This window comes from Ornithinibacillus salinisoli, from assembly GCF_042684965.1.
Taxonomy (GTDB): domain Bacteria; phylum Bacillota; class Bacilli; order Bacillales; family Amphibacillaceae; genus Ornithinibacillus; species Ornithinibacillus salinisoli.
On the sequence record NZ_JBHUMI010000017.1, the window covers coordinates 230686 to 288356 of the forward strand.

Below are 57671 nucleotides of genomic sequence, written 5' to 3' on the forward strand. Positions count from 1 at the left end.
ACTACTTTGTAAACCGTGTTTGGGGGATTGAAGCGATTGACTATCATTTCGTTCCTTCGATCGATGTGAAAAATTTCTTATTAAACTTAGGTGTACATGAGAAAAAAATTTTTGTAACTGGAATCCCGGTCCATCCTGTTTTCCATAATACTTCCCCTCCAAAAAGTAGAACGAAATCTAGAAAGTTACATGTATTAGTAACAGGTGGTAGTTTAGGGGTAGGGAGCATGGAGAAATTACTTCAAAACAGCTCCCCTCATATACATTACTATGTTTTATGTGGGAAAAATGATCTCCTTTATAAGCAGCTGCAATCACAGCAAAGAGAAGATATAACAGCAATTTCTTATGTAACGAATAAAGAGGAGATCAATCATTATTATGACCAGGTTGATGCAGTGCTGACTAAACCTGGAGGAGTAACTGTTAGTGAATGCCTCATGAAAAGGAAGCCGATTTTTATTTGCAATGCTTTGCCTGGACAAGAAAAAATTAATACGCTTCAGCTTGAACATTTAGGTGTCGTTATACCGATACAAAATGAACCAGTCGACAAGCAAATTGAAGATTTCTTTTCCGATGAAAGCAAAAAAGAGGAGTATAACAAAAACATCGAATTATATCATCGTAATTTGGAGAAAAAATCTATGGAAGAGATATTAGACGAGATATGTAACTTTATGTAAAACAACTATACAAAAGGTGTAGTTGTTTTTTTAAGGATTACAAAAACTTGTTGATTTTCTATCTTCTTCTAAGGGTAGAATGGGTAATATTAATGTACCAGAACAAAATAATCGAATATTCGTTCGCATATATGTTAAAATGTTTTTAGTTATATGATAAACTAGTTGGTAGATATAGGAACGGAGGAAGTCATGTGGAAAATAAGTTTGAACTAGTGGCAAATTATGAGCCGCGTGGAGATCAACCGAAAGCGATTAAAGAGCTTGTTGAAAAAGTATTAGCAGGTCAACGACATCAGACATTGTTGGGAGCAACAGGAACAGGGAAGACGTTTACCGTATCAAATGTAGTAAAAGAAATTAATCGACCGACATTAGTGATTGCCCATAACAAAACGTTGGCCGGGCAATTATACAGTGAATTTAAGGAGTTCTTTCCGAATAACGCCGTTGAATACTTCGTAAGCTACTATGATTATTACCAACCAGAAGCATATGTTCCTTCTACAGATACGTTTATTGAGAAGGATGCTAGTATTAACGATGAAATTGATAAATTACGACACTCGGCTACTTCCGCACTTTTTGAACGGAATGATGTGTTAATAGTAGCAAGTGTTTCGTGTATATATGGATTGGGTTCACCAGAAGAATATCGAAGTCAGGTTCTTTCCCTTCGGATGGGAATGGAAAAAGATCGGGACCAGTTATTAAGGGAGCTTGTAGATATTCAATATGCTCGCAACGATATAAATTTCCAACGTGGAACGTTTCGTGTGCGTGGAGATTCGGTAGAAATTATACCTGCATCACGGGAAGAACATTGTATTAGGGTTGAGTTTTTTGGTGATGAAATTGATCGTATTCGCGAAGTTGATGCCTTAACAGGTGAAATTGTTGGTGACCGTGAACATATTGCCATATTTCCTGCATCCCACTTCGTTACGCGTGAGGAAAAACTGAAGCTTGCTATTGGGAATATCGAAAAGGAATTGGAAGAACGCTTAAAGGAACTTCGTGATGATAATAAATTATTGGAAGCGCAGCGGTTAGAGCAACGTACGAATTATGATATCGAGATGATGAATGAAATGGGATTCTGTTCCGGAATTGAGAATTACTCTCGGCATTTAACCTTACGTGAACAAGGAGCAACCCCTTATACACTTTTAGACTTCTTTCCAGATGATTACTTAGTTGTGGTCGACGAATCACATGTAACATTACCACAGGTAAGAGGAATGTATAATGGGGACCAAGCTCGAAAACAAGTTTTAGTTGATCATGGGTTTCGCTTACCGTCAGCACTTGATAACAGACCACTAAAATTTGGTGAATTTGAACAGAAAGCAAAGCAATTAATATATGTATCTGCGACCCCTGGTCCATATGAAATAGAACACTCTCCGGAGATGACTGAGCAAATTATTCGACCGACTGGATTACTTGATCCTGTTGTTGATGTACGTCCAATTGAAGGACAAATTGATGACTTGATCGGAGAAATCAATAAACGAACGGATCGCAATGAACGTGTACTTGTTACAACATTAACTAAAAAGATGTCAGAGGATTTGACTGACTATCTCAAAGAGCTAGGTATTAAAGTTGCTTATTTACACTCAGAAATAAAGACATTAGAACGTATTGAAGTCATACGTGACTTGCGAGTCGGTAAATACGATGTACTTATAGGAATTAACCTATTACGTGAAGGTCTAGACATTCCTGAAGTTTCTTTAGTTACTATCCTTGATGCAGATAAAGAAGGATTCTTACGTTCAGAACGTTCGCTTATCCAGACGATGGGACGGGCAGCACGTAATGAGAATGGGGAAGTAATTATGTATGCAGATAAAATTACCCGTTCCATGGAAGTGGCAATTGATGAAACGAACAGACGTCGTGAAAAACAGATGGCTTATAATAAAGAGCATAATATTACACCGAAAACGATTAAAAAAGATGTTCGTGATGTCATTCGTGCCACTGTTGCAGCAGAGGATCCAGAAGAATATGATTCAAAGACAAAGAGTCTAGCAAAATTAACCAAAGCAGAAAAAGAAAAAGTCATCGAAGATATGGAAAAAGAAATGCGGGAAGCTGCCAAGGCGCTTGATTTTGAAAAAGCAGCTGAGCTCCGTGATATTATACTTGAATTAAAAGTGGAAGGATGACCTATTCATGCCTAGTAAATCTATTACAATCCAAGGTGCTAGAGCACATAACTTAAAAAATATTGATGTGAAAATTCCTAAAAACAAATTAGTAGTATTAACTGGCTTATCTGGATCAGGGAAATCTTCCCTAGCCTTTGATACCGTATATGCGGAAGGACAACGTAGATATGTTGAATCTCTTTCAGCATACGCTCGACAATTTTTAGGACAAATGGATAAGCCAGATGTAGATACAATAGAAGGATTATCTCCAGCAATTTCTATTGACCAAAAAACAACGAGTAAAAATCCGCGGTCAACAGTGGGTACTGTAACTGAAATTTATGATTACTTGCGTTTATTGTACGCACGGATTGGAAGACCAACTTGTCCGAAGCACGGCACGGAAATTAGTTCACAAACCGTACAGCAAATGGTCGATCGTATTTTAGAGTATCCAGAACGAACTAAGTTGCAAATTCTTGCTCCTGTAGTTTCAGGACGAAAGGGAGAGCATGTTAAAGTATTTGAAAAGCTAAAGCAAGAGGGCTATGTGAGAATTCGCGTAGATAAAGAAATGCGAGAAGTAACCGAGGAAATTAAACTCGAGAAAAATAAAAAGCATTCCATTGAAGTAGTTGTTGATCGAATCGTGGTTAAGGATGGTGTTGCTGGCCGACTAAGTGACTCTATGGAAACAGCACTTAAGCTTGGAGAAGGTAATATCATAGTAGATATCATCGGTGAAGAAGAGTTAATGTTTAGTGAAAATCATGCTTGTCCAATTTGTGGTTTTTCGATCAGCGAATTAGAGCCTAGATTGTTTTCATTTAACAGTCCTTATGGGGCTTGTTCAACTTGTGATGGTTTAGGCACAAATCTAGAAGTAGATTTGGACCTAGTCATACCTGACTGGAATAAATCACTAAATGAGCATGCTATTGTGGCGTGGGAACCAATAAGTTCGCAATACTACCCACAACTATTAAAAAGTGTATGTGATCATTACGATATTGATATGGATGTGCCAGTAAAAGATATTCCAAAGCATTTCATGGAGAAAATACTATTTGGTAGTGGTGACGATAAGATTCATTTTCACTATGTTAATGACTTTGGTAATGTACGAGACAATATGATCCATTTTGAAGGAGTTAGTAACAATATAGCTCGCCGTTATAAAGAAACTTCTTCTGATTTTATTCGTGAAACTTTAGAGAAGTTTATGGCACAAAAGCATTGTCCTACGTGCAAGGGTTACCGTTTAAAAGAAGAAGCATTGGCAGTTCGAATTGATGGGAAACATATTAGTATGATTACAGATTACTCGATTACAGAAGCCAAAGCATTTTTCCATGGACTAGATTTAACGGAAAAGGAAGAACAAATTGCTCGACTTATATTAAAGGAAATTAATAATAGACTGGAGTTTCTTCATAATGTTGGCCTGGATTACCTAACCATGTCACGTGCGGCAGGAACACTTTCTGGTGGTGAAGCACAACGAATTCGCTTAGCAACGCAAATTGGGTCTGCCTTAACTGGTGTTCTCTATGTACTTGATGAACCATCGATCGGACTACATCAACGAGATAATGATCGTTTAATAGAAACCTTGAAAAACATGCGTGATTTGGATAATACATTACTTGTAGTGGAACATGATGAAGACACGATGCTAGCTGCTGACTGGCTAATTGATATTGGACCAGGAGCTGGGGAGCATGGGGGAGAAATAGTCGCAAGTGGAACACCTAATAACGTGATGAAAAACAAAAAATCATTAACTGGACAGTATTTATCAGGAAAAAAATATATTTCCTTACCTACAAAACGTCGAGAAGCGGATGATCGCTATATCGAAGTTGTTGGTGCAACAGAGAATAATTTAAAAGATGTGTCAGTTAAGTTCCCTATAGGGCTAATGACAGTTGTGACTGGAGTATCAGGCTCCGGAAAAAGTACACTTGTAAATGAAATATTATATAAGTCTTTAGCTAAGCACCTGTATCGTGGTAAACATAAGCCTGGAAAACATAAAACGATCCATGGAATGGAACATATTGAAAAAGTCATAGATATTGACCAATCACCAATCGGTCGGACACCTCGATCCAACCCTGCTACCTATACCGGTGTCTTTGACGATGTTCGTGATGTTTTTGCCCAGACAAACGAAGCAAAGATACGTGGGTATAAAAAAGGTAGGTTCAGTTTTAATGTAAAAGGTGGAAGATGTGAAGCTTGTCGTGGTGACGGTATAATTAAAATTGAAATGCACTTCCTACCTGATGTTTATGTTCCATGTGAGGTATGTCATGGTAAACGATATAATCGGGAAACATTAGAAGTGAAATATAAAGGGAAAAATATTGCTGATGTATTAGCCATGAGGATTGAAGAGGCGTTAGACTTTTTTGCTAATATCCCGAAAGTAAAAAGGAAGCTACAAACAATTTATGATGTAGGATTAGGGTATATTAAGCTTGGCCAACCGGCAACAACTTTATCCGGTGGAGAAGCACAGCGTGTTAAATTAGCAAGTGAATTACATCGACGTTCAACCGGTAAATCATTTTATATTCTTGATGAACCGACAACTGGGTTACATGTTGATGATATAAAACGATTATTATCAGTATTGCAACGATTGGTTGATAATGGAGATTCGGTATTAATAATTGAACATAATTTAGATGTAATTAAGACTGCTGACCATATCATTGATTTAGGCCCTGAGGGTGGTTTCAGAGGGGGACAAATTATTGCCACTGGTACACCAGAACGAATTGCAGAAGAAGAGATTTCTTATACAGGTCGTTATTTGAAACCAATTCTTGAACGTGATCGTAAGCGATTAGCAGAAACAGTTCAAGAAAAAGAAAAAGTAAGTTCGAAGTAGTGATGGAAGGACAGTATGTTTTAGTGAACCTACTGTCCTTTTGTCTACCATAATCTCATCTGTAAGAGGTTCAAACCTTTGACGCGCCACCAGTATTTAGGTAAGGTAAAATGGAGAAATAGATTGGAGGAACTCGGGATGAAATCGATTGAAAAAGAAAAAGTTCAAGAGATGCTGGAAAGTTTCATCGATAAAGATGTATATGTCCATTTAGAAACAACAAATGGTGCATATGCAAGTCATTTTAATGATAAAGCATATAATGTAGGAGTTTACATACGAAATACACGGGTCAAATTTTCACAGGCAAAAATTGTAGGAGACGGTAACTCATATCGCGCTGGACTGAAGATGGATATTGGTTGGATATATGCTGAAGGCTTAACCGATTGGGAGATCTATGAAGATGCAAAACTATTACTTGCTGGTCATGACAGAGAAGGACGATTAATGGTTGCACTACAACTTAGTGAAACCCCATTTGATTACTAAAGGGAATGAAAGGGTGAATTATTATGGAAAAACATGTCGTAGTCATATACCCCCATCCAGATGATGAATCATTTGGTGCAGCAGGAACGATTTCGCAATTTCGTGAACAAGGTGTACCTGTAACTTATTTATGCGGGACACTAGGTGAAATGGGGAGGAATATGGGTTCTCCTACTTTTGCTAATCGAGAATCATTACCAAAAATTCGTAAAGAAGAATTGATTCAAGCGTGCAAGGTTCTAGACATGGAAGTGCAGATGTTGGGATATCGGGATAAAACACTTGAGTATGAAGATAGAAAAGAAGTTGCGATCCATTTAAAAGGAATATTAGAAGAATTAAAACCGAGTTTAGTTATTACGCATTACCCAGATCATGCCATACATCCAGACCATAATGCTTTAGGTGCTGCTGCAATTGAAGCAGTTCGTATGATGGATTCCGAGGAGAGCCCAACCGTTTGGGCACAAGCGATTACCAATACACAAGATGAAGATCTTGGAAAGCCGGATATTATTAACGATGTTACAGGTGATTTTGAAAAGAAATTGGAAGCGATACTTGCTCATAAATCACAAGCGAGTGGTATGCTAAAAACATTTAACCAAGGTGAAGATATTTCAGATGATCATAAAGAATTGGCAAAGAAACGACTGGGCAAAGAACGTTTTTATATTTGGAAATATTAATTTGGTTAGCGTATTCCAAAATGAGGTGAGCATATGAAGAAATTATATAGATCTGAAAAAGACCGTATGGTTGCTGGTGTATTAGCTGGTATAGGTGAGTATTTCAAAATTGACCCAACTATTATCAGGCTACTATTTATCGTATTATTTTTTGTAACAAATTTATTTTTATTAGTTGCCTATATTATTGCTATCTTCATTATTCCTAATGAAAGTAGGTTACACTAATGCTCAAGAGAGCTTTGATTTCGGTATTTTTAAATGCAGTCGCATTGATTGCTGTCGCGCAACTTTTCGAATCATTCCAACTAGAAGGTTTCGGATCCGCCATATTAGCAAGTCTTATTCTCGCAATATTGAATGTCATGATAAAACCAATTTTAATACTATTAACCTTACCAATAACGGTGATTTCTCTAGGGCTGTTTCTATTTATTATCAATGCATTCACATTAATGATTGCTCAGGCGATTATGGGATCATCCTTTGAGATCGAAGGTTTTGGAACAGCAATCTTAGCTGCTGTAATCATATCCATTCTTAACCTGCTCTTGAATCGATTGGTCAAAGATACATTGAAATCGTAGACAAATTGTCTGCGGTTTTTCTATTCAGTAATTAGAAAGTTGCCAATCGTTCCTTCCTTCTATTAAAATATGCTACAATGTTAAACAGTTAGGCACTATTTATGGAGGATAAAAAATGAAAACAATCGTAAGAACGAATGACTTACTTGAAAATTTCAATTTAACGCTAGTTGCAGGGGAAGACGGTATACATAGAGAAATTGTAACAAGTGATATTTCTCGACCTGGGATTGAAATGACAGGGTATTTTAAATATTATCCGAAAGAACGATTACAGCTCATTGGAAAAACAGAGATGACGTATTTTCTAGACCTTAGTGATGCAGAGAAAAGAGATCGGGCAGAATGTTTATGTACTGATATTACACCAGGTATTGTCGTATCAAGAGGCATGGAGGTTCCTGAAATCCTAAAGGAAGCGGCCAATAAATCAGGCGTGCCGATCCTTCACTCACCTCGTAAAACAACACGCGTAATAAGTAGGTTGACTAACTACTTAGAAGCAAAGTTTGCTCCCTTTACAGCAATTCATGGGGTGCTTGTTGATATTTATGGTGTAGGTGTATTAATCACAGGGCAAAGTGGTGTCGGTAAAAGTGAAACTGCGTTAGAGTTAGTTAAACGAGGGCATCGACTAGTTGCAGACGACAGTGTAGAAATTCGTCAAGAGGATTACGATACATTAATTGGTAACTCACCACCACTTATTGAACATTTATTAGAAATACGAGGATTAGGGATTATTAATGTCATGACCCTTTTCGGTGCTGGATCGGTTCGTAGTTATAAAAAAATATCGATGATCATTAATCTGGAGTTATGGGATCAGAAGAAGCAATATGATCGGTTAGGATTAGATGAAGATACGATGAAAATTATGGATGTAAAACTTCCAAAAGCAACAATCCCCGTTCGTCCAGGAAGAAACCTTGCTGTTATTATTGAAGTAGCAGCGATGAACTTTCGACTGAAACGAATGGGTGTCAATGCAGCAGAAGAATTTTCAGAGCGATTAACCACCATGATGGATCAAGAAAAAGATGAACTAGAATAGGAGGGGTTGTTTGTGAGTTGTGATGCACCAGCACTCGATCGAGTATTTTTACAAATTGGTACATTACCAATATATTGGTATGGCGTAATTATTGCTACAGGTGCCTTTTTAGGATTGTGGCTAGTTACCAAAGAAGCGAATCGTTTAGGTTTGAAAAAAGATGTAATGGTAGATTTAGTGGTTTACGCGATTCCAATTTCCATTATCTGTGCACGTATCTATTATGTAACCTTTGAATGGGAGCGCTATGCAGATGGTCCATTTTGGAGAGTATTTGCCATATGGGAAGGCGGAATTGCGATTCATGGAGCCTTAATAGGGGCAGTTATTACAACTGTTGTTTTTGCAAGAGTAAAAAAAATATCTTTCTGGCAACTAGTAGATATTGCAGCACCAGGTTTGATTTTAGGGCAGGCAATTGGTCGCTGGGGAAACTTTATGAATCAAGAAGCACATGGTGGACCAATTTCCGAGTCTACGTATAATAGCTTCCCTCAATATTTACCTGATTTTATCATGAATCAAATGTGTATTGATGGTGTGATGTACCATCCTACATTTTTATATGAATCAGTTTGGAATATTTTGGTTCTCATATTATTGTTAGTACTTCGTAGAAAAAATCTTATACGTGGGGAAGTATTCTTAGCATACTTAATGTCGTATTCTGTTGGTCGTTTCTTTATTGAAGGCATGCGTACAGATAGTCTTTATGGAGGAGGACTTCGTGCAGCACAAGTAATTTCGGTATTAATTATTGTTGGTGCAATACTTATAATTATTTATCGTCGAAAAACGATTTCCGAACGATATAATGATCCTCAGCCAAACAATGGGAAAAAGAAAGGAAAGAAAAACACTAAAAAGAAAAAATAACAACATTTAAGATGACAAAAGGTGGGATGGAGAATGTCCGGGATTTTGATCCGTGGATTACAGGAGGGGCTTAAAACAACATGGACGTTAGGGAAAGTTATTTTCCCTATTACGTTAATTGTCACGATTTTACAACATACACCGGTATTACCGTGGATTATTGAAAAGATCAGTCCAATTATGGGGTTGCTCGGACTATCCGGGGAGGCAGCTGTTCCATTAGTACTTGGAAATACGTTGAACTTATACGCTGGAATCGCTGCTATTGTGTCATTTGATTTTACAGTTAAAGAAGTTTTCATTTTAGCTATCATGCTATCCTTCTCCCATAACTTATTTATTGAATCAGCAGTAGCTTCAAGGGTAGGAGTAAGTTGGTGGTTGATTTCAGGTATTCGTATTGGTCTGGCGTTAATTGCTGCTATTGTAATTAACCTGGTATGGAATGGTGGATCAGAGTTTGCAAAATATGGGCTGATTTCGTCAAAAGAAGTTGTATTAAATGGATGGGGTGAAATTACGCTCCAAGGTATTCAAACTGCAGCCATAGCTGTTCTACAATTAGCGCTAATTGTAATTCCATTAATGATTGTTATGCAGTATTTACGTGAGAAAGGCTGGTTAAACAAATTATCCAATGGAATTGCTCCATTTACGAAGGTTTTAGGAATGGAAAAAAATACGTCCATGACGCTAGTGGCCGGTTTAACGATTGGGTTAGCATATGGTGCTGGATTGATGATTCAAGCAGTTAAGGAAGACGGTGTCTCTAGGCGGGATATGACGTTAGCATTGATATTCTTAGTATCATGCCATGCCGTTGTGGAGGATACATTAGTCTTCATTCCGCTTGGTATACCGGTATGGCCATTACTCATCATTCGACTTATTACGGCAATTATATTAACCATGGCAATTGCGTTTGTATGGAAACGTGCTGATCAACAAAAAGGGAAGGAAGTCACCAGTGAGCATTCGTACAATACTCTTTGATTTAGATGGAACATTAATTGACACAAACGAACTGATTATGGAATCCTTTAATCATACGTTTAAACAATATGGAAAAGAATTCACGAAACAAGAATTATTGGCTTTTAATGGACCACCACTTCGTGAAACGTTTGAAAAAATTGATAAAGACCAGGCCGACGCGATGGTTAACACGTATCGGGAACATAATCTATTTCATCACGATCGCTATGTAAAAGCTTTTCCACATGTAGTGGAAACGATAAAGAAGTTAAAGAGCCAAGGAATTAGACTTGCTATTGTAACAACAAAGATGGATAAGAGCGTTCAGATGGGATTAAAAATTAATGGATTAGATGATTTGTTTGAATCGATTATTACTTTAGATGATGTGACACATGCGAAGCCCCATCCTGAACCCGTGTTAATGGCAATGGAAAAATTACAAGCGGATCGAGATTCAACGCTAATGGTAGGGGATAATTCGCACGATATCGAATCTGGTCATCATGCAGGTGTACGTACCGCAGGAGTGGCGTGGTCTCATAAAGGGAAAGGATTTCTCGAAAAGTATAACCCAACATACATGTTAGAGGATATACGAGACTTACTGCAATTAATACCTACAACGAGAAATTGATTGGTTTGTGGTGAAGGCCGTCTTATGAAAGTTTGATGCATTTTCCTAGTATTGAATATTGATGAGCAGTTGATAAAAAATCCATAGTCAGTCGCTTTCAACGGGGAACGCGAAGAAGCAAAGAGGATAAATGGATAGGAGAAGTATGGAAATGGACAATGCTTCCCTTATTTGTGACAAAATTGGGTAATAAAGAAGTTATAAGGACATCAGTTCCGTTATTAACCAAAATGGTAGGTATTCTGGTACGAAATAGAGCAAATAACGTACTTGATGTCCGATAAAATTTTCAAATGAAATTATTTTATGAAATAACGTACGCCATGTCCGCTCCGTTTAAACCCTATTTCAAGCGAAGGCGATAAGACCCCACAGGAGCGGTGTTGGGAGTACTATAATTCGTAAAAAAAGCAACAATGAGCTTTTGTGAAAACTTGTAGGAGTGTAGTCTATGCGGAAAACGAAACGATTTCAAGTTAAAAATGCTAATTCGTTATGGCATATCTATAAAACCGTTTCATTTTGGAAGGTCGTCAAAAACTTTATAGTCATTCAAATTGCGAGATACACTCCGTTTCTACGAGTGAAAAATTGGTTATACCGCGTGTTTTTGCGAATGAAAATTGGAGAAGAATCTTCATTCGCCTTAATGGTAATGCCGGATATAATGTTTCCAGAAAAGATTACGGTTGGGAAAAATAGCGTGATTGGATATAACACGACAATATTAGCTCATGAGTATTTGATTAAAGAATATCGCATTGGCGATGTTGTTATCGGGAACAACGTGTTAATTGGAGCGAACACGACCATTTTACCTGGTGTGACAATCGGTGATGGCGCTGTTGTCTCAGCAGCAACCCTAGTACATAAAGATGTTTCAGCAGGGTCCTTTGTCGGTGGGAATCCAATGAAGGTTATTTACACGAAAGAAGAAATGGAACAACGGTCTAGTAGAGATATGAAAGATTAGGGTAGGTGTGTTAGATGATTCCATCAGGTGTATTACCGGCGATTCGTAATATGAAAGACTTCGATCAAGTACTGAAATCGAAGCATGAGGCAATTGTTTTGTTAGAAACACGTCTTTCACAATTGAATAGCATTGTAACCTATGCAAAGAAAAATCATAAGAAGGTATATCTTCATTTTGATCTCATTCAAGGATTAAAAGCAGATGAATATGGGATGGAGTTTCTAGTACGAGAAATTAAGCCTGATGGAATTATATCTACAAGAGGGAATGTGATAGGGTTAGCTAAAAAGCATAAATTATTAGCCATTCAACGTATGTTTTTATTAGATAGTATAGCCCTAGAAAACAACCTAAGATTAATTGAAAAATCACGACCTGATTGTATTGAAGTTTTACCAGGGTTAATCCCAAGTGTGATTGATCAAGTACATACTGAATCCGGGTTGCCAATTGTAGCCGGTGGATTAATAAAAACCGAAGCTGATGTAATTGCAGCACTAGATGCTGGAGCAGTTGCAGTAACCTCTTCGAATTCGGATCTTTGGGAGTATTAAATGAATTACCTCATCTTGTTTAAAACAAGATGAGGTTTTTTGATAAAATTCCTTGAAAAGCAGGGAATAAACTGAAAGATAAAGAATATATATTGTAATTCATGTGTAATGGGGAGGTATTATGGTATGGAAAAATACATATTAGCGATCGATCAAGGAACAACAAGTTCTCGAGCGATTATATTTAATCATAATGGAGAAATAGTGGACACTTCGCAACAGGAGTTTGAACAGCATTTTCCTAAACCAGGCTGGGTGGAGCATGATGCAAGTGAGATATGGACTTCGGTATTAGCGTGCATTGCAGATGTGCTTCGTAAATGTGATGTGAATCCAGAACAAATTGCTGGGATCGGAATAACGAATCAACGGGAAACAACTGTTGTTTGGGACCGTAAAACCGGAAAGCCGATTTACCGTGCAATTGTTTGGCAATCCAGACAATCTGCTACGATTTGTGATGAATTGAAAATCAAAGGATATGAAGATTTATTTAGAGAAAAAACAGGGTTATTAGTAGATCCTTACTTTTCAGGGACGAAAGTAAAATGGATTCTGGACCATGTAGAAGGTGCTAGGGAAAGAGCGAATAATGGGGATTTATTATTCGGCACAATAGATACATGGCTTGTGTACAAACTAACAGGTGGGAAAAATCATGTTACAGACTATTCCAATGCTTCTCGCACATTAATGTATAACATCTTTGACCTAGAGTGGGACCAGGAGTTATTAGATCTGTTAACTGTTCCATCATCTATGTTACCGGACGTGAAGCAATCATCAGAAATATATGGACATACCGTTGATTACCATTTCTTTGGCCATGAAATTCCAATTGCAGGTATTGCAGGTGACCAACAAGCCGCATTGTTTGGTCAAGCCTGCTATGAAGAAGGGATGGCAAAAAATACGTATGGAACAGGATGCTTCTTATTAATGAATACCGGAGAAAAAGCTGTAAAATCAGAACATGGCTTATTAACAACGCTAGCATGGGGTGTTAATGGAAAAGTTGAATATGCGTTAGAGGGAAGTATTTTTGTAGCGGGATCTGCCGTGCAGTGGCTACGAGATGGGTTACAAATTATTGAAAGTTCCCCTGAAACTGAAGCATTGGCACAAGCAGTTGATTCAACCGACGGTGTGTATGTTGTTCCTGCATTTGTTGGATTAGGTACACCATATTGGGATAGTGATGTACGTGGTGCTGTTTTTGGGTTGACCCGAGGAACATCGAAGGAGCATTTTGTACGCGCTACATTAGAATCATTAGCTTATCAAACACGAGATGTGGTTGAAGCAATGGTTTCAGATTCAGATATTGATTTAAAAAAGCTCCGTGTAGATGGTGGTGTAGTTAAAAATAATTTCTTAATGCAATTTCAAAGTGATGTATTAGGAGCGGTAGTAGAGCGTCCAATTGTTAATGAAACGACAGCACTTGGTGCAGCTTACTTGGCAGGTTTGGCTGTTGGTTTTTGGGATAGTAAGGAAGAAATTGCGAAACAATGGAACATTGATTATACATTTACAGGAAAAATGAACGATCAAGAAAAAGAAAACTTATATTCTGGCTGGAAGAAAGCGGTACATGCAGCACAAGCCTTTAAATAAAGTATGAAATTTGTATATCGAAATTACATGTGATAAACTTAAACATAAGTTAATATATTTTGGACGGAGAATTGGAGAACCGCAAACAACTAATGTAGAAATACATTAGTTTGTTTTGCGGATTTTTTATTTTCTGGATTTATGGTCATGATAAAGATAAGAAACTAGGGGGAGTGTGTAGAATGAAAAAATTTTCTAGTTATAAACGAAAGGAAAGCATTGCACAAATAAAGGGTGAAGAGCTTGATTTATTAGTAATTGGCGGAGGTATTACCGGGGCAGGGATTTCTTTGGACGCTGTAACAAGAGGATTAAAAACTGCTGTTGTGGAAATGCAGGATTTTGCAGCGGGTACATCTAGCCGATCAACAAAGCTGGTTCATGGAGGTTTGCGATATTTAAAGCAGTTTGATGTTAAAGTGGTAGCTGAAGTAGGGAAAGAGCGGGCGATTGTGTATGAAAATGGTCCCCATGTGACAACACCCGAATGGATGATGCTGCCGTTTCATACAGGTGGTACATTTGGTCCGTTTACTACTAACATTGGATTACGAGTCTATGATTTTCTCGCCGGAGTAAAAAAAGAGGAACGTCGTAAAATGTTTCGTCCGGAAGAAGCTCTTACAAAAGAGCCACTCATTAAGCGTGATGGTTTAAAAGGAGCTGGTTATTATGTTGAATATAAAACAGATGATGCTCGGCTAACAATTGAAGTACTGAAAAAAGCTGTCGAAAAAGGTGCACATGCAATTAATTATATGAAGGTTATTGATTTTATTTATGATGATACCGGAAAATTAATTGGAGCGACTATGGAGGATCAAATTACAAAAGAAGTACATGAAATATTTGCTAAAAAAATTATCAATGCAGGTGGACCATGGGTAGATGGGGTACGCGAATTGGATGGTTCCAAGCATGGCAAACATTTGTATTTGACAAAAGGTGTGCACTTAGTATTTCCTAATAAACTATTCCCATTACAGCAGGCTATCTATTTTGATACACCTGATGGACGGATGGTCTTTGCGATTCCACGTGATCAAAAAACATATGTAGGTACAACCGATACTACATATGAAGGAGATATAGCACATCCTACTATGACTACGAAAGATAGGGACTACATCATCGACGCTATTCGTTATATGTTCCCATCGTTAAATATTTCTGCAGACGATGTTGAATCTAGTTGGGCTGGGTTGCGCCCATTAATAGCTGAAGATGGTAAAGGGCCTAGTGAAATATCACGGAAAGATGAAATGTTTGTATCGGAATCAGGACTAATTTCCATGGCTGGCGGAAAGTTAACTGGATATCGTAAAATGGCAGAACAAGCTGTTAATACAGTAGTCAAGCAATTAAAAGAGGAGAATGGTATTCTTTATTCTACATCAGATACGGAAAAATTACCTATATCTGGTGGAGAAGTTGGAGGCTCAAGTGGATTTGAAACATTTAAAAAAGCGAAAGTGAAAGAAGCTATTTCATTAGGGTTATCGGAAGAAAGAGGACTTTCCTTAGTGTCAAGGTATGGATCTAATGTAGAAAAAGTGTTTGAAATTTTTGTTGAAAGACGAATGGAAGCAGAGAGTGAAAAACTGGATCCTGTTATCTTTGCAGAGCTTTGCTATGGATTAGAGTATGAGCTAGTGTATAAACCAGTAGACTTTTTCGTTCGTCGAACTGGTGCATTATTCTTTGCTATTGATTGGGTGCATGAATACAAATCGCCAGTGATTGATTATATGGCTAAATCACTAGGTTGGACTGATGAACAAAAAACAAATTATACAGTTGAATTAGACCAATTGTTAAAAGAAGCGGTAACACCGGTCGAATGATGAGAGGGAACTTCCATCCTGATAATAGGGTGGAAGTTTTTATGTTGTGCGATTGAGAAATCATCGGATGCAAGTGAGGAAACATCTGATACAAGTTGGATATCTTCGCCCAACTAGGACAAAACTTTTACCACGAATGACCGTATTCCAACTAACCAAATATCACTATATAATTCTATATTTAATTATGGTATACTTTTTTCGATATGTTAAAAAATAGGGGGATATGTATGCAAAACGTGAAAAATAGAGAAAAAGATCGAAAATCAAACAATCTTATCCCTTTTATTCCCGAAGGTGACTTTTATTTCACAAAAGGTGTGGAAGCTTTTCGAAAGAGAAAGTTTGAGGTTGCGTTAAAATGGATGAATAAGGCAGTTGAGGCTGTACCAAAGGATCCTTTGTATCAGTGTCAAATGTCTATTATATATACGGAAATAGGTTCTTATCATAAAGCGAACCAAGTTTTAACTAATGTGTTACAGTCAACCGGTGATAAATACGCGGATTGCTATTATTTATTAGCAAACAATTACGCTCACTTGGGTCTCTTAAATGATGCTAGAAAATATGCAAAATCATATCTAGATCTGGAACCAGAAGGTGACTTTAGTGAAGAAGCAAAAGGATTACTTCAGTTAATCGAATTTGATGATGAAGAAGATGATGAAAATGATTGGGGACCACCAATCGATGATGAAGATGAACTGTTAATTTATCAAGAGACTGCATTTTACCATCTCGAACATCAGGAATGGGAAAAAGCGATATTGATATTAGAGGAAATGCTGACGTTATTTCCCGAACATAAAACGGCGAATCATGAGTACGCACATGCTTTATTTTTTAATAACGAACGGAAAAAAGCAATACAAATGGAATTGGAATTGCTGCAAGAAGAGCCGAATAACCTTTTTAGTCATACAAACTTAGCTTTATTTTATTATGAAGCAAATGATGAAGAGTACAAACGGCATATACGTGCATTATTAAATGTATATCCAATACACGAACAGCAAAAATTAAGGATAGCAGTAACCTTGGCTAGGACAGGCTATTATGAAGAGTCCTATGCACGATTTCGAATGCTATCTAAGGGTATAGTGAAGAGTCATGTTTCCTATTATCGCTGGTATAGTTTAACTGCATATCGGATTGAAGAGGTAGAAAAGGCGAACGCCTTATGGCAAGAAGGGCGTAGAAAACATAATGTGTTAGTACAAGAAAAAGAGCCTTGGAATACGTGAGCAAAACGCTAGACTAAGCAGTACTAATCGAATACGCTATTAGTGATGACAGATATAAAAAAAGAGGTGTAAATCATGTCCGATCCAAAAATGTATGATGTTATTATTGCGGGAGCGGGACCAGCTGGGATGACTGCAGCTGTATATACATCACGGGCAAATTTAGAAACGTTGATGATCGAAAGAGGTATTCCAGGTGGACAAATGGCAAACACGGAAGATGTTGAAAACTATCCTGGATTTGATCATATATTAGGCCCAGATCTTTCCAATAAAATGTTTGATCATGCGAAGAAATTTGGCGCTGAATATGCTTATGGTGATATTAAAGAAGTTATTGATCATGGTGATTATAAAACCGTTGTAGCAGGTAACAAAGAATATAATACGAGAGCATTAATTATTGCAACTGGTGCGCAATATAAAAAGCTAGGTATACCTGGTGAAGAAGAACTAGGTGGTCGAGGCGTATCATATTGTGCAGTGTGTGATGGTGCTTTCTTTAAAGAGAAAGAGTTGGTAGTTATTGGTGGAGGAGACTCTGCAGTTGAAGAGGGTGTATACTTGACTCGCTTTGCGAATAAAGTAACGATTGTTCACCGTCGTGACGAATTACGTGCTCAAAAAATTCTTCAACAACGAGCATTTGATAATGACAAAATTGACTTTATCTGGGATACGGTTGTGGAGACAATAAATGGACCAGACGGAAAAGTTAGCAGTGTAACACTTAAGAATGTTGAAACAGGAGAACAACAAGAGTTCTCTGCTGAAGGTGTATTTGTTTACATCGGAATGGTGCCACTTAGCAAACCGTTCCAATCATTAGGAATTACCAATGATGAAGGATATATTGTAACAAATGAGCATATGGAGACAAATGTTCCTGGAATATATGCTGCAGGAGATATTCGTGAAAAGACACTTCGACAAATTGTAACAGCTACAGGTGATGGTAGTATTGCAGCAGAAGCAGCACAAAAATATTTAGAAGAACTTACCGAAAAATTAGGTGCTGCAAAATCATAAATAATTTTTTTAAAACGTAAAGGCTTTTTAACGTCACTGTAACACGCACGAAATATTATTAGGTTACAATAAGAATAACTAATTGACCCCCTTTTTAATAAATAGATTAGCTTTTGCACAGATGAATCGCATCTGTGCCCTTTTTTTGCCTTAATCAGCAAAAATTGTCCAATCTCGTTGGGGAATAATATTGTAAAAACAGGAAAATAATCTCTTTTCTTTGTAATAAGCATCCAAACCGAAAATAACTAACCAGCCCGAAAATGAGTGCAGAAAACTGGAAACGAAATTATTCATTGGAATCAAGAAAAGCTTAAAGCTTATCCTGCATAAATGCGACGAAGGTTTACACCATAAATCTTGGCGAAAAATCAAGTTTTCTAATATAATGGAAGTAGTGTTTAATTATATATCGCTAACGAACTTGAAAGAAGTGTTTTTAATGCAACGAATTACGAACTGCATCGTTATAAAAGATGATCATATATTGTTATTACAAAAACCAAGTCGCGGTTGGTATGCAATTCCTGGTGGTAAGATGGAGCAAGGCGAAACGATCCAGGAGTCCGTTGTACGTGAATATTGGGAAGAGACAGCGTTAACACTTGCGAATCCTAGATTAGCTGGAGTATTTACGTTTTCTATTTTCCAACATGATGAATTAGAGAATGAATGGATGATGTTTACATTCATTAGTGATACCTATCATGGCCAATTAACAGAACACTGCGATGAGGGAGAGTTGGAATGGGTCCCAATTTCTCGTATTCATTCACTTCCAATGGCGGAAGGGGATCATAAAATATTTGAGCATATTTTACATTCTGAGTCGACCGTTTTTGGTACTTTTTCATATACAAATGAAATGGAATTAATTGAATATCGAATGAACTAAACATGTAGAATAAAATGGAAGGGGAGAGATCGACATGGCAGAGAAAGAACAAGAAACGAAGTTAGTCATTATTACAGGTATGTCGGGCGCAGGGAAAACGGTGGCGATTCAGAGCTTTGAAGACCTTGGTTATTACTGTGTAGATAATTTACCCCCAACGTTATTACCTAAGTTTTTAGAACTTATGCGTGACTCTACAAATAATATTCATAAAGTAGCATTAGTTATGGATTTACGTGGACGTGAGTTTTTTGATTCACTATTTGAAGCTTTAGATATTTTAGGTGATGAAGATTGGTTAGAAGAGCATATATTATTCCTAGATGCAAAGGATGAACAGCTTGTCAGTCGTTATAAAGAAACAAGACGTTCACATCCATTAGCTGTAGACGATTTACCTTTAAACGGTATTAAGCAGGAACGAAAAATTTTAGATGATTTAAGAGGTAGAGCGCAACGCATTATTGATACAACAAATTTAAAACCGAAAGAGTTAAGAGACAAAATAATAAATGCCTATACGGATGAAGAAAAAGAAGAAATTTTTTCTGTGCATTTTGTTTCCTTCGGATTTAAATATGGACTCCCTATAGATGCGGATTTAGTGTTTGATGTTCGATTTTTACCAAACCCTCATTATGTAGCAAATCTGCAACCTTTAACTGGCTTGAATCCAGACGTATCCTCCTATGTTTTTAAATGGTCGGATACTCAAAAGTTCCAAGAAAAGGTACTAGATTTAATGCAATTCATGCTTCCTCAATACAAAAAAGAAGGAAAATCACAGCTAGTAGTAGCTATTGGATGTACTGGGGGACAGCATCGTTCGGTTGCATTGGCAGAGTATTTTTCTAAGCAATTAGCTAGTAATTATATTGCACACGTAAGTCATCGTGATATCGAGAAAAGAAAGGGCCATTAACATGACGAATAAGAGAGAGCCGCGTATTGTTGTTATCGGTGGGGGGACTGGTATGCCAGTTTTGCTACGCGGCTTAAAAAGTTTACCTATTCAGCTCACTGCCCTTGTAACTGTTGCTGATGATGGTGGAAGTACCGGAAGAATTCGTAATGAAATGGCAATGCCTGCTCCGGGTGATATTCGAAATGTAATTGCCGCGCTTTCCGAAGTGGAACCAATGATTATCCAATTATTCCAACATCGCTTTTCAATTGGGAACGGACTCTCAGGACATTCCATGGGAAATCTATTATTGGCAGCAATGACCTCTATTACAGGTGATTTCTATACAGGGATAAAGGAAATTTCTCGCGTTTTAAATGTTAAAGGAGAAATAATTCCTATTTCTAATGAAAATATGACACTGCATGCGGAAATGCATGATGGTTCCATAGTGGCAGGGGAGTCGAATATTCCACTTGCCAGAAAAAGTATCAAGCGTGTTTTTATTAACCCAGAGGATGTTCAACCTTTACCAAATGCCATTGAAGCAATTGAACATGCTGATCTGGTTGTCATTTCTCCTGGAAGCTTATTTACTAGCATCATGCCAAATCTAATTATTCCACAGATTGATGACGCTATACGAAGAGCAAGATCGAAAGTGGTTTATGTATGTAATGTCATGACTCAGGCAGGAGAGACAACAGGATTCACTGCCGCAGATCATGTACAAGCAATTTTTAATCATATTGGGGATGATAGCATTGGTTCCATTGTTGTTCACAATGAGCCAATTGACCGTTCCATCCGTGACTTATATGCAGAAGAAAATGCTGAACCTGTCGAATATGATACAGAAAGACTATTAAACATGGGATTGAAAATTATTGAAGGAGACATTATTGACCATAGGAAAGCAATGCTACGTCATGACACACGAAAAATTGCTAAACTATTGTACTCCCTTATTCAGTAAATTAATTTGGTAAAGGAGAGGAGCTTATGTCCTTTGCTTCAGAAATAAAGAAGGAATTAACTGGGATTGAAGTGGAGAAATGCTGTTCACTTTCTGAACTTGCGGCTCTCATTCGGATGAATGGAACTATTTCGTTAGGATCTCAGCAAAAGTACATTCTGGATGTACAAACGGAAAACGCAGCGATTGCCCGTAGGATATATATTTTAGTTAAAGAAAACTATCCATATCCAGTTGAACTCCTCGTCCGAAAGAAGATGAAACTAAAGAAAAATAATGTCTACATTGTTCGGTTGAAAAATAGTGTAGATAAAATCTTATCTGATTTGGATATACTACAGGGAGCCTTTTCTTTTGTTCGTACAATTTCGCCTAAGTATTTGGAAAAAGATTGCTGTAAACGAGCTTATTTACGTGGAGCTTTCTTAGCAGGAGGTTCTATTAACAATCCAGAAACCTCTTCCTATCATCTGGAAATATTTAATTTTCATGAAGAACATAATGATGCTTTATGTGAACTATTAAATATGTTTATTCTACATGCTCGAAATTTGGAGCGGAAAAATGGATATATTGTTTATATGAAAGAAGCAGAGAAAATCACAGAGTTTTTAAGCATTATTGGTGCACATAACGCGCTGTTCAAATTTGAGGATGTACGTATCGTTCGAGATATGCGGAATTCAGTAAACAGACTCGTGAATTGTGAAACAGCAAATTTAAATAAAACAATTGGTGCTGCATTTCGACAAATTGAAAATATCCAATTTATTGATAGAACGGTTGGTTTAGATGCTTTGCCCGAAAAACTTCAGGAAATTGCTTTATTACGAGTGCAACATGAGGATGTTTCCTTGAAGGAATTAGGTGAACTTGTTTCTAGTGGGAAAATTTCAAAGTCGGGTGTAAATCATCGATTGAAGAAGATTGACGAATTCGCTGAAAAGATAAAAAAAGGGGAAGTTAATCTTTGGTAAAATATGTTCCATTGCAACATGATTCATGGTATAATATCGTTAATTTAAAATGCGATACTATTTAGAATATATGGCTAATTATGATAGTGACAATTAGCCAATCTTTTTTACATCTTATGTTAACGCTTACTATTAAAAGGGGATGAGTAATTTGGTTGAGAGGACTGTAAAAGTTGAGCTAAAGACAGGATTACAGGCGAGACCAGCTGCACAATTTGTTCAAGAGGCAAACCGTTATGCAGCAAATTTATTTTTGGAAAAGGAAGATCGAAAAGTAAATGCCAAAAGTATCATGGGTTTAATGAGCCTAGCAATAACATCTGGAGAAACAATTAAGTTGATTGCAGATGGTTCCGATGAAGATGAAGCAATCCATCACTTAGTGTCCTTTGTGGAGGGGAATTAACGCATACATTTGTTTGTGAATTAAATAACATAAGGATAATAAAAATGGGTGTCTCACTTTAGAGATCACCCATTTTTTGTATTATTTATCTTCTTTACGAGTAAGAATTCGGTCAATTAAACCATAATCCACAGCTTTATCCGCTGTCATGAAATTATCTCGTTCTGTATCAGCCTCGATTACTTCGATTGGTTGACCAGTACGTTCAGATAGTATTTCATTCATCTTCCTCTTCATTTCAATAATACGTTTTGCATGAATTTCAATATCTGTTGCTTGACCTTGTGTACCACCTAATGGTTGGTGAATCATTACTTCACTATTTGGCAGTGCAAAACGCTTACCTTTTTCACCAGCTGCTAATAGGAATGCACCCATTGATGCTGCCATTCCAGTACAAATTGTTGATACATCTGCTTTGATAAATTGCATGGTATCGTAAATAGCCATACCAGCTGTGATAGATCCACCTGGTGAATTAATGTATAAAGAAATATCCTTATCAGGATCCTCTGCTTCTAGGAATAGTAGTTGCGCAACAATTGAGTTAGCAACATTATCATCAATAGCACTACCTAGCATAATAATTCGGTCTTTTAATAGTCGTGAGTAGATATCATATGCGCGCTCTCCACGGTTTGTTTGTTCAATGACTGTTGGTATTAAATTCATTGTAAAATCCTCCTTATTCTATACGTTCATCCATTAAGATTGGATCTATTTTTATCATAACTAAAAGGTCAATGAAGGTCAAACAAAAACGTTTGACAAATTTCTTATGTACGGATTAGTTTCATTCAAATATACTTCCCATCATACCCTTAACATGTGAAAAATAAACGTGGGGAATAAGAAAATACTTGTTTATACATGTGGAAAACGTTATAATAGCGTATGTGTCCTTTTTCAAATATGCGCCCATAGCTCAGCTGGATAGAGCACTGGTTTCCGGTACCAGGTTAGCCGGGGGTTCGAATCCCTCTGGGCGCGTTTTATAAAATTGATTAAAGCAAGGGGAGAGATTTTTTCTTCCCTTGCTTTTTTTTATTTTGAACAATAGAAATGACATTCTCAGGTTCACTTTCTTTTTTCTGATACAGTGATTTTTGGATGCTTGTTGCAGCGACTTCTTGAATTGTAGGATGATATGTGAGTACGTATAAGTAGTTTGTATGGATATGGATCGCGATGCCCTAATGTTTCTTAAAAAGAGGGAGATGCCACCTCTATTTATATTTATTTGTGTTTTTATTCTTTTTTAATTTCTTGCAAGGTTATTGTGAACTTATCTTCAAATGTCTTTTGAGTGAATGAACCTTCAATCCCTTCAATGTTCACTTGATATTTACCGTTTATTTCTTTGATTTTGGAATGTCCATCTACTTCATAATAATAGTCCACTTTTTTTTCAAGGAACAATAAATAAGATTCTCCAACATTTACATATTCAAAAGCCTGATCTAATAGTATAGTATCTGAAATATCTATGGAGTTTCGGTTATCATATAAAAGTTTAGTTATTTTTAAAGTTGCTAATTTGGCATTTAGTTTTTCTTCACTTACTTTTTTATCTTCAACTGATTCGACAGTGATAAAGGCAACCAAGTCTGTTTTTTCGTTCATTAGTGTATTAAAATCATAAATTGGCCAATCAGCAGAAGCTTCTGGACTATATTGAGGTGTGTTAGGTGCACTTTCCTCTATGTTATCAATACTCAAAATTGCTAATAGTGTACCTACAGTAAAAAAAGCTATTAAGATCACAGAAATAATTGTTTTTTTCATTTTTATCCCTCCCCTTTTAGCTCATATTCTGAATGTCATTAATATCATGTAATTGTGGTTTGTATCTCGGCCATAACTCATAATTGACTGATCTCGCCAATTATTTTCGAGTCTTTTAAAAGTGTAAGATACTAGATGAACAGAATTACCACTTTAATAATTCATAGAAATAGACGTGCATACTGTATCGGTCCAATCGTTATCTACTTGACAACAGATGGCTATCGTCCTATACCCTTATGATATAATAGGTTGACGAAGGAGTTAAACATTATGAGTAAAAAAACATCAATTGAAATATATTTAAATTTTAGAAAACACGAACCTAATTGGGACTTTTCCTTGTTTGCTATATCGGAAAAATTAGGAATCACACCGACGGATACCAAAAAAGTTGGGGAGTGGAATACACCTAAAAGACGATCTACTTTTACAGAATGGATATATAGTACAGGGGCTATTGAAACAATTGATTTTGAAATGGGTTTAGAAAAAATCGTTGATACTTTCAAAGATAAAGTTGACACCATCAATGAAATAAAAAAGGAATTAGGAGTTGAGACCTCAATTTGTGCCGTTACTCATGTGATTGATGGTAACTCTCCTGGATATTCCTTTCCAGTTGAGGTAATGAAATTCGCAGTTAGTATAGACACATTCATCGAAATCGATGAATATGTTTATGGTTTTGTTGAAAATGATTTAGATGAATATTAAAAGTATCCGCCTAAAGATTACTTTGGTGGTTACCCCAAAGGTTAGAGTTTTATAATGCAATGCAGTTGATTGGCTGATTGAGTTCGGTATTCGACTGGACTCAATCCGGCCAGTTTTACTTTTGATCGTTCATTGTTATACCAGCAGATATATTCTTCTAATTGTCTTATTAATTCTTCATAACTTAATAGTTTTTCCCCATAAAACATTTATGCTATAAAATATCAAAGAAATTCTCTATCGAAGCGTTGTCTACACAAGGTTGCTTTAAAATTAAATTAACACCTATTTCACAAAAAAAGTTATTCCATAATTCGATGCTCTCCCAATAAATTTAAAACTTTCCTTTACAATCCCAAACACACTTCACTATTTTTTGGGAAATTTTGTGGTATAACCCAATACGGCAAATAGAATGGCAACAACCAACAAAATATAGTTGAGATATTCAGGTAATTGGAAGAATTGAAGGATTCCAATTATAACTAATGTAATTAACATAATTCTAAAATAAAACTTATAACTTAATTTCAAAGCATCAACCCACCTCTATTTAAAATATTCACTTCCCACTACTCCTTTCTAAATATACGTTCTGTAGCTTAGTAAGTTTCACTTCGTGCTGTATTAAAAGAAGTCGTTAGTAAATATCTTGTGTTTTTGTTTATTTTAGTTTAAAATCAATTACAGACATTAAAGGTCTTTAATATATCTGTGAGGAGAACTGTAATGAAGTATTCTAAAGCCACAAATTATGCGTTACACACAATGGTATATTTAACTTTAACACCAAAGGGCAAGTCTGTTGGAGTCGAACAATTAGCTAAAATCCAAGATTTATCACCAACATACCTGTCAAAGATTTTAACAAAACTAGTAAAAGCAGGACTTATTGAATCAACTCCTGGTGTTAATGGAGGATATAGTATTGTAAAACGTTCTCGTGAAATTTCATTTTTAGATGTCATACATGCTATTGAAGGGAAGACAACTTTATTTAGCTGTTCACTAGAGCATGATGATTTTAAGAATGGCGAATGTTTAATTGAAAATGTGATGATGGAAGCAGAAAGAAAGATGGCAGAAGAATTAGACCAAAAATACGTTATTGATATTGCCAGACAAATTGAGTCGACAAAGAATCATGAAATAAACTGTGAGCAGTCACATTAATTTTTTTATCTCAATTATAGATATTAAGAGTCTTTAATATATTTAATTTAAGGAGGCAGCTAAAATGTTGTTAGATTGTGTAATTATTGGAGGAGGTCCATCAGGACTTAATGCTGCACTTGTGCTTGGGAGAGCAAAAAAGAATATCATGCTGTTTGATGAAGATAAACCTAGAAATGCTGTTACTCATGAATCTCACGGTTTTATTACAAGAGACGGTATTAAACCTGCAGAGTTTAAACGTATTGCTAAGGAAGAGTTAATGAATTATCCAAATCTATCGGTTGAAAATCAACGAGTGACGGATATAAAAAAAGAAAATGGAACCTTTATCATTCAAACAGTCAACGGGGATTATTACCGTACTAGAAAGATTATTTTAGCTACAGGTCTTAAAGATGTATTGCCACGTATTGAAGGAATTCATGATTTTTATGGTTCGAGCCTATTCGTTTGTCCATTTTGTGATGGATGGGAATTAAAAGATCTCCGATTAGTTGTTATTTCAGAAGATGAGCGTGCGATGCATAGGGTGAAAATGATTTCTAATTGGAGTAAAGACCTTGTTGTTTGTACAAATGGGAAAAATATTTTCTCTAAGGAGCAGAAGGAATTATTAACCAAGAAAAATATCAAAGTCATGGAAGAGGAAATAGAAAGTTTACAAGGTGACAATGGCCACTTGGAAAAGGTTAAGTTTAAGAATGGGAAAGAAATCGAAAGAGAAGGAGGTTTTATCGCAGGTGAACTAAAGCAAGCATCATCGTTGGCTCAAACATTAGGATGTGCCATGAATGAGATGGGAGGAATTGAAACAGATGATTTTGGGCGTACGAATATGGAAGGAATCTATGCTAGTGGAGATAATACCTTCTCACCAGCTCAATTAATTATTGCTGCAAGTGAGGGTAGTAGAGCAGCTATAGGAGTTGTAAGTGATCTAATAAATGAGGACTTTTGAAGTAATTCACTACACTTAAATTAAAAGGAGAATGATTCATATGGGAAAAAGAAAGTACAATACTAAAGAAATGGAACATTTTATAAAAAAAGTTGAATTCCTCGATAATCCTGAAAGAAGAGGAGGTTTACCGCCAGAACAGCTGCTACGTATGCTCCCTATTAATAAAAATGATAACATCTTAGATTTAGGTGCAGGAACAGGTTATATTACGATTCCGGCTGCTAAAATAGTGGATGGGTTAGTATATGCATTAGATATTGATTCTAAAATGTTAGACATTGTAATTTCCAAGGCAAAAAAAGAAGATATAACAAATGTCAAAACGTTGAAAGGTAGTATTGATGATATTCCTTTGAATGATAATTCAATTGACCTTGTGTTAGCTTCCTTAGTTTTACATGAGGTCAAGGATTTAACTACTTCACTAAAGCAAATTATAAAAGTACTAAAAACCGATGGATATTTCGTATGCATTGAATTGGAAAAGAAAGATAACCATACTGAAAAACATCCTAGAGTTACTTCATCACTTATGGAACAAGAAATGAAGCATGCGGGGCTTCGTGTAACACAGAAACTGCATCCGGCTGATGGGATATACATGATCATTGCAAAGAAATAATAAACGATTATTGTGGTATAGTTGATAGGAGACTCTATTAGAGTTTCCTTTATTATATTGCCTTTAAGAAAACAGGGAATTTCGAGAAGAAGTATCCCAATAAGGATTGGGCAGTGGGTGACTTCTGTGGTGGAAAATGACATTTTCAAGAATTATTGTATTACTATTTTGAAAGGAAGGGATTTAATGAGTTACACAAACACTTTTATTACAACCTCAGAAGATTCACCGGTAACTTCAGCTTCTGTACCTCTCCCAAGAAATCACAAGCCAACGATAGCTTCGATTGAATATGACTTAATCCGTAATAATCCTTATAAATATAGTCAAGAAGATGTTCAATTTAATACTTATGTAATTAAATATCAAATAGATGCAAAAAATGTAGATGAATTACGAGAACAATTTTTCAACAAACCAAAAGCTTGTTTTAGGGCTTCTCCATTAGTTAAGAAATATGGGTGGGGAATTCATTATAATGCTGAAGGAAAAGTTGCCTTATATGATGTGAAAAGTGAACATTACAATTATCTTCTAAAAGCGGCTGATATCACTAATTTGAAAGGTATGCGTTCGAAAAGAAAATAGTGTAACAGATTATTAAATTGCTATTTGAGCTATCACTAATTAGTGGTGTTCTGCTGACTGTAGGTGTGGGATATATTTGGTGATTATTTGTTGATAGTAACTTAATTTCGTATAATAACTATAAATATAAGGTCAGTTTACTTATTTGGGGTGAAATAATGAAGCAAAAAATTGTCCATGAGCAAATCCTACAACAAAAAATGAATAAATCTCTCATTCAGGCAATTAATGTGCTTCAATTTTCTAGTTTGGAACTAATTGAATATATTAAACAATTATCGAAGGATAACCCATTAATAGAAGAAGTGAATTTTGATTATGAGTTTGCAAATTATAAAAAAAATTACTCAGATCAAGTCTCGTACGAAGAAATAAATGAACGTAAACTTTCCATGTATGATCAGCTAAAAGAACAATTATATACGCTGAAAATAGCTAAAGATATGAAGCCAATTGTTTACTTTGGAATTGATTCTTTAGCAGACACCGGTTATTTAGACATAAGCTTAGAGGAATGGGCAAAAAGATGTCATACTAGTATGGAGAAAGTGGAGCAGTCGCTACAGCTGATCCAGTCACTGGAACCTGCTGGTATTGGTGCTAGAACACTAAGCGAATGTATTCTCTTGCAATTAAGAAATAACGGTAACGATGAAGCCTACTTGCAAGATTTATTGGAAAACCATCTAGAGCTAATTGCGGAAGAAAATATCGCTGCTATTGCCGAACAATATGATATTAACGAAGAGAAGGCAGTACATCTTGTAAACATGATAAAAGGATGCCATCCAAAACCTGGCCAGTTAATGAATGAACCAGTAGCGGAGTTTGTTATTCCTGAAGCCTCCATTTCAAAAGAAGGAGGAGAATGGATAATTGCCTTCTATAAATGGAGTAAACCCACCATAACTATAGATAAGTCCTATAAAGAATTAAATCGCTTAGGACAAGAAGCAGAAAGCTATTTAAAGGAAAAAACCCTTCAAGTTGATTGGTTACATCATGTACTAAGCTATCGTTCCAATACCGTAGAGCGAGTGATAAAAATAATAGTAGAAAAGCAAACTCTGTTTTTTGAGCATGGGTATTACATGCTACAGCCGCTAACATTACAAAAGCTAGCCAATGAACTGCATGTGCATGTCTCAACTGTTAGCAGAGCGTTACGGAATAAATATGTTCAAACAAAATATGGTGTTATCCCATTAAAGTTTTTTCTCCAGTCAGGTATTAAACAACAGAATGGAAAACCGATTGCAGCATTTGTGGTTAAAAAGTTAATTCATGAATTAGTTGAGCATGAAAATAAGCAAAAACCATTATCGGATGAAGCCATTAAAACGAAATTACAAGATGAGTTTGGAATAAACATTGCTCGTCGTACCGTCATGAAGTATCGAGAACAATTAGGGATCCCCTCATCAATGAAGCGAAAACAACGGAGGTAACAACATGTTAACAATAATTTTTTATACAAAAGAGAATTGCTCATTGTGTGACGATGCGAAAGCAATACTACAATTGCTACAATCTGATTACACATTTGCGATAGAGGAACGTGATATCTATACGAAGGATGAATGGCTCGAGGAATATCAACTAGTAATTCCCTTTGTTCAAATAAATGATATTGGTATTGATTGTGAGCAGATGAGTATCAAGGCTTTAGAAAAAGCACTAAAAATGTATTTGTAAATGGGACAACAAAACAGAGCATTATAATTGTTTATTTCATTTGATATGTTATAATAAATTTGTAATAAAAAATAGTTGATTTTTATTACGTATTTTTTTATTACAAGTGGGACATAATAACACCGCATGGGACTGTAATGTGCCAACAGATGAAAAGGAGTTACTTTTCATGAGAAATTTAATCGACCTACAAAAAAAACTTTACCCCGATTTGTTAGAAATTATGCAACAACGTTATGCTGTTCTGCACAGTGTAGATCTTTTTCAACCCATTGGAAGAAGAGGACTTGCAGAGCATACGAATTTGACAGAACGTATTGTCCGAAGTGAGATTGAATTTTTACATAAACAAGGATTTATTCACATCACTTCAAAGGGAATGCATAGTACAAAAGAGGGTAAAATACTACTTGATCAATTAGCTGATTTTATGAGCGAAATTATGGGATTAAGTGTTTTAGAAAAGCAAATAAAGGATAAGTTACAAATAAGCAATGTTATTATTGTTCCCGGAAATAGTGATAAACATGAATGGGTAAAACAAGAGTTGGGTAAAGCTTGTGTTGGTTACCTCAAACAGATTGTAAAGTCTGAAATTACTATTGCAGTAACAGGTGGGACAACGATGGCTGCAGTTGCCGATGTAATGACACCTTTAGAAAAGGATAGCAATTATTTATTTGTACCTGCTCGTGGTGGGATTGGTGAAAAAGTAGAAAATCAAGCAAACACAATTGTATCGGAGATGGCCCGAAAGACAAACGGTGAATACCGACTATTATATGTTCCTGATCCACTTAGTGAATCAACATATCAAACAATTATTAATGAGCCTTCTGTTAATGAAACGTTGCAGCAAATAAAAAGTGCTGATGTGGTCATGCATGGAATTGGTGATGCAATTAAAATGGCTGAGCGAAGAAAAACAAGTGAAAGCTTATTACAAGAATTGAAGGAAAAGAACGCAGTTAGTGAGGCATTTGGTTATTATTTTAACGAGTACGGATCTGTTGTACATAAAGTACGGACAGTTGGTATTCATCTAGAAGACTTGGTAAATATTAACCATGTGATAACAATTGCCGGTGGTACATCGAAAGGACAAGCAATTGCATCCTATTTTAAGCAAGGGAAAACGGATGTGTTGATTACAGATGAAGCCGCTGCGAAACAGCTATTAAGGGAAACATCCCTTTAATATATATTAATAAATATTTAGGAGGAATTTATCATGGCTGTAAAAGTAGGTATAAATGGATTTGGCCGTATAGGACGTAATGTATTTCGTCAGGCACTTAAAAATAATGAGGTAGAAGTTGTAGCGGTTAATGATTTAACAGATGCTAACATGCTAGCACACTTATTAAAATATGATTCTGTTCATGGTGTTTTAGAAGAGGAAGTTACTGTTAATGGAAATAATATTGTAGTAGGCGGTAAAGAAATTCAAGTAATGGCAGAACGTGATCCTGCTAATCTTGGATGGGGAGACCTTGGTGTAGAAGTAGTTATTGAATCTACTGGTCGCTTTGTAGATCGTGAATCTTCTCAAAAACATATTGATGCTGGAGCGAAAAAAGTTATCATTTCTGCACCTGCTAAAAACGAAGATATTACAGTAGTAATGGGTGTTAATCATGATCAATATAATGCAAGTGAACATCATATTGTATCTAATGCATCTTGTACGACTAACTGCTTAGCTCCATTTGCTAAAGTACTTAACGATAGCTTTGGAATTAAGCGCGGATTGATGACAACAATTCATGCATATACAAATGACCAACAAATTCTTGATTTACCACATAAAGATTATCGTCGTGCTCGTGCAGCAGCTGAAAATATCATTCCAACAACTACTGGGGCTGCAAAAGCAGTTTCCTTAGTATTACCAGAACTAGAAGGTAAATTAAATGGTATGGCTGCTCGTGTACCAGTTCCAGACGGTTCTTTAGTTGATTTAGTAGTTGAATTAGATGAAAATGTTTCTGTTGAAGATGTAAATGGAGCATTTAAAGCAGCAGCTGAAGGTGAATTAAAAGGTGTTCTTGAATACAGTGAAGCACCATTAGTATCAAGAGACATTGTTGGAAACCCTCATTCTTCTATTCTAGATGGTCTTTCTACAATGGTAATGGAAGATAACATGGTAAAAGTAGTTTCTTGGTATGATAACGAAATGGGTTACTCAACTCGTTGTGTTGACTTAGCTGCATATATTGCAAAACAAGGACTATAAGGGAATTTAGTTTGAAGGAGGAGGGGATATTCCTCCTCCTTTTCTCTTGTTTTTCATTTGTTTTGCAAGTAATCGGCAGTATGAAGACCGATCAATAGGAAACTCTCCTCTTTGATAAAAGGTTCACTTTCTATATAATGATTAACAAGGAACAATTTGGGAAGCCTAAATGACATATTTTACATATTTGGGAGGAAATCAATAATGAATAAGAAAACGCTGCAAGACCTAAACGTCAAAGGAAAGAAAGTCTTCTGTCGTGTAGATTTTAATGTCCCAATGAAAAACGGTAAAGTAACGGATGATACAAGAATAAAAGCTGCTTTACCTACAATTAACTATTTGACAGACCAAGGTGCGATTGTTATTTTGGCAAGCCACTTAGGTCGCCCAAAAGGTCAAGTTGTAGAGGAGCTACGTCTTGATGCTGTAGCAAGTCGTTTAAGTGAATTGCTAGGTAAAGACATTGTAAAAACAGATGCTGTTTATGGTAGTGAAGTAAATGAAGCAATTTCACAGCTTTCTGATGGGGATATTCTGCTAATTGAAAATGTGCGATTTGAGGCAGGAGAAACTAATAATGATCCAGAACTTGCACAAGCATTTGCAGATATGGCGGATTATTATGTAAATGATGCCTTTGGTGCAGCCCACCGAGCACATGCTTCTACGGCAGGTGTTGCTGAAAAACTACCAGCAGCTGCTGGTTACTTAATGGAAAAAGAAATCGCTGTTTTAGGTAAAGCATTAGCGGATCCTGAACGCCCATTTACAGCTATCATTGGTGGAGCAAAAGTAAAGGATAAAATAAATGTTATTGATAACTTATTAGATAAAGTAGATAACCTAATTATAGGTGGTGGATTAGGATATACCTTTATTAAAGCGCAAGGACATGAAATTGGAAAATCTCTTTTAGAAGAAGATAAAATAGAGCTTGCAAAAGAGTTTATGAAAAAAGCAGAAGAAAAAGGTGTTAACTTTGTTCTTCCAGTAGATGCTGTTGTAGCAGATGATTTTTCTGAGACAGCAAATACTAAAATTGTAGATATTGATCAAATTCCTGCTGATTGGGAAGCATTAGATATTGGTCCCAAGTCCCGTGAAAAATACAGCCAGATCATTGCTGAATCCAAGTTAGTTATTTGGAACGGACCGATGGGTGTATTTGAATTGAACGCCTTTGCTGGTGGCACTAGAGAAGTTGCGGAAGCTTTAGCTAATACTGAAGCTTATACTGTAATTGGTGGAGGAGACTCTGCTGCTGCTGTAGAAAAATTCGGTTTTGCTGAAGACATGGATCATGTTTCTACTGGTGGTGGTGCATCACTAGAATTCATGGAAGGTAAAACTCTTCCAGGTGTAGATGCACTGAACGATAAATAAAATTTGAGGTGATATGATGCGTAAAAAAATAATTGCTGGAAATTGGAAAATGAATAAAGTGCTCTCCGAAGCAGATCAATTTGTTACAGCTGTATCGGATAAAGTTCCAAATAGTGACAAAGTGGAAGCCATTGTTTGTGCACCATTTCCATATTTATCTGCATTAGTGGAGAAAACGAAAGGTACAAGCTTAAAAGTAAGTGCTCAGAACATGCATTTTGAAGAAAATGGTGCATTTACTGGTGAGGTTAGCCCAGTAATGTTAAAGGACATTGGCGTATCACACGTTGTTCTAGGACATTCTGAACGTCGTGAATATTTTGCTGAAACAGATGAAACGGTAAATAAAAAGACACATACTGCTTTTAAGCATGGTTTAACTCCGATTGTTTGTGTAGGTGAAACACTTGAGCAACGTGAAGCGAACGAAACAGAAGGTCTAGTAGAAACTCAAGTGAAAAAAGCATTAGATGGATTATCTGATGAGCAAATAACACAAACCATCATTGCCTATGAGCCAGTTTGGGCAATTGGCACAGGAAAAACAGCATCAAGTGAAGATGCAAATAAAGTATGTGCACACATTCGTAACGTAATTAAGGAAGTGGCATCAGAGTCCGTTGCGGAAAAAGTTATTATTCAATATGGTGGAAGTGTAAAACCTGCCAATGTTGATGAACTATTAGCACAATCTGATATAGATGGTGCATTGGTTGGTGGAGCAAGTCTAGAAGCTGATTCGTTCTTACAGCTTGTGGAGGCAGGAGCAAAATGAGTAAAAACAAATTAGCTGCATTAATAATTCTGGATGGATTCGCTATCCGCGATGAAACGATGGGAAATGCAGTAAAACAGGCGAAAAAACCAAATTTTGATCGCTACTGGGAAACCTACGCACATAATCAATTACGTGCGAGCGGAAGTGCTGTCGGGCTTCCGGAAGGTCAAATGGGAAATTCGGAAGTTGGTCACTTAAATATTGGTGCTGGTCGCATTGTGTATCAAAGCTTGACTCGCGTTAATTTATCGATAGAAGAAGGCGAATTTTATGAGAAAGAAGCTTTCTTAAAATCAATTACCAAAGCAAAAGAAAAAGGAAAAGCGTTGCACATTTTTGGACTGCTTTCAGATGGCGGGGTTCATAGTCATATTAGCCATCTATTTGCTTTACTAAAATTAGCAAAAGACCAAAATCTGGAAGAAGTGTATGTCCATGCGTTTTTAGATGGAAGAGATGTTGGTCCAAAAACAGCGAAAACTTACATTGAACAAACAGAAGAAAAAATGAAAGAACTAGGCGTCGGAAAAATCGCTACCGTTTCTGGTCGTTATTATTCCATGGACCGTGATAAGCGCTGGGATCGCGTGAAAAAATCGTATGATGCGATGGTTCATGGTGAAGGGCCTACCTACAGTAGTGCAATGGAAGTTGTCGATGAATCTTATGAAAATGACATTTATGACGAATTCGTAATTCCTTCTGTCATTACCGATGAAAATGGTTCTCCAGTTGGAAGAGTAAGAGATGAAGATTCTATCATTTTTTACAATTTCCGACCAGATCGTGCTATTCAAATTTCACGAACTTTTGCTAATGAGGATTTTCGTGATTTTGATCGAGGAACGAATCCACCAAAGGATCTAGATTTTGTTATGTTAACAAACTTTAGTGAATCTGTTGATGGATATGTTGCGTATGAGCCAGCTAATCTGGACAACACTATTGGAGAAGTTCTTGCTCAGAACAATTTAAAACAATTGCGTATTGCTGAAACGGAAAAATATCCCCATGTTACATTTTTCATGAGTGGCGGCCGTGAAGCAGAATTCCCTGGTGAAAAGCGTGTGTTAATAGACTCACCGAAAGTTGCAACGTATGATTTAAAACCTGAAATGAGTGCGTATGAAGTAACAGATGCTTTGTTAAACGAACTTGATTCTGGTGAACATAATGCCATCATATTGAACTTTGCTAATCCAGATATGGTGGGTCATTCCGGCATGTTACAACCTACAATTGATGCTATTGAAGCAGTTGATGAATGTCTTGGTAAAGTTGTAGAAAAAATATTAGAATTGGATGGAACAGCTATTATTACTGCAGATCATGGGAATTCTGATGAAGTGGTGACTACAGAAGGTGACCCAATGACTGCACATACAACGAATCCAGTTCCAGTCATCGTTACAAAAAATGATGCAGAATTACGAGATGGTGGAATTTTAGCGGACTTAGCACCTACTATACTTGATTTATTAGGTGTCGACCAGCCGAAAGAAATGACAGGAAAATCATTAATTAAAAAATAATTTTAATAAAAGCACCCATAAAAAGGAGAGATTTTAAATGCCATATATTACAGATGTTTATGCTCGTGAAGTATTAGATTCCCGTGGTAACCCAACAGTTGAGGTGGAAGTATTTACAGAATCAGGCGCATTTGGTTCTGCATTAGTGCCAAGTGGTGCTTCTACTGGTGAATATGAAGCAGTAGAATTACGTGACGGAGATAAGAGCCGTTACTTAGGTAAAGGTGTAGAGAAAGCAGTTAACAACGTAAATGAAGTAATTGCTCCAGAATTAATCGGTATTGATGTAACACGTCAAAATATTATCGATGCGTTAATGATTGATTTAGATGGCACAGACAATAAAGGGAAACTAGGTGCTAACGCTATTCTAGGTGTTTCTATGGCTTGTGCACATGCTGCTGCAAGTTACCTAGAGATTCCGTTATACAACTACTTAGGTGGCTTCAATGCCAAAACGCTTCCAACACCAATGATGAATATCGTAAATGGTGGAGAGCATGCGGATAATAATGTTGATATTCAAGAATTCATGGTAATGCCAGTTGCAGCACCAACTTTCAAAGAGGCGCTACGTACAGGTGCTGAAATTTTCCATTCCTTGAAAAACGTATTAAAATCAAAAGGTTATAACACCGCTGTTGGTGATGAGGGTGGATTTGCACCAAACTTAGGTTCTAACGAAGAAGCATTACAAACAATTGTGGAAGCAATCGAAGCTGCTGGTTATAAACCAGGTGAAGAAGTAAAACTTGCAATGGACGTTGCTGCTTCTGAAATTTATGAAGATGGTAAGTACAACTTAAAAGGTGAAGGTGTTGTACGTACTTCAGAAGAAATGGTTAACTGGTATGAAGAAATGATCAATAAATACCCAATCATTTCAATTGAAGATGGCCTAGATGAAAATGACTGGGAAGGTTTCAAACTGCTAACAGAGCGTCTTGGTGACCGTGTACAGCTAGTTGGTGATGACTTATTCGTAACAAACACAGCAAAACTTTCTCAAGGTATTGAACAAGGTGTTGGTAACTCTATCTTAATTAAAGTTAATCAAATCGGCACACTTACGGAAACATTTGAAGCTATTGAAATGGCAAAGCGTGCTGGTTATACGGCAGTTATTTCACACCGTTCTGGAGAAACAGAAGATGCAACAATTGCTGATATTGCTGTTGCAACGAATGCAGGACAAATTAAAACAGGTGCACCATCACGTACAGACCGTGTAGCGAAATACAATCAATTACTACGTATTGAAGATGAATTAGCTGGTATGGGTGAATATGGTGGATTAAATTCATTTTATAACTTAAAAAATAATCAATAACCAAACTTAAAATGAGTAATTAAAAGTAACGGCCTCTTCTCGTGACGAAGAAAAGGCCGTTATTGTTTACGTAATAATTTTAAAACTAATTACTCAATTACACCTGTTTCCGTTAACAGAACTTTGGTATTAACAGTAATAGTAATATTAGGGTATGTTTCTTTCCACTTTTTAGAATCCCAGTTTTTGGTGTGACTTCTTACTTTTTCTCCTAACCCTAATGGATCTGTTTCTAATTCTTGAAACGTTTTAATCATGTCTTCTGCTTGAGATGTAAATTGTTCTTCTGTTTTTTTGATAATCTTGTCCGCTGTTTTTTTATCAATCTTCCCCCCTGAATATTCACGAATCATGCCTTCGATATTTAAATTAATTGTACATTCTTGTGGGTTTTTCATATTATCAAATTTATATGTCCGTTTACTTTTAATTTTGTGTAATAAGGCATATTCTTCTTTATCCATTTCTATCGTGATATTGTCTTGAGTTGTCGTTGTGTCCATTAAAGATTTAAAAATAAAAAGCATTTCTTCAGGAATTTCTCCAACTAATTTGTCATCTTTAAATAAGGCATTGCCAATAATTTTCACATCATCGCTAACCTGTTGCAAAATTGGTACAAAAGGGTCTTTACCTTCAGCGTAATAAGAATTCAAAAAATCATGTAGGTTTGTCTGAGGAAGAGATCCAATTTTAATGTTTTGTTCAATCATATCAGAAATGTACATGCCGTTATCCTGTGAACCATATTGATATTGTAATAATCCTTGGACATCATCACCAGTAACAGTTAAAAATACATTTGAGCCAACTGTAGGATCTCTAAAAAAAGAATCTAAATAGGGCATTAATCCTTTTTCAGAAATCTCTTTACTATAAAGTAACACTTCTATTTTTCCACTCACATATGGTCTAGATGTTGCATTATTTAATTTATCTCGTGCTTCTTTGCTGAGACGTGCGGTTTCGGTGCTTGTGTCATTAGTAATGGATTTGTCCGGCATAAAAATAGGCGCAACGCCTGTAACTTGAATTTCTTCATCTCCTACTAATTCAAAACCAATAGCAGTTGCTATACGGACATCATCAAGTATTTCTTTGTTTACACAACCGGAAATTATTACCGATATTAAAAGTATTACCCATATAAGACGAGTCAATGTTTTTTACCCCTCCTTTTTCGAAAATACGTAACCACTAATAAAATTGGAAGATAACAAGTTATTAAATAAAAACCTATATGAGATACATAGTCATTTAGAACCTCAATTTGTTCACGTTTTCTTATCATATAGACAAGGAAAAGACTGATTATTAACATTCCTATTAAAGCTTTTCGTTGACTGAATCTGAATAACTGTCTCATTCCACGAGAAGCTGCCCAATAAGCTAAGCAAATATTAGGTAGAATAATTAATGCCCATGAAGAGATTCCAACGTATTCAAATCTCTCAACAAAAGGTAACTCAACTGATTTCCACATGGTTAAAGTGGGCCAATTATGTCGTAATAAATGTTTGTTAGTAAAGTAAGCAAGAGACAAAATCATGATTCCTAAATAAATTAACATGGTGATGAAATTACCTCCATGCACCCACATTTTTGATTTATTAGCCTGTTTTAAATAGGGATAAAACATAAGTAACGTACTAAAACCTAAATAGCTTAGCGACATGTCTTTTGATGCAAGAAGGATTTCAGTTGTTGAATGATCCCAAATGGGAAGGATATTCCGAAACTCTGTTTGACCTAATGGATAGAATAGCGTTAATAATAGATAAGCTGGAATTACAATTCCTAGGAAACTTATCCCAGTAACGACTCGAAAACCACCAACAACGATATAATAGACTAAAAGTAGGAAAACCAAGGTAAAGAATATAACACTAATATCTTGGAACATCCATACTTGTATGACTTCTACATAGGATCTAATCACGATTAGCCCAATGGACCAATAATATAAAATCCACACAAGGCTGAATAAACCACCAATCCATTTTCCGAATACATCGTAATGAATCGTAATTAGATCCCCATCTCCGAATTTTAGGATTTTAAATATAAACCATATAGATATATGGATGATTACTCCGCCAAAGATCACAGCAATCCAAGCATCATTTCCGACTCTTTCAACAATTTTCCCTTGAAAACTTAATATACCAATGCCAAACTGTATGGAATGAATTAGAAAAAATGCTAGAAACGGAGAAATCATATACCTTTCACTAACAGTCCGTTGCAATTTCCTCAATGAAATCCCTACTCATCAATTTCTTTTTTATCTTTCGCTTTTTTAGGATTAAAGCGCATCGTGTCTTCTGTCTGTAATTCAACTGGCCTTTTTGATTGAAAAGATAAAGGCAATCGAATAAAGGCATCTTTTAAATCTTGTATTCGAGGTGGATATAATGGTTCTAAAAATGGTCTTCCTAAAGATGTCAATCGTAGTAAATGACCGAGTACAAAACAAAAACATACTGCAACACCTAGTAAACCCCATAAATGCCCCATGAACAAAAATGGAAAACGAATTAATCGAATGGTATTACCCATTTTATATACAGGTGTAGTAAACGATGCTAGGGCTGCTAATGCAACTATAATTAATAGAACATTACTAGTTAATCCTGCCTCTACAGATGCTGTTCCAATAACGATACCGCCAACGATACCGATTGTTTGTCCAACTTTGGTCGGTAGTCGAGCACCGGCTTCTCTTAATAACTCAATAGCCAATTCTAAAAATATCGCTTCTAGTATTGGTGGAAGTGGTATTTCTCTTCTACTAGTAACTAAAATTCCTAGTAAATCTTTAGGAATTAATTCATAATGATACGTTAAAACTGCTACATATAAAGGTGTAACTAATATAGAGAACATGACGGCAAATAATCGAATAAGTCGAAAAAAGGAAGCAGTAATCCAATTTAAAAAGTAATCCTCAAAAGCTGAGAAAAATTCTACCAGTGTTGTTGGAGCTATTATGGCATGCGGAGCTCCATTGACAATAATCCCTACTTTTCCTTCAGTTAGAACGGATGCCAATCGGTCTGGTCTTTCAGTATCGATAAGCTGTGGGAAGGGGGAGTTTCTATTATCAGAAATTAACTGAGTAATATAAGAACTATCATTAATAGTATCTATTTCAATATCTTTGATTCTTTGTATTACGGTATTAAGGTTTTCTTTATTCGTAAGGCCTTCAATCGAAATTACGGCAACCTTTGTTTTTGAAAGTTTACCAACCTGAAACTCATCTAATCGCAACTCTGGTATGGGAAGTCTTTTACGTACTAAATTTATATTTGTATCTAATGACTCAACAAATGCTTCCTTCGGTCCAACAACACTAAATTCAACTTCAGGTATGGATACTTCACGTGCTTGCTTTAATTCAGCAGTGATTAATACCGCTTCTTTACTTTTTTCATTTAATTTAATAAGAACAGAACCGGTTAAAATCTTATTTTCAATTTTTTTAAGATCTTTCGTTATTTCAATTTTTTCTATAGGTAGACTTGCTTTAATTTTTTCTAGCGTTGTTATAGATTCATCGTTTAAGTAAGGAAGTATATCACGATGAACAATTTTCGAATCAACTAATGTTTTAAAGTAATAGCAATGAATATTTTGTGCGCCTTTGCCATGAACAAAATAAATAAAATCCTTCGACATCTTCATCTGTTCGAGGAGGCTATCTAACGTTTGATCGAGTTCAGGATCCTTTTCCTGTTTTGTTGATTTATTTCCTTTTATTGAAAACCACTTGAGAAAATTCATTAAACTCACCTTGCTACATATAAAATAAGATATCTTATAAAGTTTGTGTAGAATTTGCCTATTTTATCCAACGTTACTTGTTTTTTTATATTTTACATATTTCTCCTAGCTGTTTTCTGCTTTCTGATTTTATAGGTGAAAAGTTATCATTTATGGGGAAAACGCATAGGACAAAGTTTTTAAATAATAAATAATAAATATAAATACAATAAATTTTATGAGGTGATTTTTTGGCGCAAAAAGTATTAATTTTTGCTGATGTTGGTATTGATGATACGATAGCACTCATTTATAGTTACTTAAATGAATCTATAGATATTGTTGGAATAGTTGCGGACTATGGAAATATTCCACGGGAGAATGCGATTGCCAATATAGAATATGTCCGAAGTTTATTTGAATCGGAGGAAATTGCTAATATAACGGTTATTGCCGGAGCTGAAATCCCAATGACATCTGAGATTCCGGAGTTTGTTCCAGAAATTCATGGAGAATACGGCCTCGGCCCAATTACGCCACCAACTGCCGGGGAAGATGTTACCTTTGAAAACTTTTTTGAAATTGTTAGTATCATCGAGGAATATGAAAATGAATTAATAATTGTTAATATCGGGAGATTGACTTCTTTAGCTACGATGTTTCTGTTATATCGTGAAACGATGCAAAATATTAAAGGCTATTATATTATGGGAGGGGCGTTTTGGGTACCTGGTAATATTACAGCTGTTTCCGAAGCAAACTTCCATGGTGATCCTGTTGCTGCACAGATTGTTATGACTTATGCAGAAAAAGTGACTATCATTCCTCTCAATGTGACCGAATATGCCATTGCAACCCCACAAATGGTGAACTATATCGATCAAGTTGGAGAAATTAGTCTTGTTAAGCCTTTAATTGATTACTATTATGATTTTTACAAGCAGAGAAACCCAAATTTGCAAGGAAGTCCGCTACATGATGTTTTAACTCTAATGGCAGTCATTCGTCCAGATATGTTTTCCTTCCAAAACTTACCTGTTCAAATTGTTCAGGCAACTATTGGAACGGAGCGGGGACAAAGTATTGCTGATATCAGACCTTTCGGCAGCTTAGAGGAGGAAACAGAGGTAGAAATAAAAAGACATCGAATCGCATTTAGCTTCGAATATCAAAAGTTTTATGAGGATTTTATGTCTGTGATGACTAAGAGGATCTAAGGACACAGGTGGGACGCATATCAAATCGTACAGTCAGCTCATACGCCACTCTATTTATGAAATCTGTTACTATAAAAGGAAGAGATCGTCAGTAGAAGGAGAGAGAAACCATGACTGTATTAAACACGATAAAGAATCGGAGATCGATCCATAATTTTAAGGAAGAGTTGGTAGATTTAGAGATGTTAAAGGAAATATTCACTTATGGCTCCTATGCACCATCACACTATATGAAAGAGCCTTGGGAGATAAAATTATTTCAGGAGGATGGGAAAGTACAGTTTGTACATGCAATAATAGAGAGCTACCAACGATTAGGTATGATAAGAAATGATGAAGAACCTAAAACAATCAAAATGAAAGATTCCATGAAAAAGTTTCTACTGTCTATTCCTCATCATGCGCTCATTTATTTCCAAAAAGAAGCAGATCCTGTTCGACAAGAGGAAGAATATGCTGCTGTTTGTGCCTTTATACAAAATTCCCAATTGGCAGCTTGGGAATATGGAGTAGGAATGTTGTGGACGATAACCCCTTATATGCAAGATCCAGAATTCTATCGTGCAGTGGATTTACATGCAGCGGAAGTAAAAATCGCTGCAGTAATGCAAATCGGATACCCAAAATCTATCCCGCGGGATAAAGGTAGAACGCCGATAGAGGAGAAGCTAGAGATTATTGAATAATGTTTGTCCTGTCGTGTAGGTGACAGGACAAAGGCATCGAAAAATAGCAATAGATCACGCTTTATATTATTGTTGAATCTCTTTTAGGATAAAACTCTTCATATCCACAAATCGTGGATATGTCGGTCTCGAACGGGTTCCTGCAATTACCAGTGGTACTAATGATTCCTGTTTGTGTAGGGAACCATGTGCTGCTCCACTAAGATGGAATGGTGTGGATTGGGCTTTAAAATCACAGCCTGGTTTGGCATTAACCACAATGAAACGACCAGAATGGGAATGCAGGGCACTATAAACCCTAGCTAAAGCATCGGGATAGTTTCCGTATAATACTTCTTTATCTTCTTTCACATGCAAATCTAGAAGCTCGGGATTTCCTTCAATACGCCATGTTTGCTTATACATATCTGTATACTCCCCATTTGGACAATAGCTTAATGTTCCCTTTTTCATTCCGGATACTACATGAACGGAGTCCTTTTCCTTCCAAGCAATGATATCGATCCGTTGATCATTTTTTAATTGTTCAGCAATAGCTGAGAGCGTAAGATTATCGTTTAATACGTAAATATAAGCCATACGCTGATTTACACATAGGACAAGCTGATCTTTTTTTTGTACGGGTCGCTCCAGTCGAGCTATGCGAAAGTTTTTTAGTATCTTTCGTAAATCAATAATATATTTTCGGTAATTGGTTCCTGTGGCAGAATGACCATTATCACCAATAACCATCCATATATTTTGGTTGAGAGCTTCTTGCCAGCTTGGATATAGATTTAAAGTTTTTTGAATCTCCTGATCAATTTTGGTTATTACTTTTATATCCGTCGGTCCTTTAAAATGGATTCTAGTGTCCATATCCTGAAATATGCAGAATGTGAACCCCGGAAGTTTGTTTTTTCGAATTAAATAACGTAGTTCACGAGCTGTATATTTATAATTTCCAGCAGCAATTTGTGTCGGAAAACTCCTTGTCCGAAGTTTGGAAAAGACTCCTAAAGAGAAAATAGATGTACCTTTAGTTGTCCATTCTCCGTCTTCGAAGCGGGTCAACGTGCTGAGGAGACGAGGAACATGCATTCTTGTTGGTGTATTCCCACGATACACAAATGAATTAATAGATGCAGAAGGGATTCCCATGTCAGCCAAATCCTCATAGATCGTAGAAACTTCACTGCTCAATTGTTCGTTATTCAGTCGGTAGAGCATGTTATGGGAGGTTCTCTTCAGTCCTAGCCTGAACGTTTCACGAAAACCAGTCCCGTAGTTAATGATTTCTTTTCTGGAATGATCAAACCAGTTTAAGCCTGGGATGTGGTGTTTGTCAGCATATGTACCTGTTAATAGCGTGCTGTCAATCGTTACTGACATTGTTGGAAAAGAACTGACCATGTTAGAAATATAATTGCCGTTTTCCATTAAAAATTGTAGAGCAGGAGCTTTCCCTGTTTGGACAGCTCGCTCTAGTGGTTCAGGCATTAGTGAATCGATATTTAGTAAGATTACTGGTTTTCTCCATTGCGTATTATTATTCATGCTGTCATCCTCACTATAAATTACAAGCTAGTTACAAAAAAATAATTAACAACATTTTCCCACAATAACCGCTTATTATTCATGAATGAACCAGCTCTATTGTAACAAAAAGCTGTTTTTGTATACTTTGATCTAACCACTGTAAACATTCTTTGTTTTTCCGTTAGCGCATCACTCCAAAACAACAATCTTCTAGAAAACAGGCAAAAAAAACACTTAGACCGATTCAGGCCTAAGTGTAGCAGATTTTCTTATTCTGTTTTATCTTTTATAAATTCTATTACATCTTCTGCAGTTGCCATAGACAGTAATTTTTCTTTATAAGAAGCCATTTCCTTCTTAGAAAGCTTTGTAATTTGAGTACGAGCTGGCAGAATCGATGTTGCACTCATACTGAACTCGTCTAATCCAAGTCCAATTAAAATTGGAATAGCAATAGAATCTCCAGCCATCTCACCACACATACCTGCCCATTTACCTTCACTATGTGCAGCTTCAATTACGTTGTTTACTAAATTAAGAATCGCTGGGTGATATGGTTGATACAAGTAAGATACTTGTTCATTCATACGGTCAGCAGCCATTGTATATTGAATTAAATCATTTGTACCAATACTGAAGAAATCAACCTCTTTTGCAAATTGTTTTGCAATAACAGCTGTGGAAGGAATTTCAACCATGATTCCAACTTCAATGGAATTAGATACTTCAATTCCTTCATTTTTTAAGTTCTCTTTCTCATCAAGTAAGATTGCTTTTGCTTGACGGAACTCTTCCAGCGATGCGATCATTGGAAACATGATTTTCAAGTTGCCATGCACACTCGCGCGTAACAACGCACGTAACTGTGGACGAAAAACATGTTCATTTTCCAAGCAGAATCGAATTGCTCGGAATCCTAAAAATGGATTTAATTCTTTTGGAAGATCCAAATAAGGCAATTCTTTATCTCCACCAACATCAAGTGTTCGTACAACTACAGGTTTATCTCCCATTTGCTCAAGTACTGATTTATATGCCTTATATTGTTCATCCTCTGATGGAAGTTCACTTTTACCCATGTATAAAAATTCGGTGCGGTAAAGTCCAACCCCTTCGCCACCATTATTAATTACACCAGCTACATCCTCAGGTGTTCCGATATTAGCAACAAGTTCTACTTGTTCCCCGTCAGATGTAAATGTAGGTTCATCTTTCAACTGTGCCCAAATTTCTTTTTGTTTCTCAAAATTGGCTTGTTTGTCACGATAGCTTGATAATTCTTCTTCAGATGGGTTGATAATTACATTCCCGTCAATGCCATCTATGATCAGTAGATCATTTTGTGATATTCTGCTAGTTACATCCTTTGTTCCAACTACTGCTGGAATTTCAAGTGATCTAGCCATAATTGCTGAGTGTGATGTACGGCCACCGATGTCTGTTGCGAATCCTTTTACAAATTCACGATTTAATTGAGCAGTGTCTGATGGAGTTAAATCACTGGCAATGACAACAACTTCCTCATCGATTAACGCTGGATTTGGAAAGTTTACTCCTTGTAAATGTGCCATTACACGTTTTGTTACGTCTTTAATATCTGCTGCACGTTCACGCATATATTCATTATCCATGCTTTCAAACATGCTTATAAACATGTTTGCAGTTTCTTCTAAGGCAGCTTCTGCCATGGATTTATCATTATTAATCTTATCTTTAATTGGATTTATAAGTTCCGGATCACCTAAGACAAGTAAGTGAGCAGAAAAAATCTCTGCATGCTCATCACCTAGTTCTTGTTGTGTATGTGCCTTAATCTTTTCTAATTCTTGTTTAGAAATTTCTAGTGCACTCTCTAACCGTTCCACTTCTTGTTCAGGGTTTTCAACTTCCCTTTTTTCATATGATAAATCTGGTGTAACGAGTTGATATGCTTTTGCAATTGCAATACCAGATGATGCTGCTATTCCTTGGATATTTGTCATGATCGACCAACCCTTCAAAGTATGTTCAAAATTATCGCACGTACTATTCTATACTTATTATTTCAACCAATTCAAGTAATTCCTATCAATGCTACAAAAAGTTCATAATGAAGCCGCTTACTTGTCTAAACATCTACTTATCCACTTATTTACGGCATTATAAACCTCTTCTTTATTTACTTCATTAAGTAATTCGTGATGACCGTTTTCAAAAAGCATGGTCGTGATATTTGTTAGACCTGCCTTTTCATATAAATGTGTAGTTTTCCAAACTCCTTTTCCATAATTACCGACAGGATCTGAATCTCCACAAATTAGTAGTATCGGTAGATCATTACGAATAGTTTTATTCCGTTTATTGTCATGGATGTATTCTAGTCCAGTCATTAAATCAAAAAAGAATCGTGCTGTTGGAATAAATCCGGTGTAGGGATCTGCCATATAATCTTGTACCACTTTCTTATCCCCTGAAAGCCAATCAAAGTTAGTTTTCTTATTTTTTATTTTTCTATTAAAGTTACCAAATGCGAGCTTGTTCATTAATGGTGATTTTTCCTTTGGAGGTAACTTACTTGCAAGTAATTTTCCAGATAGTATACTTGCTCTTGAATAAAAGCCTGTACCTGAAAGGATGACACCGTCAAGCATGTCTCCGTGTTCTTGTATATAATACCGAGTTAAAAAGGATCCCATGCTGTGTCCTAGTAAAAATATAGGTGTATCAGGATAGTCCTTCTTTATCATCTTTGTTATCTCAAATAAGTCATTAGCTGTTTTCTCAAACCCATTTTCGTCGGCAAAATAACCCATTAACCCCTGCCTTTTACCAGTTCTTCCATGTCCCCGATGATCATTACCATAAACAAATATATTTTGCTTTAATAAAAAGCTAGCAGTACTCTTATAACGTTGAATGTGTTCAACCATGCCATGAGAAAGTTGCACAATTGCTTTCGGTTCAATACCTTCTTCGAACCATTTTTCCACATAAATATCTACATTGTCTTCCGTTGTTAACCAAAAGTTTGTTTTCATATTTTTCACCAACTCTTCATGAAATTCTTTTCTTATTTTCATAATAGTAGAAAGTGCGTTTAATAGCGACTAGAATTATCTGAATATGAATGCATTTTAAAAAAAATTCTTGATAATAGAACTAGATTTATGCTAAAGTTAACATTAGTTACTTGTCTGTTTAGCTTTTCTTGATCAGGAGGTGTCGTGGTAACATGACTGGTATAGTAAATGTATTATTAGTGATTGATGCTATTATTATGATTGTTTTCGTATTATTGCAAACTGGAAAAAGTGCAGGTCTATCGGGAGCGATTTCAGGTGGAGCCGAACAATTATTTGGGAAACAAAAAGCTAGAGGAATTGATCTTGTTTTACATCGTGGTACTGTAATAACAGGTGTATTATTCTTTGTACTAGCTTTCCTAAGTGCATACGTATTACAATAAAGATCTAACCCTTATCACAAAATGTGATAAGGGTTTTTTACTGCAAGTATGTTGTAGTATATCGTATAAAGGGTAAAATAGATAATAGCCAAATGAAGGAGATTTACGAAAATGAAGATTAAACTACCAAAACCTTTTACATTTGAAGCAGGCCCAAGGGCGGTATTATTATTGCATGGATTTACTGGTCATTCTGCAGATGTTCGAATGCTCGGGAGATTTTTAGAAAAGAAGGGATATACAAGTCATGCTCCAATCTATCGCGGGCATGGATTACCACCAGAGGAATTAATAAAGTCCAATCCTGATCAATGGTGGGAGGATGTTATGCAAGCATTCCAACATCTAAAGGATCTAGGCTATCAAGAGATCGCAGTTGCTGGTCTTTCACTAGGTGGAGTAATGGGATTAAAACTTGCCTACTCGGAAAATATAAAAGCAATTATACCGATGTGTGCTCCTATGTTTTTCGATAATGAGAAACAGTTAACTATCGGGTTTAAGCAATTTTCGAAGGAATTTAAACAGCTAGAAGAAAAAGATGATTCCACAATCAGTCAAGAAGTAGAATATTTAATGGATAACTCTAAACCAATGTTTACAGCATTAGGGAAGTTAATTACGGAAGTTAAGAATAATATAGATACCATTTATACGCCGACGATGGTTGTTCAAGCACGTCAAGACAAGATGATCAACACAGATAGTGCTACATATATATATGAAAATGTCGAAGCGGATGAAAAGGAAATGAAATGGTATGAAGAATCAGGACATGTTATAACATTGGACAAAGAAAAAGAAAAACTTCATGAAGATATTTACACATTTTTGGAATCATTGAATTGGGAAAAATGATTATCCTTTACCAAAATGTCAACAATAATAGATAGAAGAAAGAAGGTGTAATAAATGAGTAATGAAATGATCAATCAAATTAGGGAGTATTTTCATAATTATGATAGAAAACCCTTAGCAGTTCATGAATTAGAAGAAGAATTAGAAATTGAAGATGCAGTAGATTTTAAAGAAATGGTAAAAGCGTTAAATGAATTAGAGCTTCAAGGTGAATTAGTACGTACGCGGAAGAATCGCTTTGGCTTACCAGAGAAAATGAATTTAATCCGAGGTAAAATTCAGATGCATGCAAAAGGATTCGCTTTCTTAATTCCTGAGGATGAGGATCAAACTGATGTATATATCCATCATTCAGATTTAGCGTCAGCAATGAATAATGATCGAGTTCTTGTACGTATTGAAAAAAGTAATGCTGATGGGAATCGTCCAGAAGGTACTGTGATTCGAATAATAGAACGCGCCGTATCCGAAGTCGTTGGAACATATGAAGATAATAAATCTTTTGGTTTTGTTATTGCTGATGATAAACGAATTCCGAATGATATTTTTATCCCTAAAAGTCAAAATAATGGAGCGGTAAGTGGACATAAGGTCCTTGCTAAGATAACGAAATACCCTGAGGGACGAATGAGTGCTGAGGGTGAGATAACGGAAATTCTTGGCCATAAAAATGACCCAGGCATAGATATTATTTCCATTATTTATAAACACGGTATAAAAATAGATTTTCCTGATGAAGTATTGGAGCAGGCAACACAAACCCCAGATTCCATTCGGGAGGAAGAAATAGCGAATAGACGAGACCTTCGAGATGAAGTAATTGTTACGATTGATGGAGCGGATGCAAAAGACTTAGATGATGCAGTTACTGTGAAGAAACTAGACAACGGTAATTATAAGTTAGGCGTCTACATTGCAGATGTTAGCTATTACGTTAAAGAAGATTCACCGATAGATAAGGAAGCGTTTGAACGTGGAACAAGTGTATACTTAGTTGACCGTGTTATACCAATGATTCCTCATCGCTTATCCAATGGGATCTGCTCATTAAATCCACAAGTGGACAGACTTACACTTGGATGTGAAATGGAGATTGACTCTACTGGTAATGTTGTTAATCATGAGATTTTTCAAAGCGTGATTAAAACGACAGAAAGAATGACGTACAAAGATGTTAATCAAATTTTAGTGGATAAAGATGAATCAGTACGTGAAAGATATCAATCGTTAGTACCGATGTTCGAAGATATGGAGAAACTTGCTGAGATTTTAAGAGGAAAGCGGTTTGGCCGTGGAGCAATTGATTTTGATTTTAAAGAAGCACAAGTCATTGTTGATAAAGATGGAAAAGCGGAGGATGTTGTTATTCGGGAACGTTCGGTGGCCGAAAAACTAATTGAAGAATTTATGCTGGCTGCAAATGAGACAGTTGCGGAACATTTTCATTGGATGGATGTCCCATTCATTCACCGGATTCATGAAGATCCAGATGAAGGAAAATTGCAGCACTTTTTCGAGTTTCTAGCAGGATTAGGTTATCGTGTAAAAGGAACCTCGAATGAAATACATCCGCAAGCCTTGCAAAAAGTACTCGAATCGACAGCAGGAAAGCCGGAAGAAATGATTATCTCTAAACTAATGCTTCGTTCCATGAAGCAAGCTAAATATGATCCACAGGGTATCGGCCATTTTGGTTTGGCAACCGAATTTTACACCCATTTTACTTCGCCAATTCGCCGATATCCGGATCTAATCGTTCATCGTTTAATACGCACGTATTTAATTGAAAAGACGATGGATAAGAAAACAGTTGGCAGTTGGAAGGATAAATTACCAGAAATCGCAAGGCATACGTCAGAGAAAGAGCGAACAGCTGTTGATGCCGAGCGAGATACGGATGATTTGAAAAAAGCAGAATATATGCAAGAACGTATTGGTGAAGAATATACGGGAGTCATTAGTTCTGTTACAAGTTTCGGGTTATTTGTTGAGTTAGAGAATACAATTGAAGGTTTAGTTCATGTAAGTTATTTAACCGATGATTATTATCACTTCGATGAACAACACTATGCCATGATAGGTGAACGAACTGGCAAGGTTTATCGCATAGGTCAGGAAGTAAAAGTAAAGGTAACTTCTGTGAATATGGATGAACATGCCATTGACTTTGAAATGGTTAGTGGGGGCGTATCTGGTGGTATAAATGCGAAAAAAGATAAAAATGATAAAAAAGCCAAAAAGAAGCCTAGCAAAAAAATTAAAGCGAAAAAGAAAAATTAGGCTCATATCCTAAGAAATTTGCATAGACTAATTCTGTATTTTACACATACAGGGTTAGTCTTTTTTATTTTTTAATTATTTTCAATTAATTAAGGTTGCATTTTTGAGATGGATAGAATAAAATATACCTAACCTAAAAAAGTTTCCTTAGGTAAAAACTAATTAACAAGTACAACAAAAAGGAGTATGAAAAAATGTCACATGAAATTATTTTAGCATTTTTGTTTACTTTATTTGCTGGTCTAGCTACTGGCATCGGAAGTTTGCTGGCATTTTTCGCTAAAACTACAAATACACGATTCCTGTCCTTTTCTTTAGGCTTTTCTGCTGGTGTTATGATTTATGTATCTATGGTTGAAATATTTTTTAAGGCACAAGATTCGCTCGTAAGTGAACTAGGAGAACCAGGTGGTAACTGGTTAACAGTCGGTTCTTTTTTTGCAGGGATGCTACTAATTGCATTAATCGATCGCTTTGTACCGAAAAGCTCAAACCCACATGAACCGAAGAAAGTAGAAGATATGAAAAAAAATGGTACGAAGGATCCGGACTTATTAAAAATGGGAGTTTTTACTGCCTTAGCAATTGGGATTCATAATTTCCCTGAGGGTATCGCAACATTTGTATCAACAATCCAGGATCCAACAGTGGGATTAGCGATAGCTATTGCCATAGCGATTCACAACATCCCAGAAGGAATAGCAGTATCTGTTCCAATTTATTATGCAACGGGAAACAAGAAAAAAGCATTTAAGCTATCTTTCCTATCTGGATTAGCTGAGCCAGTCGGTGCGGTTGTGGCATTTTTACTTTTAATGCCATTTTTAACAGAAACTATGTTTGGTGTCATATTTGCAGCAGTAGCTGGGATTATGGTATTTATATCCTTAGATGAATTACTACCAGCTGCTAAAAAGTATGATGAAGCACATCTATCTATTTACGGGTTAATTAGTGGGATGGCAGTTATGGCAGTTAGTTTATTATTGTTAATGTAGTTGATCTCGGTAATGAAAGAGCTGTAGCTTACCGTCATGGTAGGGTGCGGCTTTTTTTGGATAAGTTACTGATGGTGGATCATGTGACACAAGAGCGGGAATATCGAACAGCAGCAGAATCGATCTACACTTGACCATACCGGGATATTTCTAATTGGAATAAACCGAGATATTTGGTAAAATGAAGGTCACGGAAGATGTAGGAGGAAGTTGTATGCCAAAAGGACAGGGAAAAGTCATTGCGCAGAATAAAAAAGCGTCTCATGATTATTTTATAGAGGATACATTTGAAGCGGGAATCGTTTTAAAAGGAACGGAAATAAAATCACTTCGCGCAGGTCGCGTTAACCTGAAGGATTCCCATGCGCGTATTGATCGACGAGGAGAAGTGCAATTAGTTAATTTGCATATATCCGAATACGAACAAGGGAACCGATTTAACCATGATCCTACTCGTTCTCGAAAATTATTACTACACCGAAAACAGATTGATAATTTAATTGGACTTACACAGCAGCAAGGATACGCTCTTGTTCCATTAAAAATATATATTAAAAACGGTTATGCCAAAGTGTTAATTGGACTTGGAAAAGGGAAGAAAAAGTTCGATAAACGTGAAGACTTAAAGAAAAAGCAAATGAAACGAGATATTGATCGTGCAATAAAAGATCAAATGCGGTAATAATAAATAATCCATCAGTAAAAGTTCTCTTTTCCTGGTGGATTTTCATATAAGTAACTTTAGTATGGGAGGTTGTTTTATGAGTGATTTTTTAGATAGTAGAGAAGAGGTACTTGCTTTAACAAAACAGCTTGTTGGAATTAATAGTATCGTTAATACAGAAGGTGAAATGGTTATTGCACATTCTTTATATACATTATTAGCATCCTACCCTTATTTTGCTAACAATCCGCAGCATTTAGTGCTCGAACAAACGACGGATGATTATTATGATCGTTACAACGTTCTAGCTTTTGTAAAAGGGACGAAGAAGCCGAGTAATCGTACGGTGATTTTAATGGGGCACACCGATACAGTTGGTGTTGATGATTTTAACCAACTTCACTTATATGCGTTTCAGCCTGACGAATGGATGGAAATTTTAAAAGAGGAAGATATTCCACAAACTGCTAGGGATCATTTACATTCTGGTGAATGGTTATTTGGTAGAGGTGCACTAGATATGAAAAGTGGACTTTCCAGTCATTTATATTTAATAAAATATTATGCGGAACATCCTGAGGAGTTAGAGGGGAATATCGTACTTGTGGCGGAATGTGATGAAGAGGACAGTTCAAACGGTATTTTGTCCGCATTAACAACATTGAAAAAATGGAAAAAAGAACATCAATTTGAATATGTTGCAGCAATCAATGCCGATTTTGTGGCGCCACGCTATGAAGGAGATCAGAATCGCTACGTATATAAAGGGACCGTTGGGAAATTACTACCATCCTTCTTCATCACTGGAGCAGAAACACATGTTGGGGCAGCTTTTGAAGGGCTAGATCCAAATTTTGTTGCATCGGAATTAACGAAGCAGCTTAGCTATAATGCAGCTCTTTGTAATGAAGCATATGGAGAGGTTACAGTACCTCCCGTTGCCTTAAAACAAATGGACTTGAAGCCAGCTTATGATGTGCAAACAGCTCTATCTGTTTTTTCTTATTATAACTTCTTTATACACTCTTGGTCACCAAAGGATGTATTAGAGTTGTTGAGAAAACAAGCTGAAACTGCTTTTCAACATGCATTACAAACATTTGAAAATCGTTACAAAGAATTTTGTAGCATAAGTGGTCAACGTTTCCAGCCAATTTCATGGAAGCCAAGGGTAATAACATATGAAGAAATGGATGACATGCTGATAAAAGCTCATGGTGACACGTATACCGTTCATATGGATAATTTTAAAAAGGATTTATTACACGTTGATACGTTAGATATCCGAATGTATGCAGCACGAGTTGTGGAAGAAGCATGGAAATGGATGGAGGATAAAAATCCTACTATAATCCTCTTTTATTCGTCCTTGTATTCACCTCGTATCGAAATTACAGGAAAAACTAAGGATGAACAAGTGCTAATAAAAGCATTAGAAAAAGCAGTGGAGGATATACAGCCTAATTATGAACACCCGATTGTAATAAAGAATTTTTATCCTTATATTTCGGATATGAGCTTTCTAGCACTTAGTGATGACGATAAAGATCTTGCACCGGTTGCAGATAACAACCCAAGTTGGGGATCAAAGTTTTTCGTGAATTATCAAGACATACGTGATTTAAATGTGCCTGTGATTAATATTGGACCTTATGGTGTTGATGCCCATAAAAAATTAGAACGCATGGAAATGACGTATTCTCTAGAAGTTGTACCAAACTTGACGAATAAAGTTATCCAGAACGTACTTCACAAAGATTAATTTGGCATAAGCTACCACACCGATGACCTTGATTTTAAATGTCCATGTGTTATAATGATAATTGTCTTGGGAAAAGACATTAACTGAATATAATAGTGCTCGAGATTATCCCAAGCGTTACTCTTTTATGGGGGCGTTACGGATTCGACAGGGGTAGATCGAGCTTAGGTTGCGCGTCGAGGTTACGACTCGTAAAACGTTACTCGCCTAAATATAACTGGCAAAGAAAACAATTACTCTTTAGCAGCTGCGTAAGCACTGTTAAAGGATCCTACCTGTTATTGCCCATGTGGCAGATTGTAGGGTCTCAACTTTAGTGGGCTATACGGTCATCCGCCGTCTGAGGATGAGCGTTGAAATGAATCAGACTAGCTGCCTCGAAGCCTGTTGGTAGGCCTAGGGACTAGTGAATGACAATATACCAACTACACGTGTAGAAGCCTGAGTGACGATATCTCTGGACGTGGGTTCGATTCCCACCGTCTCCACCAATACATATCAAACGTTGGTATAACACTGTTTTGATTTTGGTGGTAACATTTTTACTTTAAATTGATAAATTTCAGCTATTTAGAAGTCGTCTTCCATTTGGAGCACGGCTTCTTTTTCTGTGCTTGGATAGAAATTACTGTAAATACTTGACTTCATAGGCAGTTGTTAGGGATTATTTTGAAGGATACGATTGAGGAGAAAATGGATTATTGAGGTTGTTTCCGGCGACGGACTGACTATAGGAACATTATTTTCTTGGAAAACAGCAAAAATTCTTTTGAAAAATGTTGCAGGTCCAGTAGCATTTGCAGCTAACGCATACGCACTATCTATGTGGGTATACCATTTTAATGAATTAGTTAATGGTTATAATGCACTAAAAAATAGATATTAAGGAGAGAGAGATTAAGTGAGACGAATAACGATTAGCGTATTATGGATTAGTATTGTAGTATGTACATTTTTATTAATATCATTACTAAATTTTCAATGGGGTCCGTTATTTATATTTATTCTTTTTTTTATGGGGCTCGTTGTTATAGGTGGTATTGCTACGTTAATCAAAGCTGAGAAAGCGGCTCACATCCCATTATTACTCGGTATATTTTTACTATGTTGCTTGTGTACAGCATTAGAAATTAATCATTTTTTTCTGATTAGCTTCTTGTTCTTCATAGGTTTAATGATTTACTTTATTAGTTTTGCAACAGTTCGAAAATAAACATGATTAGAAATCTGAAGTGATATCAAAAATATAAAAAAAAGCTTGTTGGCTGGCATAAATTCGACACTGTAACGGATCTCATGCCAGCCTTATTTGATTTATTCTACATGCATATATCCACTCCTTAATTGAGTAGTTTTCTGAGAAAACTTTTGCTCGATTAAGGAGTAAATCATATACTCATATAGGTTTCCGAGTTAACTTAGTTTTTCCCCGTTTTATTTAAAGGCGTTATGGGCCCAAAAGAAGGATACAAACTTATTAATTTCAATTAAGCATTTGACATATTATGATTTTTCATGACTGTAAAGGTAAGAAATGATATAATAAGAACGATTGTTCTTGTTGAGGTGGAAACAATGTATGAGAGAGGGATCCATCAAATGGACAACGATGATGATGCCAGAACACATGAAGCTCAGTGCGTGAACATAGAAGATAGAACACAGTGTAACTGTATTGGATGTTTTATTACAGTGTTCAACCCACTTTTCGGAACACCTCGGACAAGTATTAAAGAGTTCTATTTTTTTAATATGGTTCATTATCTAATTTTTTTTTGCTTAATTATTCCTAATGCAATAGGAATAAACGCACTCAGTATTGCTAATGGTAGAAACCATATTCCCAATCCATTTCCCCAGCCTAAAGCAATAGAAACAGATTCAAATAAGATTAAAGAAAAGATGATTAGACATATATTTTTTAATTTATTGAGCATTTTTCGGCTTAGTAAATAAAACGCCTTAGCATTCTCTTTATTTAATCGCTCTGGATAATTATGTGATTCTGGAAATTTTTCTAACAATTGCATTAAAACTGCAATAAATGCACCTACTATCGGCAAAATAAGAAGTTCCATTTTTGAACCCCAACGATCAACTTCACCCAAAGCGTTGTAATGTGCTGGAACTTCATCAGGAAGCCCATTCCAAACGTAGATTAAAAAGATCAATGAGCCTAAATAGAATGAATAACCAATAATATCCCAGATCCACTCACTCATTGTTTTTGGTATTTTTATCTTAGGTCGTTTCCAAGAATTTGACATCTCCTTCAGCTCCTTACTTTTCCCAAAATACTTCCTAAAATGATTTTTCAATTGTTCCTTATAAACAAATATAATTACTCAAAACAACAGCTATTCTTCATACGATTGGCGGGAAAAATGGATTCAAATTTTTCATTTTTTCACTAATTTTTTATTAAGAACGAAGCAGGTATCTAAAATCAGACAGTTGTACCTGATTTTTTTAAAATCGTTGAATTACCCACTATGTCGTGATACGATATACAGTAAGTAGTAATACGATGTAGAAGGAGAGAGTGCACCAAATGAGAAAAACTGAATTGTTAAAAGGAAGTACGAGTATTATTCTGTTATCGTTACTTTCGGAAAAAGAAATGTACGGCTATGAAATCACCGAGAAAGTTCACCAGGTAAGTGAAGGGTATTTGAGTTATAAGGAAGGAACGTTATATCCAGCTTTAAAGCGACTCGAGTTAGCTGGTTTGGTAGAGAGCTATTGGCAAAAATCAAGTGATGGTCCGCGCCGGAAATATTACCGAATTACCACTGCAGGAAAAAAGTCACTATCTGATCAAAAGCAGGAGTGGGGTCTGTTTCAAAAAGTCATGCATCGAATTGTGGGTAATGTAAATGTCTAAACAAGTATCGATTAAAGAGTTTGATAGCTATATTAAGAAAATCACTAAAGAATTACGCCTAGACGAAATAGAAAAGAAAGAACTAGAGGAAGAATGGAAGCAGCATCTATATGATCATTATAGTTCACTTCGCAGGGACAATGTAGATGAAAAAGAAGCAATTGAAGCTGTGATTGACCAATTTGGTCCAGTTAAAATGTTGCAGGAAGAAGTAAATCAGACATACCCAAGCTCCATGAAAAACCATCTATTTAAAGAGGTACTCATCGGAATTATCTGCATAGTTGCAAGTATTATCGGACC

56 protein-coding genes, 1 tRNA gene, 1 other RNA gene and 1 pseudogene (2 of these 59 only partly in view) are annotated in these 57671 nt (G+C 36.1%); 49 read left to right on the forward strand and 10 right to left on the reverse strand.

Annotation, left to right across the window (positions count from 1 at the left end; genetic code table 11):
* The 22 genes from ACFSTA_RS15095 to ACFSTA_RS15200 form a co-directional block, all read left to right on the forward strand.
* Positions 1 to 686: the 3' portion of an MGDG synthase family glycosyltransferase gene (locus tag ACFSTA_RS15095; protein ID WP_377557619.1), read on the forward strand. The gene continues 430 nt to the left of window position 1, outside the view; the window shows 686 of its 1116 coding nt (coding positions 431-1116); its start codon lies off the left edge, out of view; its stop codon occupies positions 684 to 686.
* A gap of 194 nt (positions 687 to 880) precedes the next feature.
* Positions 881 to 2863, forward strand: coding sequence for an excinuclease ABC subunit UvrB (gene uvrB, locus ACFSTA_RS15100; RefSeq protein ID WP_377557620.1), 1983 nt, complete (start codon positions 881 to 883; stop codon positions 2861 to 2863).
* A 7-nt stretch (positions 2864 to 2870) separates the two neighbouring features.
* Positions 2871 to 5747, forward strand: coding sequence for an excinuclease ABC subunit UvrA (uvrA, locus tag ACFSTA_RS15105; RefSeq protein WP_377557621.1), 2877 nt, complete (start codon positions 2871 to 2873; stop codon positions 5745 to 5747).
* A 138-nt stretch (positions 5748 to 5885) separates the two neighbouring features.
* Positions 5886 to 6239, forward strand: coding sequence for a YojF family protein (locus tag ACFSTA_RS15110; RefSeq protein WP_377557622.1), 354 nt, complete (start codon positions 5886 to 5888; stop codon positions 6237 to 6239).
* 23 nt (positions 6240 to 6262) lie between these two features.
* The gene (gene bshB2 / locus ACFSTA_RS15115; RefSeq protein ID WP_377557623.1) at positions 6263 to 6928 is read left to right on the forward strand and encodes a bacillithiol biosynthesis deacetylase BshB2; all 666 of its coding nucleotides are present in this window, start codon (positions 6263 to 6265) and stop codon (positions 6926 to 6928) included.
* Positions 6929 to 6961: 33 nt separating this feature from the next.
* Positions 6962 to 7156, forward strand: a complete 195-nt coding sequence (locus ACFSTA_RS15120; protein ID WP_377557624.1) for a PspC domain-containing protein — start codon at positions 6962 to 6964, stop codon at positions 7154 to 7156.
* The gene (locus tag ACFSTA_RS15125) at positions 7156 to 7515 is read left to right on the forward strand and encodes a phage holin family protein (RefSeq protein WP_377557625.1); all 360 of its coding nucleotides are present in this window, start codon (positions 7156 to 7158) and stop codon (positions 7513 to 7515) included. Before ACFSTA_RS15120 ends, ACFSTA_RS15125 begins: the two co-directional genes overlap by 1 nt.
* A gap of 115 nt (positions 7516 to 7630) precedes the next feature.
* The gene (gene hprK, locus ACFSTA_RS15130) at positions 7631 to 8569 is read left to right on the forward strand and encodes an HPr(Ser) kinase/phosphatase (protein ID WP_377557626.1); all 939 of its coding nucleotides are present in this window, start codon (positions 7631 to 7633) and stop codon (positions 8567 to 8569) included.
* A 12-nt stretch (positions 8570 to 8581) separates the two neighbouring features.
* The gene (lgt, locus tag ACFSTA_RS15135; protein ID WP_377557627.1) at positions 8582 to 9445 is read left to right on the forward strand and encodes a prolipoprotein diacylglyceryl transferase; all 864 of its coding nucleotides are present in this window, start codon (positions 8582 to 8584) and stop codon (positions 9443 to 9445) included.
* A 33-nt stretch (positions 9446 to 9478) separates the two neighbouring features.
* On the forward strand, positions 9479 to 10438 hold the full coding sequence (locus ACFSTA_RS15140) for a nucleoside recognition domain-containing protein (RefSeq protein ID WP_377557628.1): 960 nt from the start codon (positions 9479 to 9481) through the stop codon (positions 10436 to 10438).
* Positions 10413 to 11057: a pyrophosphatase PpaX gene (gene ppaX, locus ACFSTA_RS15145; protein ID WP_377557629.1), complete on the forward strand. Its 645-nt coding sequence runs from the start codon at positions 10413 to 10415 to the stop codon at positions 11055 to 11057. Before ACFSTA_RS15140 ends, ppaX begins: the two co-directional genes overlap by 26 nt.
* 451 nt (positions 11058 to 11508) lie before the next feature.
* Positions 11509 to 12030 (forward strand): acyltransferase, encoded by a 522-nt coding sequence (locus ACFSTA_RS15150; RefSeq protein ID WP_377557630.1) that lies wholly within the window; start codon positions 11509 to 11511, stop codon positions 12028 to 12030.
* Between the two features lie 14 nt (positions 12031 to 12044).
* The gene (locus ACFSTA_RS15155) at positions 12045 to 12587 is read left to right on the forward strand and encodes a glycerol-3-phosphate responsive antiterminator (RefSeq protein ID WP_377557631.1); all 543 of its coding nucleotides are present in this window, start codon (positions 12045 to 12047) and stop codon (positions 12585 to 12587) included.
* A gap of 126 nt (positions 12588 to 12713) precedes the next feature.
* Positions 12714 to 14204 carry a glycerol kinase GlpK gene (gene glpK, locus ACFSTA_RS15160; RefSeq protein WP_377557632.1) on the forward strand — a complete coding sequence of 497 codons (1491 nt, stop codon included), beginning with the start codon at positions 12714 to 12716 and terminating at the stop codon, positions 14202 to 14204.
* A 182-nt stretch (positions 14205 to 14386) separates the two neighbouring features.
* Positions 14387 to 16048 (forward strand): glycerol-3-phosphate dehydrogenase/oxidase, encoded by a 1662-nt coding sequence (locus ACFSTA_RS15165; RefSeq protein WP_377557633.1) that lies wholly within the window; start codon positions 14387 to 14389, stop codon positions 16046 to 16048.
* Positions 16049 to 16278: 230 nt separating this feature from the next.
* Positions 16279 to 17295 carry a tetratricopeptide repeat protein gene (locus ACFSTA_RS15170; protein ID WP_377557634.1) on the forward strand — a complete coding sequence of 339 codons (1017 nt, stop codon included), beginning with the start codon at positions 16279 to 16281 and terminating at the stop codon, positions 17293 to 17295.
* Positions 17296 to 17370: 75 nt separating this feature from the next.
* The gene (gene trxB, locus ACFSTA_RS15175; protein ID WP_377557635.1) at positions 17371 to 18324 is read left to right on the forward strand and encodes a thioredoxin-disulfide reductase; all 954 of its coding nucleotides are present in this window, start codon (positions 17371 to 17373) and stop codon (positions 18322 to 18324) included.
* A 442-nt stretch (positions 18325 to 18766) separates the two neighbouring features.
* Complete coding sequence (locus tag ACFSTA_RS15180) at positions 18767 to 19219, forward strand: NUDIX hydrolase (RefSeq protein WP_377557636.1); 453 nt, start codon at positions 18767 to 18769, stop codon at positions 19217 to 19219.
* Between the two features lie 34 nt (positions 19220 to 19253).
* Positions 19254 to 20141, forward strand: coding sequence for an RNase adapter RapZ (rapZ, locus tag ACFSTA_RS15185; RefSeq protein WP_377557637.1), 888 nt, complete (start codon positions 19254 to 19256; stop codon positions 20139 to 20141).
* Position 20142: 1 nt separating this feature from the next.
* A complete protein-coding gene (locus ACFSTA_RS15190) occupies positions 20143 to 21099 on the forward strand; it encodes a gluconeogenesis factor YvcK family protein (protein ID WP_377557638.1) in 957 nt (318 codons plus the stop codon).
* A 26-nt stretch (positions 21100 to 21125) separates the two neighbouring features.
* Positions 21126 to 22076, forward strand: coding sequence for a DNA-binding protein WhiA (whiA, locus tag ACFSTA_RS15195; protein ID WP_377557639.1), 951 nt, complete (start codon positions 21126 to 21128; stop codon positions 22074 to 22076).
* Between the two features lie 151 nt (positions 22077 to 22227).
* A complete protein-coding gene (locus tag ACFSTA_RS15200) occupies positions 22228 to 22482 on the forward strand; it encodes an HPr family phosphocarrier protein (RefSeq protein WP_377557640.1) in 255 nt (84 codons plus the stop codon).
* An 81-nt stretch (positions 22483 to 22563) separates the two neighbouring features.
* Here the strand turns inward: ACFSTA_RS15200 and clpP are convergent, their stop codons facing one another.
* Positions 22564 to 23154 carry an ATP-dependent Clp endopeptidase proteolytic subunit ClpP gene (clpP, locus tag ACFSTA_RS15205; RefSeq protein WP_377557641.1) on the reverse strand — a complete coding sequence of 197 codons (591 nt, stop codon included), beginning with the start codon at positions 23152 to 23154 and terminating at the stop codon, positions 22564 to 22566.
* 242 nt (positions 23155 to 23396) lie between these two features.
* Here clpP and ACFSTA_RS15210 point away from each other — a divergent pair.
* Positions 23397 to 23472 (forward strand) — tRNA-Arg (locus ACFSTA_RS15210).
* A gap of 258 nt (positions 23473 to 23730) precedes the next feature.
* Here the strand turns inward: ACFSTA_RS15210 and ACFSTA_RS15215 are convergent.
* Positions 23731 to 24267 carry a hypothetical protein gene (locus tag ACFSTA_RS15215; protein ID WP_377557642.1) on the reverse strand — a complete coding sequence of 179 codons (537 nt, stop codon included), beginning with the start codon at positions 24265 to 24267 and terminating at the stop codon, positions 23731 to 23733.
* Between the two features lie 273 nt (positions 24268 to 24540).
* Here ACFSTA_RS15215 and ACFSTA_RS15220 point away from each other — a divergent pair, with 273 nt between their 5' ends.
* Positions 24541 to 24984 carry a DUF4279 domain-containing protein gene (locus ACFSTA_RS15220; RefSeq protein ID WP_377557644.1) on the forward strand — a complete coding sequence of 148 codons (444 nt, stop codon included), beginning with the start codon at positions 24541 to 24543 and terminating at the stop codon, positions 24982 to 24984.
* 41 nt (positions 24985 to 25025) lie between these two features.
* Here ACFSTA_RS15220 and ACFSTA_RS15225 read toward each other — a convergent pair.
* Positions 25026 to 25142: pseudogene (locus ACFSTA_RS15225) on the reverse strand (IS3 family transposase); the annotation flags it as partial.
* Positions 25143 to 25713: 571 nt separating this feature from the next.
* Here ACFSTA_RS15225 and ACFSTA_RS15230 point away from each other — a divergent pair.
* From ACFSTA_RS15230 to eno, 12 genes are all read left to right on the forward strand, one after another.
* Positions 25714 to 26157 carry an Rrf2 family transcriptional regulator gene (locus ACFSTA_RS15230; protein WP_377557645.1) on the forward strand — a complete coding sequence of 148 codons (444 nt, stop codon included), beginning with the start codon at positions 25714 to 25716 and terminating at the stop codon, positions 26155 to 26157.
* Between the two features lie 64 nt (positions 26158 to 26221).
* Entirely contained in the window at positions 26222 to 27118 is an 897-nt protein-coding gene (locus ACFSTA_RS15235) for an NAD(P)/FAD-dependent oxidoreductase (protein WP_377557647.1), read from the forward strand.
* A gap of 40 nt (positions 27119 to 27158) precedes the next feature.
* The gene (locus ACFSTA_RS15240; RefSeq protein WP_377557648.1) at positions 27159 to 27743 is read left to right on the forward strand and encodes a class I SAM-dependent methyltransferase; all 585 of its coding nucleotides are present in this window, start codon (positions 27159 to 27161) and stop codon (positions 27741 to 27743) included.
* A gap of 186 nt (positions 27744 to 27929) precedes the next feature.
* A complete protein-coding gene (locus tag ACFSTA_RS15245; RefSeq protein WP_377557649.1) occupies positions 27930 to 28331 on the forward strand; it encodes a DUF6157 family protein in 402 nt (133 codons plus the stop codon).
* A gap of 158 nt (positions 28332 to 28489) precedes the next feature.
* Complete coding sequence (gene rpoN / locus ACFSTA_RS15250; RefSeq protein ID WP_377557650.1) at positions 28490 to 29779, forward strand: RNA polymerase factor sigma-54; 1290 nt, start codon at positions 28490 to 28492, stop codon at positions 29777 to 29779.
* A gap of 4 nt (positions 29780 to 29783) precedes the next feature.
* Complete coding sequence (locus ACFSTA_RS15255) at positions 29784 to 30026, forward strand: glutaredoxin family protein (RefSeq protein ID WP_377557651.1); 243 nt, start codon at positions 29784 to 29786, stop codon at positions 30024 to 30026.
* A 169-nt stretch (positions 30027 to 30195) separates the two neighbouring features.
* On the forward strand, positions 30196 to 31224 hold the full coding sequence (locus ACFSTA_RS15260) for a sugar-binding transcriptional regulator (protein WP_377557652.1): 1029 nt from the start codon (positions 30196 to 30198) through the stop codon (positions 31222 to 31224).
* Between the two features lie 33 nt (positions 31225 to 31257).
* A complete protein-coding gene (gene gap / locus ACFSTA_RS15265; protein ID WP_377557653.1) occupies positions 31258 to 32265 on the forward strand; it encodes a type I glyceraldehyde-3-phosphate dehydrogenase in 1008 nt (335 codons plus the stop codon).
* 204 nt (positions 32266 to 32469) lie between these two features.
* Entirely contained in the window at positions 32470 to 33651 is a 1182-nt protein-coding gene (locus ACFSTA_RS15270) for a phosphoglycerate kinase (RefSeq protein WP_377557654.1), read from the forward strand.
* Between the two features lie 16 nt (positions 33652 to 33667).
* A complete protein-coding gene (tpiA, locus tag ACFSTA_RS15275; RefSeq protein WP_377557655.1) occupies positions 33668 to 34426 on the forward strand; it encodes a triose-phosphate isomerase in 759 nt (252 codons plus the stop codon).
* On the forward strand, positions 34423 to 35961 hold the full coding sequence (gene gpmI, locus ACFSTA_RS15280; protein WP_377557656.1) for a 2,3-bisphosphoglycerate-independent phosphoglycerate mutase: 1539 nt from the start codon (positions 34423 to 34425) through the stop codon (positions 35959 to 35961). Before tpiA ends, gpmI begins: the two co-directional genes overlap by 4 nt.
* A gap of 37 nt (positions 35962 to 35998) precedes the next feature.
* Positions 35999 to 37291: a phosphopyruvate hydratase gene (gene eno / locus ACFSTA_RS15285; protein ID WP_377557657.1), complete on the forward strand. Its 1293-nt coding sequence runs from the start codon at positions 35999 to 36001 to the stop codon at positions 37289 to 37291.
* An 89-nt stretch (positions 37292 to 37380) separates the two neighbouring features.
* Here eno and ACFSTA_RS15290 read toward each other — a convergent pair whose 3' ends face one another.
* From ACFSTA_RS15290 to ACFSTA_RS15300, 3 genes are read right to left on the reverse strand one after another with little or no spacing between them, the layout of a single operon-like run.
* Positions 37381 to 38451: a Ger(x)C family spore germination protein gene (locus ACFSTA_RS15290; protein ID WP_377557658.1), complete on the reverse strand. Its 1071-nt coding sequence runs from the start codon at positions 38449 to 38451 to the stop codon at positions 37381 to 37383.
* Entirely contained in the window at positions 38448 to 39548 is a 1101-nt protein-coding gene (locus tag ACFSTA_RS15295) for a GerAB/ArcD/ProY family transporter (RefSeq protein WP_377557659.1), read from the reverse strand. The genes ACFSTA_RS15290 and ACFSTA_RS15295 overlap by 4 nt, the downstream gene beginning before the upstream one ends.
* Before the next feature lie 8 nt (positions 39549 to 39556).
* On the reverse strand, positions 39557 to 41077 hold the full coding sequence (locus tag ACFSTA_RS15300) for a spore germination protein (RefSeq protein WP_377557660.1): 1521 nt from the start codon (positions 41075 to 41077) through the stop codon (positions 39557 to 39559).
* Positions 41078 to 41307: 230 nt separating this feature from the next.
* Between ACFSTA_RS15300 and ACFSTA_RS15305 the strand changes: the two genes are divergently transcribed.
* The gene (locus ACFSTA_RS15305; protein WP_377557661.1) at positions 41308 to 42273 is read left to right on the forward strand and encodes a nucleoside hydrolase; all 966 of its coding nucleotides are present in this window, start codon (positions 41308 to 41310) and stop codon (positions 42271 to 42273) included.
* Positions 42274 to 42383: 110 nt separating this feature from the next.
* Positions 42384 to 42959, forward strand: coding sequence for a nitroreductase family protein (locus ACFSTA_RS15310; protein ID WP_377557662.1), 576 nt, complete (start codon positions 42384 to 42386; stop codon positions 42957 to 42959).
* Between the two features lie 66 nt (positions 42960 to 43025).
* Here the strand turns inward: ACFSTA_RS15310 and ACFSTA_RS15315 are convergent, their stop codons facing one another.
* The 3 genes from ACFSTA_RS15315 to ACFSTA_RS15325 form a co-directional block, all read right to left on the reverse strand.
* Positions 43026 to 44495, reverse strand: a complete 1470-nt coding sequence (locus ACFSTA_RS15315; protein WP_377557663.1) for an alkaline phosphatase family protein — start codon at positions 44493 to 44495, stop codon at positions 43026 to 43028.
* Between the two features lie 251 nt (positions 44496 to 44746).
* Positions 44747 to 46459, reverse strand: coding sequence for a phosphoenolpyruvate--protein phosphotransferase (ptsP, locus tag ACFSTA_RS15320; protein ID WP_377557664.1), 1713 nt, complete (start codon positions 46457 to 46459; stop codon positions 44747 to 44749).
* A gap of 117 nt (positions 46460 to 46576) precedes the next feature.
* Positions 46577 to 47494, reverse strand: coding sequence for an alpha/beta hydrolase (locus ACFSTA_RS15325; RefSeq protein ID WP_377557665.1), 918 nt, complete (start codon positions 47492 to 47494; stop codon positions 46577 to 46579).
* Positions 47495 to 47688: 194 nt separating this feature from the next.
* Here ACFSTA_RS15325 and secG point away from each other — a divergent pair, with 194 nt between their 5' ends.
* From secG to ACFSTA_RS15370, 9 genes are all read left to right on the forward strand, one after another.
* Positions 47689 to 47922 carry a preprotein translocase subunit SecG gene (gene secG, locus ACFSTA_RS15330; protein ID WP_377557666.1) on the forward strand — a complete coding sequence of 78 codons (234 nt, stop codon included), beginning with the start codon at positions 47689 to 47691 and terminating at the stop codon, positions 47920 to 47922.
* A 111-nt stretch (positions 47923 to 48033) separates the two neighbouring features.
* Positions 48034 to 48780: an alpha/beta hydrolase gene (locus ACFSTA_RS15335; RefSeq protein ID WP_377557667.1), complete on the forward strand. Its 747-nt coding sequence runs from the start codon at positions 48034 to 48036 to the stop codon at positions 48778 to 48780.
* Between the two features lie 54 nt (positions 48781 to 48834).
* Positions 48835 to 51060, forward strand: coding sequence for a ribonuclease R (gene rnr / locus ACFSTA_RS15340; protein WP_377557668.1), 2226 nt, complete (start codon positions 48835 to 48837; stop codon positions 51058 to 51060).
* Between the two features lie 194 nt (positions 51061 to 51254).
* The gene (zupT, locus tag ACFSTA_RS15345; RefSeq protein WP_377557670.1) at positions 51255 to 52058 is read left to right on the forward strand and encodes a zinc transporter ZupT; all 804 of its coding nucleotides are present in this window, start codon (positions 51255 to 51257) and stop codon (positions 52056 to 52058) included.
* 214 nt (positions 52059 to 52272) lie between these two features.
* A complete protein-coding gene (smpB, locus tag ACFSTA_RS15350; protein ID WP_377557671.1) occupies positions 52273 to 52740 on the forward strand; it encodes an SsrA-binding protein SmpB in 468 nt (155 codons plus the stop codon).
* 79 nt (positions 52741 to 52819) lie between these two features.
* Positions 52820 to 54484 carry a M20/M25/M40 family metallo-hydrolase gene (locus ACFSTA_RS15355; RefSeq protein WP_377557673.1) on the forward strand — a complete coding sequence of 555 codons (1665 nt, stop codon included), beginning with the start codon at positions 52820 to 52822 and terminating at the stop codon, positions 54482 to 54484.
* A 129-nt stretch (positions 54485 to 54613) separates the two neighbouring features.
* Positions 54614 to 54975, forward strand: a transfer-messenger RNA (tmRNA) gene (gene ssrA, locus ACFSTA_RS15360).
* A 191-nt stretch (positions 54976 to 55166) separates the two neighbouring features.
* On the forward strand, positions 55167 to 55370 hold the full coding sequence (locus ACFSTA_RS15365) for a hypothetical protein (protein ID WP_377557674.1): 204 nt from the start codon (positions 55167 to 55169) through the stop codon (positions 55368 to 55370).
* Between the two features lie 15 nt (positions 55371 to 55385).
* Positions 55386 to 55697 (forward strand): hypothetical protein, encoded by a 312-nt coding sequence (locus ACFSTA_RS15370; protein ID WP_377557675.1) that lies wholly within the window; start codon positions 55386 to 55388, stop codon positions 55695 to 55697.
* Positions 55698 to 56244: 547 nt separating this feature from the next.
* Here ACFSTA_RS15370 and ACFSTA_RS15375 read toward each other — a convergent pair.
* A complete protein-coding gene (locus ACFSTA_RS15375) occupies positions 56245 to 56751 on the reverse strand; it encodes a DUF1648 domain-containing protein (protein ID WP_377557677.1) in 507 nt (168 codons plus the stop codon).
* A gap of 284 nt (positions 56752 to 57035) precedes the next feature.
* Here ACFSTA_RS15375 and ACFSTA_RS15380 point away from each other — a divergent pair, with 284 nt between their 5' ends.
* Together ACFSTA_RS15380 and ACFSTA_RS15385 are read left to right on the forward strand one after the other, a co-directional pair.
* Positions 57036 to 57368, forward strand: coding sequence for a PadR family transcriptional regulator (locus ACFSTA_RS15380; RefSeq protein WP_377557678.1), 333 nt, complete (start codon positions 57036 to 57038; stop codon positions 57366 to 57368).
* Positions 57361 to 57671 carry the start of a permease prefix domain 1-containing protein gene (locus ACFSTA_RS15385; protein ID WP_377557679.1) on the forward strand. 559 nt of this gene lie beyond the right edge of the window, so 311 of the gene's 870 nt are visible here — the first part of the coding sequence; it begins with the start codon at positions 57361 to 57363; its stop codon lies beyond the right edge, outside the window. The genes ACFSTA_RS15380 and ACFSTA_RS15385 overlap by 8 nt, the downstream gene beginning before the upstream one ends.

Excerpts from the sequence above, each read along its gene's own strand:
- uvrA (WP_377557621.1), top strand. The coding sequence starts at position 2,871 with ATGCCTAGTAAATCTATTACAATCCAAGGTGCTAGAGCACATAACTTA.
- glpK (WP_377557632.1), top strand. The coding sequence starts at position 12,714 with ATGGAAAAATACATATTAGCGATCGATCAAGGAACAACAAGTTCTCGA.
- ACFSTA_RS15220 (WP_377557644.1), top strand. The coding sequence starts at position 24,541 with ATGAGTAAAAAAACATCAATTGAAATATATTTAAATTTTAGAAAACAC.
- ACFSTA_RS15310 (WP_377557662.1), top strand. The coding sequence starts at position 42,384 with ATGACTGTATTAAACACGATAAAGAATCGGAGATCGATCCATAATTTT.
- tpiA (WP_377557655.1), top strand. The coding sequence starts at position 33,668 with ATGCGTAAAAAAATAATTGCTGGAAATTGGAAAATGAATAAAGTGCTC.
- ACFSTA_RS15380 (WP_377557678.1), top strand. The coding sequence starts at position 57,036 with ATGAGAAAAACTGAATTGTTAAAAGGAAGTACGAGTATTATTCTGTTA.
- rapZ (WP_377557637.1), top strand. The coding sequence starts at position 19,254 with ATGGCAGAGAAAGAACAAGAAACGAAGTTAGTCATTATTACAGGTATG.
- ACFSTA_RS15355 (WP_377557673.1), top strand. The coding sequence starts at position 52,820 with ATGAGTGATTTTTTAGATAGTAGAGAAGAGGTACTTGCTTTAACAAAA.
- ACFSTA_RS15375 (WP_377557677.1), bottom strand. The coding sequence starts at position 56,751 with ATGTCAAATTCTTGGAAACGACCTAAGATAAAAATACCAAAAACAATG.
- zupT (WP_377557670.1), top strand. The coding sequence starts at position 51,255 with ATGTCACATGAAATTATTTTAGCATTTTTGTTTACTTTATTTGCTGGT.
- gap (WP_377557653.1), top strand. The coding sequence starts at position 31,258 with ATGGCTGTAAAAGTAGGTATAAATGGATTTGGCCGTATAGGACGTAAT.
- ACFSTA_RS15235 (WP_377557647.1), top strand. The coding sequence starts at position 26,222 with ATGTTGTTAGATTGTGTAATTATTGGAGGAGGTCCATCAGGACTTAAT.
- trxB (WP_377557635.1), top strand. The coding sequence starts at position 17,371 with ATGTCCGATCCAAAAATGTATGATGTTATTATTGCGGGAGCGGGACCA.
- ACFSTA_RS15260 (WP_377557652.1), top strand. The coding sequence starts at position 30,196 with ATGAGAAATTTAATCGACCTACAAAAAAAACTTTACCCCGATTTGTTA.
- ACFSTA_RS15155 (WP_377557631.1), top strand. The coding sequence starts at position 12,045 with ATGATTCCATCAGGTGTATTACCGGCGATTCGTAATATGAAAGACTTC.
- ACFSTA_RS15335 (WP_377557667.1), top strand. The coding sequence starts at position 48,034 with ATGAAGATTAAACTACCAAAACCTTTTACATTTGAAGCAGGCCCAAGG.
- rpoN (WP_377557650.1), top strand. The coding sequence starts at position 28,490 with ATGAAGCAAAAAATTGTCCATGAGCAAATCCTACAACAAAAAATGAAT.
- ACFSTA_RS15180 (WP_377557636.1), top strand. The coding sequence starts at position 18,767 with ATGCAACGAATTACGAACTGCATCGTTATAAAAGATGATCATATATTG.
- ACFSTA_RS15140 (WP_377557628.1), top strand. The coding sequence starts at position 9,479 with ATGTCCGGGATTTTGATCCGTGGATTACAGGAGGGGCTTAAAACAACA.
- ACFSTA_RS15325 (WP_377557665.1), bottom strand. The coding sequence starts at position 47,494 with ATGAAAACAAACTTTTGGTTAACAACGGAAGACAATGTAGATATTTAT.
- ACFSTA_RS15255 (WP_377557651.1), top strand. The coding sequence starts at position 29,784 with ATGTTAACAATAATTTTTTATACAAAAGAGAATTGCTCATTGTGTGAC.
- ACFSTA_RS15270 (WP_377557654.1), top strand. The coding sequence starts at position 32,470 with ATGAATAAGAAAACGCTGCAAGACCTAAACGTCAAAGGAAAGAAAGTC.
- ACFSTA_RS15215 (WP_377557642.1), bottom strand. The coding sequence starts at position 24,267 with ATGAAAAAAACAATTATTTCTGTGATCTTAATAGCTTTTTTTACTGTA.
- ACFSTA_RS15125 (WP_377557625.1), top strand. The coding sequence starts at position 7,156 with ATGCTCAAGAGAGCTTTGATTTCGGTATTTTTAAATGCAGTCGCATTG.
- ACFSTA_RS15240 (WP_377557648.1), top strand. The coding sequence starts at position 27,159 with ATGGGAAAAAGAAAGTACAATACTAAAGAAATGGAACATTTTATAAAA.
- ACFSTA_RS15230 (WP_377557645.1), top strand. The coding sequence starts at position 25,714 with ATGAAGTATTCTAAAGCCACAAATTATGCGTTACACACAATGGTATAT.
- eno (WP_377557657.1), top strand. The coding sequence starts at position 35,999 with ATGCCATATATTACAGATGTTTATGCTCGTGAAGTATTAGATTCCCGT.
- rnr (WP_377557668.1), top strand. The coding sequence starts at position 48,835 with ATGAGTAATGAAATGATCAATCAAATTAGGGAGTATTTTCATAATTAT.
- ACFSTA_RS15110 (WP_377557622.1), top strand. The coding sequence starts at position 5,886 with ATGAAATCGATTGAAAAAGAAAAAGTTCAAGAGATGCTGGAAAGTTTC.
- clpP (WP_377557641.1), bottom strand. The coding sequence starts at position 23,154 with ATGAATTTAATACCAACAGTCATTGAACAAACAAACCGTGGAGAGCGC.
- secG (WP_377557666.1), top strand. The coding sequence starts at position 47,689 with ATGACTGGTATAGTAAATGTATTATTAGTGATTGATGCTATTATTATG.
- ACFSTA_RS15170 (WP_377557634.1), top strand. The coding sequence starts at position 16,279 with ATGCAAAACGTGAAAAATAGAGAAAAAGATCGAAAATCAAACAATCTT.
- gpmI (WP_377557656.1), top strand. The coding sequence starts at position 34,423 with ATGAGTAAAAACAAATTAGCTGCATTAATAATTCTGGATGGATTCGCT.
- smpB (WP_377557671.1), top strand. The coding sequence starts at position 52,273 with ATGCCAAAAGGACAGGGAAAAGTCATTGCGCAGAATAAAAAAGCGTCT.
- ACFSTA_RS15120 (WP_377557624.1), top strand. The coding sequence starts at position 6,962 with ATGAAGAAATTATATAGATCTGAAAAAGACCGTATGGTTGCTGGTGTA.
- ACFSTA_RS15315 (WP_377557663.1), bottom strand. The coding sequence starts at position 44,495 with ATGAATAATAATACGCAATGGAGAAAACCAGTAATCTTACTAAATATC.
- ACFSTA_RS15190 (WP_377557638.1), top strand. The coding sequence starts at position 20,143 with ATGACGAATAAGAGAGAGCCGCGTATTGTTGTTATCGGTGGGGGGACT.
- whiA (WP_377557639.1), top strand. The coding sequence starts at position 21,126 with ATGTCCTTTGCTTCAGAAATAAAGAAGGAATTAACTGGGATTGAAGTG.
- ACFSTA_RS15300 (WP_377557660.1), bottom strand. The coding sequence starts at position 41,077 with ATGAATTTTCTCAAGTGGTTTTCAATAAAAGGAAATAAATCAACAAAA.
- ptsP (WP_377557664.1), bottom strand. The coding sequence starts at position 46,459 with ATGACAAATATCCAAGGAATAGCAGCATCATCTGGTATTGCAATTGCA.
- ACFSTA_RS15245 (WP_377557649.1), top strand. The coding sequence starts at position 27,930 with ATGAGTTACACAAACACTTTTATTACAACCTCAGAAGATTCACCGGTA.
- hprK (WP_377557626.1), top strand. The coding sequence starts at position 7,631 with ATGAAAACAATCGTAAGAACGAATGACTTACTTGAAAATTTCAATTTA.
- ACFSTA_RS15150 (WP_377557630.1), top strand. The coding sequence starts at position 11,509 with ATGCGGAAAACGAAACGATTTCAAGTTAAAAATGCTAATTCGTTATGG.
- ACFSTA_RS15165 (WP_377557633.1), top strand. The coding sequence starts at position 14,387 with ATGAAAAAATTTTCTAGTTATAAACGAAAGGAAAGCATTGCACAAATA.
- bshB2 (WP_377557623.1), top strand. The coding sequence starts at position 6,263 with ATGGAAAAACATGTCGTAGTCATATACCCCCATCCAGATGATGAATCA.